45 protein-coding genes and 1 tRNA gene (1 of these 46 only partly in view) are annotated in these 57,671 nt (G+C 65.5%); 25 read left to right on the top strand and 21 right to left on the bottom strand.

The window, feature by feature from the left end; translation table 11 throughout:
* Nucleotides 1-24: 24 nt before the first annotated feature.
* The 8 genes from lon (at nt 25) to modC (ending at nt 8,828) form a co-directional block, all read left to right on the top strand.
* Nucleotides 25-2,451: an endopeptidase La gene (gene lon, locus JJT62_RS03085; protein ID WP_202071198.1), complete on the top strand. Its 2,427-nt coding sequence runs from the start codon at nt 25-27 to the stop codon at nt 2,449-2,451.
* 410 nt (nt 2,452-2,861) lie between these two features.
* Entirely contained in the window at nt 2,862-3,182 is a 321-nt protein-coding gene (locus JJT62_RS19035) for an HU family DNA-binding protein (RefSeq protein ID WP_283484228.1), read from the top strand.
* 162 nt (nt 3,183-3,344) lie between these two features.
* Nucleotides 3,345-3,420, top strand: a tRNA-Val gene (locus tag JJT62_RS03075).
* Nucleotides 3,421-3,665: 245 nt separating this feature from the next.
* Entirely contained in the window at nt 3,666-4,343 is a 678-nt protein-coding gene (locus JJT62_RS03070) for a hypothetical protein (protein ID WP_202071196.1), read from the top strand.
* Between the two features lie 38 nt (nt 4,344-4,381).
* Nucleotides 4,382-5,917 carry an acyl-CoA carboxylase subunit beta gene (locus JJT62_RS03065; protein ID WP_202071195.1) on the top strand — a complete coding sequence of 512 codons (1,536 nt, stop codon included), beginning with the start codon at nt 4,382-4,384 and terminating at the stop codon, nt 5,915-5,917.
* 559 nt (nt 5,918-6,476) lie between these two features.
* Entirely contained in the window at nt 6,477-6,797 is a 321-nt protein-coding gene (gene trxA / locus JJT62_RS03060) for a thioredoxin (RefSeq protein WP_202071194.1), read from the top strand.
* Between the two features lie 271 nt (nt 6,798-7,068).
* Nucleotides 7,069-7,755 (top strand): molybdate ABC transporter permease subunit, encoded by a 687-nt coding sequence (modB, locus tag JJT62_RS03055; protein ID WP_202071193.1) that lies wholly within the window; start codon nt 7,069-7,071, stop codon nt 7,753-7,755.
* The gene (gene modC, locus JJT62_RS03050; protein ID WP_202071192.1) at nt 7,752-8,828 is read left to right on the top strand and encodes a molybdenum ABC transporter ATP-binding protein; all 1,077 of its coding nucleotides are present in this window, start codon (nt 7,752-7,754) and stop codon (nt 8,826-8,828) included. The genes modB and modC overlap by 4 nt, the downstream gene beginning before the upstream one ends.
* Here modC and JJT62_RS03045 read toward each other — a convergent pair.
* Nucleotides 8,823-10,121, bottom strand: coding sequence for a DUF4010 domain-containing protein (locus JJT62_RS03045; protein WP_202071191.1), 1,299 nt, complete (start codon nt 10,119-10,121; stop codon nt 8,823-8,825). The genes modC and JJT62_RS03045 overlap by 6 nt on opposite strands.
* A gap of 193 nt (nt 10,122-10,314) precedes the next feature.
* Here JJT62_RS03045 and JJT62_RS03040 point away from each other — a divergent pair, with 193 nt between their 5' ends.
* Both JJT62_RS03040 and JJT62_RS03035 read left to right on the top strand, forming a co-directional pair.
* On the top strand, nt 10,315-11,484 hold the full coding sequence (locus tag JJT62_RS03040) for a pyridoxal phosphate-dependent aminotransferase (protein WP_202071190.1): 1,170 nt from the start codon (nt 10,315-10,317) through the stop codon (nt 11,482-11,484).
* 357 nt (nt 11,485-11,841) lie between these two features.
* Nucleotides 11,842-13,056: an IS481 family transposase gene (locus JJT62_RS03035; protein ID WP_202071189.1), complete on the top strand. Its 1,215-nt coding sequence runs from the start codon at nt 11,842-11,844 to the stop codon at nt 13,054-13,056.
* Between the two features lie 78 nt (nt 13,057-13,134).
* Here JJT62_RS03035 and JJT62_RS03030 read toward each other — a convergent pair whose 3' ends face one another.
* The gene (locus JJT62_RS03030; protein ID WP_202071188.1) at nt 13,135-16,164 is read right to left on the bottom strand and encodes a ribonuclease E/G; all 3,030 of its coding nucleotides are present in this window, start codon (nt 16,162-16,164) and stop codon (nt 13,135-13,137) included.
* 715 nt (nt 16,165-16,879) lie between these two features.
* On the opposite strand from JJT62_RS03030, the gene JJT62_RS03025 reads away from it, so the two are divergent.
* From JJT62_RS03025 to JJT62_RS03005, 5 genes are all read left to right on the top strand, one after another.
* Entirely contained in the window at nt 16,880-18,145 is a 1,266-nt protein-coding gene (locus JJT62_RS03025; protein ID WP_202071187.1) for an N-acetylmuramoyl-L-alanine amidase, read from the top strand.
* 353 nt (nt 18,146-18,498) lie between these two features.
* Entirely contained in the window at nt 18,499-20,907 is a 2,409-nt protein-coding gene (locus JJT62_RS03020) for a penicillin-binding protein 1A (protein WP_202071186.1), read from the top strand.
* Nucleotides 20,908-20,983: 76 nt separating this feature from the next.
* Complete coding sequence (locus JJT62_RS03015) at nt 20,984-21,775, top strand: enoyl-CoA hydratase (RefSeq protein WP_202071185.1); 792 nt, start codon at nt 20,984-20,986, stop codon at nt 21,773-21,775.
* A gap of 51 nt (nt 21,776-21,826) precedes the next feature.
* Nucleotides 21,827-22,069: a DUF433 domain-containing protein gene (locus JJT62_RS03010; RefSeq protein ID WP_202071184.1), complete on the top strand. Its 243-nt coding sequence runs from the start codon at nt 21,827-21,829 to the stop codon at nt 22,067-22,069.
* Nucleotides 22,066-22,428, top strand: coding sequence for a DUF5615 family PIN-like protein (locus JJT62_RS03005; protein WP_202071183.1), 363 nt, complete (start codon nt 22,066-22,068; stop codon nt 22,426-22,428). The genes JJT62_RS03010 and JJT62_RS03005 overlap by 4 nt, the downstream gene beginning before the upstream one ends.
* A 149-nt stretch (nt 22,429-22,577) precedes the next feature.
* Here JJT62_RS03005 and ccmB read toward each other — a convergent pair whose 3' ends face one another.
* Both ccmB and ccmA read right to left on the bottom strand, forming a co-directional pair.
* A complete protein-coding gene (gene ccmB / locus JJT62_RS03000) occupies nt 22,578-23,249 on the bottom strand; it encodes a heme exporter protein CcmB (protein ID WP_202071182.1) in 672 nt (223 codons plus the stop codon).
* Nucleotides 23,246-23,908, bottom strand: coding sequence for a heme ABC exporter ATP-binding protein CcmA (gene ccmA / locus JJT62_RS02995; RefSeq protein WP_202071181.1), 663 nt, complete (start codon nt 23,906-23,908; stop codon nt 23,246-23,248). Before ccmA ends, ccmB begins: the two co-directional genes overlap by 4 nt.
* Nucleotides 23,909-24,286: 378 nt before the next feature.
* Between ccmA and JJT62_RS02990 the strand changes: the two genes are divergently transcribed.
* From JJT62_RS02990 to JJT62_RS02970, 5 genes are all read left to right on the top strand, one after another.
* Nucleotides 24,287-25,531: an aminotransferase class I/II-fold pyridoxal phosphate-dependent enzyme gene (locus tag JJT62_RS02990; RefSeq protein ID WP_202071180.1), complete on the top strand. Its 1,245-nt coding sequence runs from the start codon at nt 24,287-24,289 to the stop codon at nt 25,529-25,531.
* A 66-nt stretch (nt 25,532-25,597) separates the two neighbouring features.
* Nucleotides 25,598-26,740, top strand: a complete 1,143-nt coding sequence (locus tag JJT62_RS02985) for a hypothetical protein (protein ID WP_202071179.1) — start codon at nt 25,598-25,600, stop codon at nt 26,738-26,740.
* A 239-nt stretch (nt 26,741-26,979) separates the two neighbouring features.
* A complete protein-coding gene (locus tag JJT62_RS02980) occupies nt 26,980-27,966 on the top strand; it encodes a fatty acid desaturase (RefSeq protein ID WP_202071178.1) in 987 nt (328 codons plus the stop codon).
* A 4-nt stretch (nt 27,967-27,970) separates the two neighbouring features.
* The gene (locus tag JJT62_RS02975; RefSeq protein ID WP_202071177.1) at nt 27,971-28,618 is read left to right on the top strand and encodes a sterol desaturase family protein; all 648 of its coding nucleotides are present in this window, start codon (nt 27,971-27,973) and stop codon (nt 28,616-28,618) included.
* A 148-nt stretch (nt 28,619-28,766) separates the two neighbouring features.
* Nucleotides 28,767-30,110, top strand: coding sequence for a (Fe-S)-binding protein (locus JJT62_RS02970; RefSeq protein ID WP_202071176.1), 1,344 nt, complete (start codon nt 28,767-28,769; stop codon nt 30,108-30,110).
* A 154-nt stretch (nt 30,111-30,264) separates the two neighbouring features.
* Here the strand turns inward: JJT62_RS02970 and ligA are convergent, their stop codons facing one another.
* The 3 genes from ligA to JJT62_RS02955 form a co-directional block, all read right to left on the bottom strand.
* Nucleotides 30,265-32,385 carry an NAD-dependent DNA ligase LigA gene (gene ligA / locus JJT62_RS02965; RefSeq protein WP_202071175.1) on the bottom strand — a complete coding sequence of 707 codons (2,121 nt, stop codon included), beginning with the start codon at nt 32,383-32,385 and terminating at the stop codon, nt 30,265-30,267.
* A 361-nt stretch (nt 32,386-32,746) separates the two neighbouring features.
* Entirely contained in the window at nt 32,747-33,343 is a 597-nt protein-coding gene (locus tag JJT62_RS02960) for a 2-hydroxychromene-2-carboxylate isomerase (RefSeq protein ID WP_202071174.1), read from the bottom strand.
* Nucleotides 33,344-33,357: 14 nt separating this feature from the next.
* Nucleotides 33,358-36,228, bottom strand: coding sequence for an EAL domain-containing protein (locus JJT62_RS02955; protein ID WP_202071173.1), 2,871 nt, complete (start codon nt 36,226-36,228; stop codon nt 33,358-33,360).
* A 430-nt stretch (nt 36,229-36,658) separates the two neighbouring features.
* On the opposite strand from JJT62_RS02955, the gene ptsP reads away from it, so the two are divergent.
* The 3 genes from ptsP (at nt 36,659) to JJT62_RS02940 (ending at nt 40,760) form a co-directional block, all read left to right on the top strand.
* A complete protein-coding gene (gene ptsP, locus JJT62_RS02950) occupies nt 36,659-38,923 on the top strand; it encodes a phosphoenolpyruvate--protein phosphotransferase (protein ID WP_202071172.1) in 2,265 nt (754 codons plus the stop codon).
* A gap of 53 nt (nt 38,924-38,976) precedes the next feature.
* Nucleotides 38,977-40,047 carry a peptide chain release factor 1 gene (gene prfA / locus JJT62_RS02945; RefSeq protein ID WP_202071171.1) on the top strand — a complete coding sequence of 357 codons (1,071 nt, stop codon included), beginning with the start codon at nt 38,977-38,979 and terminating at the stop codon, nt 40,045-40,047.
* Nucleotides 40,048-40,493: 446 nt separating this feature from the next.
* Nucleotides 40,494-40,760, top strand: coding sequence for a hypothetical protein (locus tag JJT62_RS02940; protein ID WP_202071170.1), 267 nt, complete (start codon nt 40,494-40,496; stop codon nt 40,758-40,760).
* A 57-nt stretch (nt 40,761-40,817) separates the two neighbouring features.
* On the opposite strand, the gene JJT62_RS02935 is transcribed toward JJT62_RS02940, so the two are convergent.
* The 3 genes from JJT62_RS02935 to JJT62_RS02925 form a co-directional block, all read right to left on the bottom strand.
* On the bottom strand, nt 40,818-41,132 hold the full coding sequence (locus JJT62_RS02935) for a cellulose-binding protein (RefSeq protein WP_202071169.1): 315 nt from the start codon (nt 41,130-41,132) through the stop codon (nt 40,818-40,820).
* A 106-nt stretch (nt 41,133-41,238) separates the two neighbouring features.
* Nucleotides 41,239-42,831 (bottom strand): bifunctional phosphoribosylaminoimidazolecarboxamide formyltransferase/IMP cyclohydrolase, encoded by a 1,593-nt coding sequence (gene purH / locus JJT62_RS02930; protein WP_202071168.1) that lies wholly within the window; start codon nt 42,829-42,831, stop codon nt 41,239-41,241.
* 136 nt (nt 42,832-42,967) lie between these two features.
* Nucleotides 42,968-44,623, bottom strand: a complete 1,656-nt coding sequence (locus tag JJT62_RS02925; protein WP_246744661.1) for a heparinase II/III family protein — start codon at nt 44,621-44,623, stop codon at nt 42,968-42,970.
* 458 nt (nt 44,624-45,081) lie between these two features.
* On the opposite strand from JJT62_RS02925, the gene JJT62_RS02920 reads away from it, so the two are divergent.
* Nucleotides 45,082-45,615 (top strand): gamma carbonic anhydrase family protein, encoded by a 534-nt coding sequence (locus JJT62_RS02920; protein WP_202071166.1) that lies wholly within the window; start codon nt 45,082-45,084, stop codon nt 45,613-45,615.
* Between the two features lie 3 nt (nt 45,616-45,618).
* On the opposite strand, the gene JJT62_RS02915 is transcribed toward JJT62_RS02920, so the two are convergent.
* Nucleotides 45,619-46,242, bottom strand: a complete 624-nt coding sequence (locus JJT62_RS02915; RefSeq protein ID WP_202071165.1) for a transglutaminase-like cysteine peptidase — start codon at nt 46,240-46,242, stop codon at nt 45,619-45,621.
* Between the two features lie 185 nt (nt 46,243-46,427).
* Between JJT62_RS02915 and JJT62_RS02910 the strand changes: the two genes are divergently transcribed.
* On the top strand, nt 46,428-46,709 hold the full coding sequence (locus JJT62_RS02910; protein WP_202071164.1) for a hypothetical protein: 282 nt from the start codon (nt 46,428-46,430) through the stop codon (nt 46,707-46,709).
* A gap of 4 nt (nt 46,710-46,713) precedes the next feature.
* Here the strand turns inward: JJT62_RS02910 and JJT62_RS02905 are convergent, their stop codons facing one another.
* The 10 genes from JJT62_RS02905 to ccmI form a co-directional block, all read right to left on the bottom strand.
* Nucleotides 46,714-47,343 carry a transglutaminase-like cysteine peptidase gene (locus tag JJT62_RS02905; RefSeq protein ID WP_202071163.1) on the bottom strand — a complete coding sequence of 210 codons (630 nt, stop codon included), beginning with the start codon at nt 47,341-47,343 and terminating at the stop codon, nt 46,714-46,716.
* A 393-nt stretch (nt 47,344-47,736) separates the two neighbouring features.
* Entirely contained in the window at nt 47,737-48,555 is an 819-nt protein-coding gene (locus JJT62_RS02900) for a MipA/OmpV family protein (RefSeq protein ID WP_246744660.1), read from the bottom strand.
* A 152-nt stretch (nt 48,556-48,707) separates the two neighbouring features.
* Nucleotides 48,708-49,898: an FAD-dependent monooxygenase gene (locus JJT62_RS02895; RefSeq protein ID WP_202071162.1), complete on the bottom strand. Its 1,191-nt coding sequence runs from the start codon at nt 49,896-49,898 to the stop codon at nt 48,708-48,710.
* An 86-nt stretch (nt 49,899-49,984) separates the two neighbouring features.
* Nucleotides 49,985-50,236 (bottom strand): zinc-finger domain-containing protein, encoded by a 252-nt coding sequence (locus JJT62_RS02890; RefSeq protein WP_202071161.1) that lies wholly within the window; start codon nt 50,234-50,236, stop codon nt 49,985-49,987.
* Nucleotides 50,237-50,352: 116 nt separating this feature from the next.
* Nucleotides 50,353-51,441: a hypothetical protein gene (locus JJT62_RS02885; RefSeq protein ID WP_202071160.1), complete on the bottom strand. Its 1,089-nt coding sequence runs from the start codon at nt 51,439-51,441 to the stop codon at nt 50,353-50,355.
* A gap of 141 nt (nt 51,442-51,582) precedes the next feature.
* On the bottom strand, nt 51,583-53,220 hold the full coding sequence (locus JJT62_RS02880; RefSeq protein WP_202071522.1) for an inorganic phosphate transporter: 1,638 nt from the start codon (nt 53,218-53,220) through the stop codon (nt 51,583-51,585).
* 64 nt (nt 53,221-53,284) lie between these two features.
* Nucleotides 53,285-53,743 carry a cytochrome c-type biogenesis protein gene (locus JJT62_RS02875; RefSeq protein ID WP_202071521.1) on the bottom strand — a complete coding sequence of 153 codons (459 nt, stop codon included), beginning with the start codon at nt 53,741-53,743 and terminating at the stop codon, nt 53,285-53,287.
* A gap of 137 nt (nt 53,744-53,880) precedes the next feature.
* Nucleotides 53,881-55,857, bottom strand: coding sequence for a heme lyase CcmF/NrfE family subunit (locus JJT62_RS02870; protein ID WP_202071159.1), 1,977 nt, complete (start codon nt 55,855-55,857; stop codon nt 53,881-53,883).
* A 139-nt stretch (nt 55,858-55,996) separates the two neighbouring features.
* Nucleotides 55,997-56,434, bottom strand: coding sequence for a cytochrome c maturation protein CcmE (gene ccmE, locus JJT62_RS02865; RefSeq protein WP_165052131.1), 438 nt, complete (start codon nt 56,432-56,434; stop codon nt 55,997-55,999).
* 134 nt (nt 56,435-56,568) lie between these two features.
* A protein-coding gene (gene ccmI / locus JJT62_RS02860; protein WP_202071158.1) for a c-type cytochrome biogenesis protein CcmI crosses the window boundary here: on the bottom strand, nt 56,569-57,671 show its 3' portion. The gene runs 19 nt beyond the window's last position; only the last 1,103 of its 1,122 coding nucleotides appear in the window; its start codon lies off the right edge, out of view — the gene reads right to left on this strand; it ends in the stop codon at nt 56,569-56,571.

Raw genomic sequence — 57,671 nt, 5'->3', positions numbered from 1 at the left:
GCAAACAAAAGCAGGATAATCATCATGAGCAACGAAAAGCGCGACGCCATCACGCCGGGAGCGGTCGAAAGCTATCCCGTCCTTCCTTTGCGCGATATTGTGGTGTTCCCCCATATGATCGTGCCGCTCTTCGTTGCGCGTGAGAAATCCATCCGCGCCCTGGAAGAGGTGACGAAAAGCGATCGCCTCATTCTGCTGGCGACGCAGAAAAACGCCGGCGACGATGATCCGGCGACCGACGCCATTTACCCGATCGGCACGCTTGCTTCCGTGCTGCAGCTTCTGAAGCTGCCCGACGGCACTGTCAAGGTCCTGGTCGAGGGCGTGGCGCGCGCCTCCGTGCGCAATTATTCGCGCGTCGACGACTTCTACGAGGCGGACGCCGAGGCGCTCGCCGACGACGACGGCTCGCCGGTCGAGGTCGAGGCGCTCGGCCGCTCGGTGATCTCCGAGTTCGAGAGCTATGTAAAGCTCAACAAGCGCGTCTCCTCCGAGGTGGTCGGCGCGGTCACGCAGATCGACGACTTCTCCAAGCTCGCCGACACCGTCGCCTCGCATCTCTCGGTGAAGATCGCCGACAAGCAGGACGTGCTGGAGACGCTCAACGTCGCCAAGCGTCTGGAGAAGTGCCTCTCGCTGATGGAAAGCGAAATCTCGGTCCTTCAGGTGGAGAAGCGCATCCGCACGCGCGTCAAGCGCCAGATGGAGAAGACTCAGCGCGAGTACTATCTCAACGAGCAGATGAAGGCGATCCAGAAGGAGCTGGGCGACGAGGAGGGCAAGGACGACCTCGCCGAGCTCGAGGAGCGCATCAAGAACACCAAGCTCTCGAAGGAGGCGCGCGACAAGGCCGTCGCCGAATTCAAGAAGCTGCGCCAGATGTCGCCGATGTCGGCCGAAGCCACCGTCGTGCGCAATTATCTCGACTGGATCCTCTCGATCCCGTGGGGCAAGCGCTCGAAGGTCAAGCGCGATCTCGTGCAGGCGCAGGAGGTGCTCGACGCCGAGCATTTCGGCCTGGAAAAGGTCAAGGAGCGCATCCTCGAATATCTCGCGGTGCAGAGCCGCGCCAATAAGCTGACGGGTCCGATCCTGTGCCTCGTCGGCCCGCCCGGCGTCGGCAAGACCTCGCTCGGCAAGTCGATCGCCAAGGCGACGGGACGCGAATTCGTCCGCATGTCGCTCGGCGGCGTGCGCGACGAGGCCGAGATCCGCGGCCATCGGCGCACCTATATCGGCTCGATGCCCGGCAAGATCATCCAGTCGATGCGCAAGGCCAAGTCCTCCAATCCGCTTTTCCTGCTCGACGAGATCGACAAGATGGGCATGGATTTCCGCGGCGATCCGTCCTCGGCGCTGCTGGAGGTGCTCGACCCCGAGCAGAACCAGAGCTTCAACGACCATTACCTCGAGGTCGACTACGACCTCTCCAATGTGATGTTCGTGACGACGGCGAATACGTTGAACATCCCTGCGCCGCTGATGGACCGCATGGAGATCATCCGCATCGCGGGCTATACCGAGGCCGAGAAGGCCGAGATCGCCCGCAAGCATCTCATCCCCAGCGCCGTCCATAAGCATGGGCTCGCGCCGGAAGAGTGGATGGTCACCGAAGACGGGCTGATGGAGCTGATCCGCCGCTACACCCGCGAGGCGGGCGTGCGTAATCTCGAGCGCGAAGTCTCCAACCTCGCCCGCAAGGCGGTGAAGGAAATCCTGCTCAAGAAGGCCGACAAGATCGTCGTCACCGCCGAGAACATCTCCAATTATCTCGGCGTGCCGAAGTTCCGCTACGGCCAGGCGGAGCTCGAAGATCAGGTCGGCGTCGTCACGGGTCTCGCCTGGACGGAGGTCGGCGGCGAGCTGCTCACGATCGAAGGCGTCATGATGCCCGGCAAGGGCAAGATGACCGTCACGGGCAATCTGCGCGACGTGATGAAGGAGTCGATCTCGGCGGCTGCGTCCTATGTGCGCTCGCGCGCCGTGGACTTCGGCGTCGAGCCGCCGCTCTTCGACCGCCGCGACATCCATGTGCACGTGCCGGAAGGCGCGACGCCCAAGGACGGCCCCTCGGCGGGCGTCGCCATGGCGACCGCCATCGTCTCGATCATGACAAGCATCCCGGTGCGTCGCGACATCGCCATGACCGGCGAGATCACGCTGCGCGGCCGCGTGCTGCCGATCGGCGGCCTGAAGGAGAAGCTGCTCGCGGCGCTGCGCGGCGGCATCAAGAAGGTGCTGATCCCCGAGGAAAACGCCAAGGATCTGGCGGATATTCCGGATGCGGTGAAGAACGGGCTCGAAATCGTGCCGGTGGCGCGGATGGACGAGGTGCTCCAGCACGCCCTCGTCTCCCTGCCGACGCCGATCCAATGGGAAGAGGATACCGCCGCCCTCTCGAAACGCGCCGCCGCGCTGGCCGACGACGACGCGGGCGTGCGCGCCCACTGAGCCTCGAGATAGGCGGGCAACGCCCCTCGTGCTTCGAGACGCCTGCTGCGCAGGCTCCTCAGCATGAGGGGCTTCCGCCTCTGCCTCAGACGCCTAGGCCTCTTCCTGAGGAGCAAGCAAAGCTCGTGTCTCGAAGGACGAGGCCGCCTCGGAGGTTTATCAACAAACGGAGCCCCATCCCTCGGATGGGGCTCTTTTTTTACCCCTCATTTTCTTGAGCCCCCCGCGCGCGCCACGCAAAACCGCCACAATTGCGAAGCTTTTCTGCAATGCAGCGCTTGTTTCCCCGGATTTCCCGCGATTTCTGGGGGGCGGGCGCCGCCAATCCCTTGCGTTTCGGGCGATTCCAACCCAACACTCCCCCCACGCTACGCGCCGTCGATTCGACACCGCCGCTTCGTCGCGCGGACATCCTCGGCCTCGCAGCGCGTCAAGAGAAGGAAATGACCATGAACAAATTGGAACTGGTCGAGCACGTCGCGGCCGAGACCGAGTGCTCGAAGGCCGCCGCCGCCGCTGCGATCGACGCCGTCCTCAGCGGCATCACCGACGCCCTGAAAAAGGGCGAGGAAGTCCGCCTGGTCGGTTTTGGCACCTTCTCTGTCAAGGAACGCGCCGCCGGCACGGGCCGCAATCCGGCGACCGGCGCGGAAATCGAGATCCCCGCCTCCAAGAGCGCGCGCTTCAAGCCCGGCGCGACGCTGAAGACCGCGCTCAACGACGCCAAGTAAACACTTCCGAACGTCGAGGGTCGGGCACGGCCGTCGGACGACCTGCGCGGCGCTTTGCCCGCGAGGCGCGTCCGGCGGCCGTTCGGCATTTTGGCGCATGGCGCTTGCCTATGCTTCGCGCCCTCACTAAAAGCGTGCCGCTGGCCTCGAAAAGGCGGGCGTGGGCGGTTAGCTCAGATGGTAGAGCATCTCGTTTACACCGAGAATGTCGGGAGTTCGATCCTCTCACCGCCCACCAAAAATCGCATCCGACTTTACGCTCCATATGCAAGCTGCTCGCCATTCCCGAGGCGTCGCGTCAGCGACCCTCTCCATGGCTTGACGCGAATGGCGCAGCCCCGTAACTCGCACTCTCGAAAATGGGCGAGCCGGCGGCGCGCCCGCGCCTCCGACCTTTTTACGGTCGTCGTGCGAAAGTCCTTTGCCGCTCGCGTGTTGCGAATTAGGCTGGGGCCGGTGAGGACTCACGTGATGCGGGCGATCATGAAATTGCGGACTTTGGCGCTCGGCGCCCTCGGCCTCTTTGCGCTGGCGACCTTCTCTCCCCCGGCCGGCGCCGCCGAGGAAATGAACTTTCGCGTCGTCGGCCTCGACGCCGGCAATTGCGGCGCGAATTGCCCGCAGGTTATCGCCGCCCAGGGCGAGATTGGAGAGGGCACTCCGAACGCCTTCTTGAGCTTCGTGCGCGAGAATGTCGGCGGCGGGAATCTGCACGGCATTCTGTTGCTCGACTCGCCCGGCGGCAAGGTCGTCGCCTCCATGGAGCTCGGACAGGCGCTGCGGCGTCTCGGCATGGCCGTGATCGTGGCGCGCCCGGCGGCCGAACAGGCCTCCCGGAACATGGCGCTGGTCTCTGGCCGCTGCTATTCGGCCTGCGTCTATGCGCTGATGGGCGGCCGGAAGCGGGTCATTCCGCCCCAGAGCCGCGTCGGCATCCACCGCATGTTCAACTATTCGACGAGCTTCGACTTTTCGGAAGGCTTTGTCCGCGAACGCAATTACGACGACGGGGGCATGCGCGCCATGCTCGCGCGCTACGCCAGCGGCATGGGCGTGAGCCCGGATCTCGTCAATCTCGCCGAGCGCACCTCGCCCGATCAGTTGTATATGCTGTCCGGCTCCGACATTACGCGCTGGCGTCTGGGATCGCGCAAGCTATAAGAGCGCCAAAAGAGATAACGAAAGAAACAGGGCTGGACATGAAACATATTCTCGACGGGCTCGAACAGCGCCGCGCCTCGGCGCGCCTCGGCGGCGGCCACAAGCGGATCGAGGCGCAGCATGCGCGCGGCAAGCTGACGGCGCGCGAGCGTATCGAGCTTTTGCTCGACCAGGGCTCGTTCGAAGAATTCGACATGTTCGTGACGCATCGCTGCACGGACTTCGGCATGGACCAGGGCGAGAAGACCTCCGGCGACGGCGTCGTCACCGGCTGGGGCACGGTCAATGGCCGCGCGGTCTTCGTCTTCGCCAAGGACTTCACCGTCTTCGGCGGCTCGCTCTCCGAGACCCACGCCCAGAAGATCATCAAGCTGCAGGATATGGCGCTGAAGAACCGCGCGCCCATCATCGGCATTTTCGACGCCGGCGGCGCGCGCATCCAGGAGGGCGTCGCGGCGCTCGGCGGCTATGGCGAGGTCTTCCAGCGCAATGTGCTGGCCTCTGGCGTCATTCCGCAGATTTCCGTCATCATGGGCCCCTGCGCCGGCGGCGACGTCTATTCGCCGTCGATGACCGACTTCATCTTCATGGTGCGTGACACGAGCTATATGTTCGTGACCGGCCCCGACGTGGTGAAGACCGTCACCAATGAGACCGTCACGGCGGAGGAGCTCGGCGGCGCCTCGGTGCACACCACCAAGAGCTCCATCGCCGACCGCGCCTATGACAATGACGTCGAGGCGCTTTTGCAGATGCGCCGGCTCATCGACTTCCTGCCGGCCAACAACACCGAGACGCCGCCGGAATGGCCGAGCTTCGACGAGGTCGACCGGCTCGATGCCTCGCTCGACACGCTGATCCCGGACAATCCCAACAAGCCCTACGACATCAAAGAGCTGATCTCGAAGGTCGTCGACGAGGGCGACTTCTTCGAGATCCAGGACGCCCATGCCAAGAACATCGTCGTCGGCTTCGGCCGCGTCGAGGGCCGCACGGTGGGCTTTGTCGCGAACCAGCCCATGGTGCTCGCCGGCGTGCTCGACATCGACGCCTCGAAGAAGGCGGCGCGCTTCGTGCGCTTCTGCGACTGCTTCAATATTCCGATCGTCACTTTCGTCGACGTTCCGGGCTTCCTGCCCGGCACGGCGCAGGAATATGGCGGGCTGATCAAGCATGGCGCGAAGCTGCTCTTCGCCTATGCCGAGGCGACCGTGCCGAAAGTGACCGTCATCACGCGCAAGGCCTTCGGCGGCGCCTATGACGTCATGTCCTCCAAGCATCTGCGCGGCGACGTCAATTACGCCTGGCCCTCGGCGCAGATCGCCGTCATGGGCGCGAAGGGCGCCGTCGAGATCATCTTCCGCGCCGACCTTGGCGATCCGGAGAAGATTGCCCAGCGCACCAAGGAATATGAGGACCGCTTCCTGTCGCCCTTCGTCGCCGCCGAGCGCGGTTACATCGACGAGGTGATCATGCCCCATTCGACGCGCAAGCGAATCGGCCGGGCCCTGGCGCTGCTCCGTCACAAGGAGCTGGAGAACCCCTGGAAGAAGCACGACAACATACCGTTGTAACGCACTCTCGAAGCTACAACCTATAGTAGGCGCGGCGTCGAGCCGCGCCTTTCTCTTTGGTTCCGATTTGAAACGACTTGACGATAAGTAATGCTCAAATGCACGGCGCCCGTCTCGATTTTTCGTCAGCATGCACAATTTCGAGTGACAGCCCCTTTATTTTCGCATAGTGTCCCCCTCGCCAAGTTGGTTGGGTAAGCCTAAGCGTTTATAGCGTTTAGCCTACAATTTCCCAGCAACGGTCCAAGTCGGGGAGGACGCCGGAAAGAACGCGACTCGCGCTAGGCTCGAAGAACGAGCCGCTGCGAGCGGTTATCGGAGCGCTTAAGACTTCGGAGCCAGGCGTTCAATCCGGTTAAAGGACAGGGTGCCAAAGAGTGGGGAGCGGCCCAGCCGTCCCCGCTCTTTGTGTTTGAGGGGCCACTATAGAGATTTCCTCTCAAGCCATAGCCTCACCGCCAAGCCGTCGCCGGCGTGACCGCTGCTTGACGCGCGAGAAACCCCTTCCTACGTTCCAACCACAAAATTCCCGCCGTCGGCCCGAAATGAAAGGCCCCTCATGTCCACGCAAAAAATTACCGACGCCACTTTCGAGCAGGAAGTCCTGAAAGCCGCAGAGCCCGTCGTCGTCGACTTCTGGGCCGAGTGGTGCGGGCCCTGCCGCATGATCGCCCCCGCGCTGGAGGAGATCGCTGCGGAAATGAAGGGCAAGATCAAGGTCGTTAAGCTGAACATCGACGAGAATCCCGCCGTCGCCAGCAAGCTCGGCATCCGCTCGATCCCGACGCTGATCATCTTCAAGGACGGCAAGGCCGCCGCGCAGAAAGTCGGCGCCGCGCCCAAGGGCGAACTGGCGCGCTGGATCGGCGGCGCGGTCTGACATGATTTTTGCGAGCCTGAAGGCTCGCGGTCCGGGAACCCCTTGGACCGCGAGCCTTCAGGCTCGCTCAGTTTGTTGACAAACCTCCGAGGCGACCTCTTCCTTCGAGACGCGAGCTTTGCTCGCTCCTCAGGATGAGGCCTAAGTGACAGCGCAGCGCAGAAGCCCCTCATGCTGAGGAGCCTGCGCAGCAGGCATCTCGAAGCGCGAGGGGCGTCAACCAGTTCGTCAGCAGGCTCGCTTTTTATAATCCCACGAGGCGTTGCGACTCTTGTTCGATTTATCGCCGGATGATCTCACCGCAATATTTCTCAGCCTGAAAGTCGCGAGCGCCGCCACCCTCTTCTCGCTCCCGGCGGCCGTCTTTGTCGGCTATGCGCTGGCGCGCTGGAGCTTCCCGGGCCGCACGGCGGTCAACGCGCTCGTCCATCTCCCCCTCGTCTTGCCGCCGGTCGTCACGGGCTTCGCTTTGCTGCTGCTTTTCGGCCGGCGCGGGCCGATCGGCGGCTTTTTGGCGGAATATCTGGGCGTCGTGTTCGCCTTCCGCTGGACCGGCGCGGCGCTTGCCGCTGCCGTGATGAGCTTCCCGCTCATGGTGCGGCCGGTGCGCCTCGCCTTCGAGAACGTCGATCCGCGTCTTTCCACAGCCGCCCGCTCGCTCGGCGCGAGCCGCCTTTGGGCCTTCGCGCTGATCGAGCTGCCGCTCGCCGCCAATGGCCTGCTGGTGGGCGCCATTCTCGGCTTCGCCAAGGCGCTCGGCGAATTCGGCGCGACCATCACATTCGTCTCCAGCATTCCCGGCGAGACGCGTACGATTTCGGCCGCCATCTATGCGCTGCTGCAGGCGCCGGGCGGCGATATGTCCGCACTAAGGCTCGCCGCGATCTCGGCGGCGATCGCCGTCGCCGCGCTCGTCGCTTCCGAAGCGCTTCAAGCACAGCTCGGCGGACGGAAATGATTTCTCTCGACGTCCGCTTGAAGAGGAAGGGCTTCGAGCTCGACTGCGCTTTGCAGAGCGACGCGCGCATTCTCGCCTTTCACGGCCCTTCGGGCGCCGGCAAATCGACGCTCGCCCATCTGATCGCCGGCGTCACCCGGCCGGACAGTGGCCGGATCGTCGTCGACGGCGTCACGCTCCTCGACACGGAAAATCGGGTCTTTCTGCCGCCGGAGAAACGGCGCGTCGGCTTCGTCTTCCAGGACGCTTTGCTGTTTCCGCATTTGCGCGTGAAGACCAACATCCTTTTCGGACAGTTTTTCACGCCCAAGGCGGAACGGCGCGCGCCCTTCGACGCCATCATCCAGACCCTTGGCGTCGGCCATCTTCTCGAACGCTGGCCAGCGACGCTCTCGGGCGGCGAGCGCCAGCGCGTCGGGCTCGCCCGCGCGCTGCTCTCCTCGCCGCGCCTGCTGCTGATGGACGAGCCCATGGCGGCGCTCGATCATGCGCGGCGGCTGGAGATCATGACCCTCATCGAAAGGCTGCGCGACGAGTTCAAAACGCCGATCGTGCTGGTGTCGCATTCCGCCGAAGAGATCGCGCGGCTCGCCGACGAGGCCGCGATCATCAATAAGGGAAGGATCGTCGCGCAGGGGCCGCCGCTCGACGTGCTGCCCGGCGCGGCCCGGCTCATCGAGGGCGGGCGCTTCGGGCTCATCAATTCGCTCGCAGCGCGGATCGCCGCCGTCGACGAGGCTTATGGCGTCACGCGGCTTTCCCATCCCGCCGGCGAAATCCTCGTCGCCGCGCGGATCGCGCAAGCCGGCGAGGCGCGCGTCGCCATCAAGGCGACGGACATCACGCTCGCCAAAGCCCCCGCCGAGACGAGCGTGCGCACGATCCTGCGCGGGCGCATCGCCCGGATCGAGGTGAACGGCAATGCGCTCGCCTTCGTCACGCTCGATCTCGCCGGCGGCGACAAGCTCATCGCGGCGGTGACGCGGCTGGCGCTCGACGAGCTAGGGCTGGCGCTGGGCTCGGAGGTTTATGCGCTGGTGAAGTCCGTCGCGCTCGATGAGCGAATCCTATAGGCCGTCCAACGCCGGGACGAGGAACAGCGCCGCGCCGCCGGCCGCCATCGCGAGGGCCGACGTCGCTGCAAAACGCAGGCCCATCGAGCGACCGCCCATCATCCAGGCCATAACCGACTTGGCGAGGGTGTTGGAGAGAATGGCCAGAAGAACGGCGAGCGCGGCCGGCGCGACGCCGATCTCCGTCGCGCCGTGCCGGGCCATGGCCAGCGACATGGCGTCGACATCCGCTATGCCCGAGATCAATCCCAAGGCATAGGCGCCGGGGCTCCCCGCGAAGCTGGTGGCGACCTTGGCGAGTATCATCACCACGGCGAGTAGCGCGCCGAATTTCAGCACGGCGGGCAAATCGAGCGGATTGGTCATCGCCAGCGGATTCTCCGCTTCCTCGCGCGCCGGACCGTGACGGCGCATCAGCACGCCGCCGGCGATCAGATAAACCAGCGCCATGGAGATGAGCGGCGCCGCGAGGCGCAGGCCGAAACCCGGGTTGACGACGGTCAGAATGGCGAGCACGCGCGGCCCCATCACGGCATTGGCGAAAATCGCGCCCGCCGCCAGAACCTCGATTGCCTCCGGCCGCTCGCTTGCGAGACGCGACATGGCGGCCGTCGCCGCGGTCGACGACGCCAATCCGCCCGCCAGGCCCGCCACGGCGACGCCGCGCCGATAGCCGATCAGCTTCACGGCCACATAGCCGGCGAAGGAGACGGCGGCGATCAGCACCGTCATCAGCCACAGCTCGTAAGGATTGATCGCGCCCCAGCGGTCGATGGCCTTGTCTGGAAGCGCCGGCAGAAAAATAAAGCTCATGACGAGGAGCACGAGGCCCGAGCGAAGCTCCGCCCAGGTCATGCGCGCGATCTGCTCGTGCAGGGATTCCTTCAAGGCGAGAATCGAGGCGGTCGCGACGGCGCCGGCGGCGGCGGCCATCTCTTCGCCAACGACCGAATAGGCGCCGAGCGCGAAGGACAGCATCAAGGCGACAATCGAGGTGGCCCCGAAGGTCTGGTCGCGCATTGTCTCGCGGTAGCGGAAGACGGTCATCGCCGCCGCATAGATGACGAAGGCCACGCCCAGCGCGATGGCGCCGCCATGATCGGCAAATTGCCGGGCGATGGCGCCCCAAACGCCGCCAAGCAGCGCCGCGAGTCCATAGGTGCGCAGGCCCGCGGTGCGCTCGCCCGGCTCCTCGGCCCGGGCGCGCCAACCGCGCTCCAGACCGATGAGCAGGCCGATCGCCAGCGCGAAGACGAGGCGCTGGATGAGCTCGGCGGCGGTGAGGTCATACATTTTGCGAAAGCCCTCACAGAAGAGAAAGGCCGCCGGTGCGCCGAAGAAGAGAACTTTGCCGCGCTTCTTTCGGCGATTTTATTCCCGGGGGCTTCTTGCAATGTCCTCGAGCATCGGGAAATTCACGCCGTCGGTTGGCGGTTATGTCGCCCCCAATCTAGCGCCCGTCTGGTTAAGATACAGGAATCCGCAAATGTCGCCGCGCCCCTCCCGCCGATCCGCCGTCGCGCCCTTCATGGCGATGGACGCCCTCCGCGACGCCAGGGCGCTCGAACGCGCCGGCAGGCACATTGTGCATATGGAATTGGGCGAACCGGGCGCGCCGGCGCCTCTGCTCGTGCGCGAGGCCGCGGCCGCGGCGCTGCGGGAGGGCCGAATCGGCTATGGTGAGGCGCTGGGCGATCGGGCCTTGCGCGAGCGCATCGCGGCGCATTACGGCGCGCGATATGAGGTCGCTCTTACGCCGGATCGGGTGATCGTCACCACGGGTTCGTCCGGCGGCTTCATGCTGGCGCTGATCGGCGCCTTCGATGCAGGGGCGCGCATCGCCGTGACGGCGCCGGGCTATCCGGCCTACGCCAATATTCTCGCCTCCCTCGGGCTGGAGGCGGTCCCGCTGGAGGTCGGTCCCGAGACCCGCTTCGCCCCCACCGCCGCCATGCTCGCCGCCGCGCATCGCGAGAAGAAGCTCGACGGCGCGCTATTCATGAGCCCGGCCAATCCGACCGGCTCGATGATCGACGCGGACGAGCTTTCGAAAATCTGCGCCTTTTGCGACGAGGCGGGGATCGTCCTGGTGTCGGACGAGATCTATCACGGGCTCGAATATGACGCGCCGGCCGAAACCGCTTTGCGCTTCACGCCGAACGCCATCGTCGTGAATTCCTTCTCGAAATATTACGCCATGACCGGCTGGCGGCTCGGCTGGCTGATCGCGCCGGAAGGGCTGATGCGGCCGCTGGAGCGCCTGCAACAATCGCTGGCGATCTGCGCGCCGACCATTTCGCAGCGGGCGGCGCTCGCGGCTTTCGACGCCACGCAAGAGCTGGAGGAAAACCGCGCCGCCTATGCGCGCAACCGGGCGCTGCTGCTCGAACGCTTGCCGCCGATGGGCCTGACCCGCTTCGCGCCGCCGGACGGCGCCTTCTATTTATACGTGGATGTGTCGGACTTCACCGCCGACTCGATGGACTTCTGCAAGCGCCTGCTCGTGGAGGCGGGCGTTGCGGCGACGCCCGGCCTCGATTTCGACCGCAGGCGCGGGCGAACGATGGTCCGCTTCTCTTATGCGGGCGCAGAGGCCGAGGTCGCCGAGGGCGCCGCGCGGCTCGAAGCGTGGCTTTCGACGCAGCCTCGGGGGTGAGTAGCGACATCATCCCTTCCCACCGCCGTCTCGACCGGGAATCCAGAGCCACAAAATTGCTGGCTTTACTCAGAGCCCGTCATTGCGAGCGAAGCGAAGCAATCCAGGGCGGCGATGCGGCCCTGGATTGCTTCGTCGGCTCCGCCTCCTCGCAATGACGGCGGTGGATTTCCTGTGTGTCTGAACGGCGCGAGCGTCAGGGATGGCGCCAAACCAACAGCTCTTCCCGGAGAAGGCCATATCCCTCGGCGTGGGTGGCCGGGACAAGTGTTCAGTCCGGATAGATGACCGACGGGTGTTCGGGGACATAGCCGACACGTTCACAATGGCTTGGATTGGCAATTTGGAGGGCCGTCCATGCCGTGGCTGGAGGTGTCGATCGTGGAACAGCGTCGGGAGTTTGTGCGGCTTGCGAGCCAGGAGGGGGCGAACCGTCGGGAACTATGCCGCCGGTTCGGCATACACCCGGATACGGGTTACAAATGGTTGGCCCGCTGGGCCGAAGGCGAGGCGGGGCTGGCCGATCGCTCCCGCCGGCCGCGCAACAGCCCCTCGCGGAGCGCGGCCGAGACCGAAGCTCTGGTGCTGGCGGTGCGTGACGCCCATCCAGCCTGGGGCGCGCGCAAAATCCGGCGCGTTCTGGAAGAGCGCGGCCACGCCGTTCCCGCCTCTTCGACCATCCACGCCATATTGAGCCGGCGCGGCCGCATTGTCTTGCCCGCAGGCGCGCCGGGCGGGCCCTATCAGCGCTTCGAGAAGGACGCCCCCAATCAGCTCTGGCAGATGGACTTCAAAGGTTGGGTCAAGCTCGCCGACGGCCGCCGCTGCCACCCTTTGACCATCGTGGATGATCACTCCCGCTTTGCGCCTTGCCTCAAAGCCTGCGGCAATCAACAAGGCCCGACAGTTCAAGGCCATTTGACGACGACTTTCGAACGCTATGGTTTGCCTGACGCCCTGTTCGTCGATAACGGCGCGCCGTGGGGGGACGCCTCGGGCCATTGGACGGCCTTGCGGCTCTGGCTTTTGAAGCTGGGCGTTAAAGTCATCTATTCCCGGCCCTATCACCCGCAAGGCCGCGGCAAGAACGAGCGCTTCCATCGCACCCTCAAGGCCGAAGTCTTCGCCATGAAGCGCTTCGCCGACCAAGCGCAGGTCCAGCGCGCCTTCGATGCGTGGCGCGAGGTCTATAATTTCGAACGCCCCCATGAAGCCCTGGGCCAGAAGCCTCCCGCCAGCCGTTACCGCCCAAGCCCGCGGCCGATGCCAAAGCGCCTGCCCGCGCCCGAATACGACGAAGGCGAGATCTTGCGCATCGTGCCGCGCTCCAAAGACTACATCAGCTTCAAGGGCCGTCTGTGGAAAGTGCCTCAAGCCTTTCGGGGAGAACGCCTGGCCATCCGCCCCCGCGACAAGGACGGCCAATTCGCCATCTGCTTCGCCTCGCACTTGATCGCAACCATCGACTTGACCGAACCCGAAGGCGTCGGTCATGTCTCCGAACATATGTCGGCTATGTCCCCGAACACCCGTCGGTCATCTATCCGGACTGAACAACAAGCCCGGCCATGACGCGCCCAAGATTCGTGATTTCTCACTTCCCTGGAAGGAAGCGGCGGGCCCCAGCGCTGCCGCTGCGACGCGCCCCCCTTACTCCCCGAAAGGCGTCTTCACCCGCTGCCACCAGCCGCCCTTCTTCGGTGCGGTCGGGTCAGCCTGGGTGATCACCACCTCGGTCGGCTTCCTCGGCGGGACCGGCGCGGGCGCGGGCGCAGCAGGCTCTGCCGGGGCCGCGGTCTCCGCCGCCGGCTCCACCCGGGCGGGCTCCGCCGGCGCAGCTTCGGTCTTCGCCTCGACGTCGGAGACCTCAGCCTTCGGCGCCTCTACCGGCGCAGGCTCGGCCGCAATCGGCGCCGCCGAAGGCTGCTCGACGGGCGCGGGCGCCTCCAGGGACGGCGCAGCGCTTTCGGCCTGCGGCGCAAAGTCCGGCATATGGGCCTCGCGCGGCGTCACGAGAGCTTCCTGCTCCTGCGCGCCCTCGTCGGTCGGGAAGAGCGCGGAAGGATCGCGAAATTCCTCCGGCAGCGGCGCCGAACGGCGCCAGCGGCCGGGACCGCGGCCGCGGGCCGGGCGAGGCTCGCGCGTCTCGCGGGGGGCGGGCTGCCCTTCGATCGCCGCCATGAAGGCGAGGCCTTCGTCGGACGGCTGCTCGGCGCCAGGAGCCAAACTCGCCTCGCCATTCAGTCCGCCGCCTCGGCCGCGGCGGCGGCGGCGGCGGCGCGAGCGCTGAGCGCTCTCGTCGCCTTCTTCGCCATTCCCATTGGCGCGGCGCGGCTCGCGGCTCTCGCGGCGGCCATTGGCGAGGGCCGGCTCGCTGGCCTCGGCCATTTCTTCTTCCTCGGCGAAAACCTCTTCTTCGAGGACTTCCTCCTCGATCGGCTCGGCCCGGACCGAATCGACGCGCAGCGGCGCCGGCGCGGCGGGGATACGCGGACCAGAGGCCGGCTCGCCGCGCTCCAGCGCGTGATAATTGGCGCCCGTCAACGTGTCGTCGGCGGCGACGGTGATATGCACGCCGAACCGGTTTTCCAGCGCCTGCAGATGCGCGCGCTTCTGATTGAGGATGTAGAGCGCGACGACGGCCCTTGTGCGTAGCGTCACGTCATGCGACGCGCTCTTGAGCAACGCCTCCTCCAGCACGCGCAACACATGTAGCGCGACCGAGGCGGTGGACCGCACATGCCCGGCGCCGGCGCAATGCGGGCAAGGCACGGTCGAGCCCTCGACCACGCCGGCGCGGATGCGCTGGCGCGACATCTCCAGCAGGCCGAAATGCGAGATACGGCCGACCTGGATGCGGGCGCGGTCGTTCTTGAGCGCGTCCTTCAGGCGGCGCTCAACGGCGCGATTGTTGCGGCTCTCCTCCATGTCGATGAAATCGACCACGATGAGGCCGGCGAGGTCGCGCAGGCGGAGCTGGCGGGCGACTTCGTCGGCCGCCTCCAGATTGGTGCGCAGCGCCGTGTCCTCGATATTATGCTCGCGGGTCGAACGGCCGGAGTTCACGTCGATCGCGACCAGCGCCTCGGTCTGGTTGATGACCAGATAGCCGCCCGACTTCAGCGTGACGTTATTCGAGAACATCGCGTCGAGCTGCGCCTCGACCCCCGCTTCCGCGAAGATCGGAACCGGCTCGCGATGCTGCTTTACGTTCTTCGCATGGCTCGGCATGAGCATGCGCATGAAGTCCTTGGCCTCGCGATAGGCGTCGTCGCCGGAGACGACGATCTCCTCGACGTCGCGCCCGTAAAGGTCGCGGATGGCGCGCTTGATGAGCGAGCCTTCCTCATAGACGAGCATCGGCGCCGAGGAGCGCAGCGTCAGCTCGCGCACGCTCTCCCAGAGCCGCAGCAGATATTCGAAGTCGCGCTTGACCTCCGCCTTGGTGCGGGTCGCGCCGGCGGTGCGCAGGATGACGCCCATCCCCTCCGGCACTTCGAGGTCGTGGACGATCTCCTTGAGGCGCTTGCGGTCGGCGCCGTCGGTGATCTTGCGGGAAATGCCGCCGCCGCGCGCCGTGTTGGGCATCAGCACCGAATAGCGGCCGGCGAGCGAGAGATAGGTGGTGAGCGCCGCGCCCTTGTTGCCGCGCTCCTCCTTGACGACCTGGACGAGCAGCACCTGGCGGCGCTTGATGACTTCCTGGATCTTGTACTGGCGGCGCGGACGCACCACGCGGAAAGGCGCCTCGTCCATGGCGTCGCCGCCGATGTGCTCGACGTGCTCTTCCTCGTCGTGCTCCTCGTCGTCGTGGTCGTCGTCGTGATGCTCTTCCTCGGCCGGGGTGCGGGCGTGGATCGCAGCCTCGTCTTCCTCGTCATCCTGGCCTTCCTCGGCCGCGCCTTCCTCGTCTTCCTGGCCTTCCTCGCGGGCGCGCTCTTCGTCACGCTCGTCCTGACGGCGGGCCTTCAGCTCATGGTCGGGGGCGGGCGTCTCCTCGACGAATTCGTCGGCCTCGCCCTCTTCCACCGAGCCGAAGCCCGACGGATCGACGGAAATCGTATGATGCGCCTCGTCGGCGGCGGGCGCGGCGGCCTCTTCGGCCTCGGCGGAGACGGGCAGGACCGCTTCGGCCTCGACTTCGACGTCGGTCGGCGCGATCGCTTCCGGGGATTCGACAGCCTCGGCGGCGATCGTCGGCGCGCCGGCGTCCACAGGCTCGGCGGCGGGGGCTTCGCCCTCCTCGGCGGCCTCGATCAGGGCCTCGACGTCGACCGGCTCGCTGACGAGCGTCTCGTCCTCGGCCGCGCGCTTTTCGGCCGCCTCGTGCTGGCGGCGGCGGGAGCGGCGCCGGCCATGCGGACGATGCTCTTCCTCCTCGTGCTCGCGATGGGCGCGGCTCTCTTCCTCGATCAGCGCCTGACGGTCGGCGACGGGAATCTGGTAGTAATCCGGATGGATTTCGGCGAAGGCCAGGAAGCCGTGGCGGTTTCCGCCGTAATCCACGAAAGCGGCCTGGAGCGAGGGCTCCACGCGCGTGACCTTCGCGAGATAAATATTGCCGCGCAGCGGTTTCTTTTCGGCGGCCTCGAAGTCGAATTCCTGAACGCGATTACCGCGCAATACGACGACGCGGGTCTCCTCCGGGTGGGAGGCGTCGATCAGCATTTTGTTTGCCATGGGGGACTCTTTGCGGCGTTGCGCGCGCGACAGCCGGAGGAGCAAGCCGCGATCCGTTCAAGGACGCGGCGACCGCTGCTCGGCGAAGCGCGAGGGCGCGAACGCATGTTGTCGGGGAAAAGGGAAAAGGCCGAAGGCCTTTAACACGCTGGCCGGCGCGAAGGCCGGCGGACAGATCGCCTGGCCGGAACGCCGCATCCGCGGCGATCGACCGAACAAAATGACGACCGGGAACGCGACCATTGCCTGCGTCACGGTCCCTGCGGCAAAGACCGCGAAGCGCAAGATTTGAGCGCAGCCGCATCGCGCGGACGAACCGGGCGAGGCGAATCTTCGCTGCAGCGCTTATCATGGTCGTAGCCATGAGATCGTCAAAAAACCTTTCGCGACGCCCAAAGGCGGCGAGTATGCGTCACAGCCGGCGCAAAGCCGCGCGTGACGGAAGACGTCAGCCCGTCCTGGAAATCCGTCGGCCGCCGATGCAAAGGGCGCCTGCCCCCGCTGCGGCGCCAGACTTCCACAGAGCGCTTCTCACTTCATAGCGGGCGCCCGCAAGACGCGCAAGCGTCGCTTCTGCGGCATTTATGCGACGGGCGCCCGAAAACGGCGCCGCGCTCCGGCTGAAGCTGTGGATGCTAACGGTCCCTTAAGGGACGCGCTTGAAGAATCGTTTATATAGTTCTCCAGATTGACGCAATTTTGCGAGCTTCGGGCCATGCGACAGCCGCCTTCCCGCCGAAAAAAGACTTGGGCGCGCCGCGCTTTCGGCGCTGCGGCGGCCCTTCTCGCCGGCGCGAGCGCCGCTTTGGCCGCCGAGCCCGGCGCCCCTGTTGCGGCGGTCGCCGGCCGCGTCGAGACGCTCGCAGACCACGCCCGCCTGGTTTTCGAGCTGACCGGCGCCGTAAAGGCGAGCGCGCATCTCGCCGTCAATCCGGCGCGCGTCATCGTCGATCTGCCCGAGGTCGCCTTCCATCTCGACGCCAAGGACGGCCGCGCGCCCGCCAAGTCCCGGCTCGTCAAATCCTACCGCTATGGCCAGTTCGCCCCGGGACGCTCGCGGGTGGTGGTCGACCTTGCGGCGCCCGCCCAGATTGTGCGGGCCGAAAGCGAACCCGCTGGCGACGGGGCCCGGTTGATCGTCGAACTCGCGCCGACCACCGAAGCGCAATTCACCGCCGCCGCCGCCGAAAGCGCCGCCGCTTTGGCGCGCGCCGAGCCTGCGCCTTCCGAGGTGGCCGCCGCCGCGACTCCGGCGGCTTCCGATAAGCCGGTCGTCGTGATCGACCCCGGCCACGGCGGGGTCGACATGGGCGCGACGGGCAAGCACGGGGAGCAGGAAAAGGCGGTCGTTTTCGAATTCGCCCGCGCGCTTGCGGCCAAGATCGAGGCCGGCGGCCGGCTGAAAGCCGTGCTGACGCGCAGCGAGGACATTTTCCTGCCGCTCAACGAGCGGGTCCAGATCGCCCATCGCAACAACGCCGCGCTCTTTTTGTCGATCCACGCCGACACGCTCGCCGAGGGCCATGTCGAGGGCGCGACCATCTATACGGTGTCGACCAAGGCCTCCGACGCCGAGGCGGCGAAAATCGCCGAAAAGGAAAATCTGGCGGACAAGGCGGCGGGCCTGGAGAGCAAGCAGGACGTCGAGCAGGTCGGCGACATCCTCTACGAACTCACTCAGCGCGAAACCCGCGCCTTCAGCGCCCAGTTTTCGCAAACGCTGATCTCGCATTGGAAGGAGGCCGGCAGTCTGAACAAGAACCCCGCGCGCGCCGCCGGATTCGTTGTCCTGAAGTCCTACGACATCCCCTCGGTCCTCCTGGAACTTGGTTATCTTTCGAGCGAGAAGGATCTCGCGCGATTGACCTCGGTCGACTGGCGCGACCGCGCCGCCGGCAAGACCGCGGAAGCGATCGAGGCCTTCTTCGCCGCGCGGTCGCGCGAGGCGCGCGCGCCGGTCAAGCTCGAGCGCCCACAATAAAACACAAAACCGCATCATTTTGAAAAAGGCGCCGTCAGGGCCGCGGCTCGCTGCGCGCCGGACAGACCGGCGACATCACGCCTGGCCACCACGGCGGCGCGACGATCGGCCAAAAGCCACTGGATCGGCGGGCGCTGGCGGTGCTAAAGCATTGCCGCGCCACGAGGCGAATTGACGGGTGATTTCCGTTTCGAGTGGGCCCCATCCAGAAAAACTAATCGCGCACGCGGCGGACCAACGCCGAATTGCGCGCTTGCCGGCCGGCCCAGTCCTAGCGAAAGGGCGGGCGCCGGCGCCATATAAGATCAGGCGAAAAGCCACGGGCCTCCCCGCCCGCTGAGAGGAAGAATTTCATGCGACTTCTCGCAAGGTTTCTAGGCTTTGTCTTCGCGACCGGCACGATCGTGTTTTTGATCGGCGCCGTCGCGGCCTCCGCGCTGGTCTACTATTATTCCAAGGATCTGCCGGATACGGCGCAGCTACGAAACTACGAGCCGCCGGTCACGACGCGTCTCCACGCCAATGACGGCTCCATTCTGGCCGAATATTCGCGCGAGCGGCGCCTGTTCCTGCCGAGCTCCGCCATTCCGGCGCTCGTGAAGCAGGCCTTCATCTCGGCCGAAGACAAGAATTTCTACACCCATAACGGCATCGACCCGGAAGGCGTGGTGCGCGCGCTCTCGGTGCTGGCGCAGGGCGGCCGGCATGTGCAGGGCGCCTCGACCATCACCCAGCAGGTCGCCAAGAACTTCCTCGTCGGCAATGAGCGCTCGATCGACCGCAAGATCCGCGAGGCGCTGATCTCCTTCCGCATCGAGGCCGCCTATTCCAAGGAGCGCATCCTCGAGCTCTATCTCAACGAGATCTACCTCGGCCTCGGCAACTATGGCGTCGCCGCGGCGGCGCTCAATTACTTCAACAAATCGGTCAATGAGCTGACGCTCGCCGAAGCCGCCTATCTCGCCGCCCTGCCCAAGGGCCCCAATAATTACCATCCCTTCCAGCATCGCGACCGCGCGATCGAGCGCCGCAACTATGTCATCGACCGCATGGAGGCCGATGGCGTCGTGACGCATCTGGAGGCGGAGAAGGCCAAGGCGGAGCCGCTTGGCGTCAATCCGCGCGCCCTCTCGCCCAATACTTACGTCGCCGGCTATTTCGCCGAGGAAGTGCGCCGCGAGCTGCTCGACCGCTACAAGGACAAGGGCCTCTATGAGGGCGGGCTGTCGGTGCGCACGACGCTCGACCCCAAGATGCAGGCCTGGTCCCGCAAGGCGCTGGCGGACGGCCTCGTGCGCTTCGACGAGGCGCATGGCTTCCGCGGCGCCATGAACCATATCGACGTCTCTTCCGATTGGGGCGTCCCGCTCGCCGGCATTCCTGCGCTCGGCGACATCAAGCCCTGGCGCCTCGCCGTGGTGCTCGACGTCAACGAAGCAGGCGCCCGCGTCGGCCTGCAGCCGGGCCGCGAGGCTTCCGGCGACGTGGCGCGCGAGCGCGAGACGGGCCTGCTCACGGCCGAGGGCATGCGCTGGACCGGCCGCGGCCCGCGCGGCGCGCTCACCGTCGGCGACGTGATCTATGTCGAGCCGATGGTGGGCAATCCTGGCCACTTCCGCCTGCGCCAGATCCCCGAAATCTCGGGCGCCATGGTGGCGATGGACCCCTATACGGGCCGCGTCTTCTCCATGGTCGGCGGCTTCTCCTTCGATCAGTCGGAGTTCAATCGCGCTAGCCAGGCGCTGCGCCAGCCGGGCTCCTCTTTCAAGCCCTTCGTCTATGCGACGGCGCTCGACAATGGCTATACGCCCTCCTCGTCCATCCTCGACGAGCCGATCTCGATCCAGCAGGCCGACGGCAGCTATTGGACGCCTGAGAACTTCGAAGGCGGCCACGGCACCGGCGCGCATCCGCTCAATTACGGCATCGTCCATTCGAAGAACATGATGACGGTGCGCCTCGCCAAGGACGTCGGCATGCCGCTCATCGCCGAATACGCCAAGCGTTTCGGCGTTTACGACGACATGGGCCCGTATCTCTCCCTGTCGCTGGGCGCCGGCGAGACGACGCTGCTCAAGATGGTCACCGGCTATTCCATGCTGGCCAATGGCGGCAAGCGCATCAAGCCGACGCTGATCGACCGCGTGCAGGATCGCTGGGGCAAAACCATCTTCCGCCACGACGAGCGCCAGTGCCTGGGCTGCGACGCGGCGAAATGGGACAATCAGAACGAGCCCAAGCTGATCGACAAGCGCGAGCAGGTGCTCGACCCGCTCACCGCCTATCAGATCACCAACATCATGGAAGGCGTGATCCAGCGTGGCACCGGCGTGTCGATCAAATCCGTCGGCAAGCATCTCGCCGGCAAGACCGGCACGACCAACGAGGCGAAAGACCTCTGGTTCGTGGGCTTCTCGCCGGACCTCGCCGTCGGCGTCTATATCGGCTACGACCGCCCGCGCTCCATGGGCAGCCACGCCCAGGCCGCGCTCTTCGCCGCGCCGATCTTCCGCGACTTCATGACGGTCGCCCTCAAGGACAAGCCGGATACGCCGTTCCGCGTGCCGCCGGGCATCAAGCTGATCTCGGTCAATCCGAGCACCGGCCTGCGCACCGCGAGCGGCGGCGAGCTCTGGCCCTTCAAGCCGGGCACCGCGCCGCCGGATTCCTACACGAGCGGCGAAGGCGGCGGCCCCCGCCAGCTCAATACGCCGCATGACGTCGACCAGCAGGTCGGCAGCGGCACGGGCGGGCTTTACTGATCGAGAGAAAGCGGCCGGAGACGAAAGTTTCCGGCCGCTCTATTTTTATCTAATCGTTGCACAAGAGCCCTGACCCATGACCGGCAGCAATGAATTCGTCCTCCAGGAAGAAGCGGGGCATGTCGCGCGGCTGACGCTCAACAGGCCGGCGTCGCGCAACGCTTTGTCGGTGGCGATGCTGGCGGCGCTGTCGCAGCGGCTGGACGGTCTGGAGAAGCGCGGCGACATTCGCGTCGTGGTGCTGCAGGCCGAGGGCCCGGCCTTCTGCGCGGGTCACGATCTCAAGGAGCTGACGGCTCACCGGAGCGACGCCGACGGCGGGCGTGGGTTCTTCGAGGAGACCATGCGCGCCTGCTCGGCGCTGATGCAAAAGATTGTCGCTCTGCCGAAGCCCGTGATCGCCGCCGTCGACGAAATCGCCACGGCGGCGGGCTGCCAGCTCGTCGCAAGCTGCGACCTCGCCGTCGCCGGCCCGAACGCGCGCTTCTGCACGCCGGGCGTCGACATTGGCCTTTTCTGCTCGACGCCCGCCGTGGCGCTCTCCCGCAATGTCGCGCCGAAACACGCCCTGGAAATGCTGCTCACCGGCTTCCCCATCGGCGCGGAGGCGGCGCTGCGCATCGGGCTCGTCAACCGAGTCTCGCAGGACGGCGCACGCACCGGCGCGCGGGCGCTGGCGGAGCTGATCGCGGCGAAGTCGCCGGCGGCGATCCGTTTTGGCAAGAAGGCGTTTTACGCCCAGCGCGAGAAGCCGCTCGCCGAGGCCTATGATCTCGCAAGCGCCGTGATGGCGGAGAATATGCTCGCCGCGGACGCGAAAGAGGGGATCGCGGCGTTTCTGGAAAAGCGGGAGCCAAATTGGTCTTAGCGGCCTCTCGGGGGCTTTGGCGCCTCCAGGGCAGTCTGTTAGGCTAAAAGAATGACCGACCCACTGGATCGCATTTCCGTCGACCCAAACATATGCGGGGGCAAACCCTGCATAAGGGGGACGCGCATATGGGTCTCGCTCATCCTCGATTTTCTTGCGAGCGGGGAGAGCGAAGGGGAGATCATCGCGCTCTATCCGCAGCTCACGCGCGAGGATGTACGAGCGGCGCTGGCTTATGGGGCTGAAGTCGCTCGGGAGCACATCGTTCCCGTGCCGCTCACCGCAGCCGAATGAAATTCAAGCTCGACGAAAATGTCGGCGCGCTCGGTAAGAGCTTGCTCGAGGCCGACGGTCACGACGTCATGACCGTCACGCAGCAGAAGCTGAACGGCGCCTCCGACGATTTGATTTATGAAATTTGTCGCGACGAGGAGCGCGTTTTGGTGACGCTCGATCATGACTTCGGTCATGTGCTCCGCTTCCCGCCGGAGGCGACACGCGGCGTCGTTATTCTCGAAAGCCCCGGCCGATTGACGCCTGCCGCGATTACGGCGCGGATCGCCGAAATGGCGGCGCTCCTACGAGTGAGACCAATCGACCGGGAACTTTGGATCGTGGAGCCCGGCCGCGTGCGGATACGTGAAAGGCGCTAGCCCTTTATTCCCCCAGATGCCGTTACGCCGTCGATTCCCCGCCTGCCCCGCATTCCGTCATTGCGAGCGGAGCGAAGCAATCCAGCGCCGCGGTGGCTGCCCTGGATTGCTTCGTCGCTGCGCTCCTCGCAATGACGGCGGTGGTCCGACTACTCCCCCAAATGCCGCAGCGCCGCCGCCGCCGCGAAGGGGCAGAGCGCCAGCGCCACCAGCGTGATGGCGCAGAGGATCGAGAAGGGGGAATAGAAGGGCACGGTCCCGCCTGTCGCCGCCTCGCAGGCCGAGACGCCGAAGATCAGCACGGGAATCGTCAGCGGCAGCACCAGCAACGCCATCAGCAGACCGCCGCGCCGCACGGTCACCGTCGCCGCCGCGCCGATGGCGCCGATGAGGGTCAGCGCCGGGGTGCCCACTAAGAGCGTCGCCACCACGCCCGCCAGCGCCATCGTCTCCTGCTGCAGCATCAACCCCAGAAAGGGCGCGGCGATGATAAGCGGCAGGCCGGTCGCGGCCCAATGGGCGGCGCATTTCACCAGCACCGCCAGCTCCAACGGCGTTTCGCCCAGATGCAGCAGATCGAGCGAGCCGTCCTCGGCGTCCGCCTGGAACAGCCGGTCGAAGGCGAGCAGGCTCGCGAGCAACGCCGCGATCCACAGGATCGCCGGGCCGATGCGGACGAGGAGGTTCGGGTCCGGCCCCACGGCGAAGGGGACGATGGTCACGAGCGTGAGGAAAAACACCACCCCCATGGCGCCCGAGCCGCCGACACGGCGGGCGATGCGCCATTCGCGCAGGAAGAGCGCGCCGATCGGCGAGGTCATTTGGCGCCTCCCAATGCCAGCTCGCCGGCTTCCTCGAGCCCCAATGGCTCATGGGTCGCGGCGACGATGAGGCCGCCCTTGGCGCAGTGATCGCGCATGACGGCGGCGAATTTTTCCCGCGAGGCTCTGTCGAGCGCGGTGAGCGGCTCGTCGAGGAGCCACACCGGGCGGAACGCCACGAGCAGCCTTGCGAGCGCCGCGCGGCGCTTCTGTCCGGCCGAGAGCGCGCCGAATGGGGCGCGCGACGCGAAAGAGAGGCCGACGACGGCAAGCGCCTCTGCGATCGTCCGGGCGCGCGGATCGGGCGCGGGGGAGAGATAGGCCGACCAGAATTCGAGGTTTTCGTCGAGGCTGAGCGCCGCCTTCATCCCGTCGGCATGGGCGAGATAATGCGCCTGTTGGGGCAGTTCCGCCTCTTCGCCCGCGCCTTCCAGCCGCATCTCGCCAGCCGCCCGCGGCAAAAGGCCCGCGAGCGTGCGCAGCAGAGTCGATTTCCCGGCGCCATTGCGGCCCGTCACCACCAGCGCCTCGCCGCCCGAAAGAGCGAAGCTGACACCGGCCAGCACGGACCGGCCGCCGCGCGAGACGGCGAGATTTTCGACGCTCAGCCGGAGGGCGGACTGGACGTCTGCATGAGGGCGATGCGGGCTCTTTTCCATGTTGAAAGCCAATAGAGAAAGCCGGGCGCAAGCGCCATAGGCGCGCTCGCGCTTTCGCGAGCGATTGGGGCAAGGGCTTCCTCACCCTGAGGAGCCGCTGCAGGCGGCGTCTCGAAGGGCGAGGAAGCCCGCACTGCAACGTGATTTCCTCTCCCTCGTCCTTCGAGACGGCCTCTTCGAGGCCTCCTCAGGATGAAGGAGAAGAAATCACGCCTCCCTGCCCGCCTGCCCTGAGCGCAGGCGCACTGGCGCGAGGGCGAGGAGGGTGCTAAGGGACCCGATCAGCCTCCAGGCGCCCTAACGGCTCAGGGCGCCTTGATTCTTCGGGAAAAGCAAGCGCGCGCGGCCGCGCCCGGCCATTCAGGGACTGCGAATTCAGTGACGAAACACAGAAGCCTCCCCGACTATGCCTCGCGGAGATTCCGCTTCGCGGGCAACGCCCTGCTCGAGTTCAACAACCCCTTCTTCGCGCAGATCGACAAGCTCAAGGCGGACTTCGAAGCGCAGGGGACGCATTTCGTCAGCTTCGCGAATTACGACTATCTCGGCCTCGCCAATCACCCGCGCATCCGCGAGGAGGCCAAGCGCGAGGTCGACGGGCTCGGCGTCGGGGCGCTCGCCTCGCGGCTCGTGGGCGGCGAACGCACCACGCATAAGCAGTTCGAGGCGGAGATCGCCGAATTCATCGGCATGGAGAGCGCGCTGGCGCTCGTCTCCGGCTATCTCTCGAACGTCACCACCATTTCCTATCTGATGAACGGCAAGCGCGACGCGATCTTCATCGACGAGCTTGCCCATAACAGCATCGTCTATGGCGCGGAGGGCGCCCCGGCCCATGTCGTCAAATTCCGACACAACGACATGGACCATCTCGACCATCTGCTGGCGCGCCATCGCGAGGAATATCGCAATGTGCTCGTCGTGGTCGAAGGCGTCTACAGCATGGACGGCGACACCGCCGATCTGCCGCGCCTCTATGAGATCAAGGACAAGTATCAAATCTGGCTGATGGTCGACGAAGCCCATTCGCTCGGCGTTCTGGGCGACCATGGCCGCGGGCTTGCGGAGCATCAGGGCGTCGATCCGCAGCGCATCGACCTCATCATCGGCACGCTCTCCAAATCGCTCGCCTCCTGCGGCGGCTATATTTGCGCCAGGAAGGAAGTGATCGAGTGGTTCCGCTACACGCTGCCGGGTTTCGTTTATAGCGTCGGTTTCTCGCCGGTCGTTCTCGCGGCGGCGCGCACCGCCCTGCGGCTGATGCAGGAAGAGACCTGGCGCATCGGCAAGCTGGCGCAGAACGCCGAGCTTTTCCGCCAGGTCGCGCATGAAAACGGCTTCTCCACGGGCCCGGCGATCGGCCGCGGCGTGGTGCCGATCCTCTTCGAAAACGATCTCGAAACGATGTGGGCGGCGCGGCATCTGCTCGAGAAGGGCTATTATGTGCCGCCCGTCGTGCGCATCGGCGTGCCCAAGGACGGACCGCGCCTGCGCTTCTTCTTTTCGGCGAACCATACGGAGGCGGAAATCCGCGGCGTCATCCAGGCGTTGCGCGACATGCCGCCCGTGTCGGAGGAGGCGCAGCGCATCGTCGCCGCCGCCATGTCCGGCGCCGCCGCCTGATACGACAGCACGGGCGCGTCATCATGACGCTTTCCGCGTTCCCCCGCAAAGGCATAAGGATTCAGCATGGCGCGAATCGAGATCGTACCGGTCGCTGGGCTCTCGACGTTCACGACTTTCTGCAAGCTGCCGCGCCTTCTCTACAAGGGCGCGCCGGGTTTCGCGCCGCCGCTCGACATCGAGCGCTGGGCGATGTTCGCCCATATGCTCAACCCCCATTACAAGCTGGTCGAGGAACAGAAATTCCTCGCCCGCCGCGACGGCGAATGGGTCGGCCGCATTGCCGCGCATGTCTATAAGGACGGGATCACGCCCGTCGCCGCGAGCCCGGCGCAGTTCGGTTCGCTCGACGCTGTCGACGATCCGGAAATCGTGCGCGCGCTAGTCGAGGCCGCGGAGAATTGGCTGAAGGCGAAAGGCGCGACGCGGATCAACGGCCCCTTCTCGCCGAGCATCAATGGCGAACTCGGCATGCTGATCGAGGGCTTCGAGGCGACGCCTATGTTCCTCACGCCCTGGCATCCGCCCTATCTCTCGCGCCATCTCGCGGCGCTCGGCTATGAGAAGGCCAAGGACCTCGTCTCCTATCGCATCGCCATCGACGAGACTTTCCTCAACGAAAAGCCCCTCATCTCGAACCGCAAGGAATGGCGAGACCGTTTGAAGCTCCGCCCGCTCGATCTCGACAATCTGAAGACGACCGAGACGGCGCTGATGGAGGAGCTCTTCAACGACGGCTGGCGCGATAACTGGGGCTTCGTGCCCTTCACCAAGGCGGAATTCGATTCCACCGCCGACGCGCTTAAGTATGTCATGCCGCCGGAATTCGGTATCATGGTCGAGCTCGACGGCGCGCCGGTGAGCTTCCTGGTCGCGCTCCCCAATCTCTTCGAGATCGTCTCCGACTTCGACGGCCGCTTGTTCCCCTTCGGCCTGCCGAAGCTGATCTCGCGCATGCGCAACCACAAGTTCAACACTGCGCGCATTGTGCTGCTCGGCACCCGCAAGGCGCTGCAAAACAGCGCGACGGGCGGCGCCATTCTGCTCTCCATGATTGAGGAAATGCGCCGCCGCGGCGCCAAGGCTTCTATCACCCATATGGAGGCGGGCTGGGTGCTCGAAGACAATATGGCGATGCGCAAGCCGATCGAAATGTTCGGCGGCAAGATCGACAAGGTTCACCGGATTTACGAGAAGCGTATCGGTTGAGTTCAGGTCCAGTCGGGGAATGTCGGGCGTGAGCTACCAATCCCTCCCCTTTACGGGGAGGGTGGCCCCGCGCAAGCGGGGTCGGGTGGGGTTAAGCCCCATCAGAGTCATTGCGGCGTGAACCCCACCCGGCGGCCTTTGGCCGCCGACCTCCCCGTAAAGGGGAGGTATTGGAGGGCTAACGACGCCAGGTACTATTCACCCGATTGCTCCGCTTCCAACTGAAGGAAACGTGATCCATGAACGGCATTTCGGTCACCGCCCAGGGCGCCGACCGCTCGCATGTCGAGCGCCGCCGCCTCATCCTGGAAAAATATCCGCAGGTGCGCGAGCTTTTCGGCAGAGACCCGGTGACCTTCAAGATCACGGCCGGCATCTTCGTCGGCCAATTTGTGATCGCGGCCGTTTTGGGCTGGCTTGGCCTCTCCTATTGGTGGCTGTCGCTGCTGCTGGCCATTTGCGTCGGCGCCTTCGCCAATCACGCGAATTTCGTCATCATCCACGACGCGATTCACAATTGTGTCTTCGAGGACCCGCTCGCCAATAAATGGACGGCGATCCTTGCCGATCTGCCCAATGGCTTCCCCACGGCGATGGGCTTCCGCTGCTATCACATCAAGCACCATTCGCATCTTTCGGCCTATGACTATGACGCCGACATTCCGAGCCAGTGGGAAGTGGAGTGGGTCGGCAATAGCGCATGGCGCAAGGCTGCCTGGCTTTTCGCCTTTCCCGCCATCCAGCTCGCGCGTCTGTCGCGGCTGAAGGGCACCGTGCCGATCATGGGCAAGTGGACCTATATCAATATCGCGGTCATCATCGCCTTCGATCTCTTCATGCTCTGGGCCTTCGGCCCCAACGCTTTGCTCTATCTCTTCCTGTCCTTCTGGTTTTCGGTGGGCGGGCTGCATCCGTTGAGCGCGCGCTGGCTGCAGGAGCATTTCGCCTTCGGGCCCGATCAGGGCACGTTCGATTACTACGGGCCGCTCAATAAGCTCGCGCTCAATATCGGCTATCACAACGAGCACCACGACTTTCACGAGATACCGTGGAACCGCCTGCCGGAGCTCACGGCCATGGCGCCGGAGTTCTACGACACGCTGCGCTGCCATCGTTCCTGGTTCGCGCTGCTTGTCACCTTCATCTTCGATCCGACCTATTCGCTCGGCACGCGGTCGGTAAATGTCACGCAAGCGGCGCAGCACATCGCTGCCCCGGCGGAGTAAAATCATGACGCAGGACACACGCACAGAAGCGCTGGACGCCTCGCCGCGCATTTTCGAGAACGACCTTCTCGATCGTTTCTCGCGCGTGCATCACCTCACGCCCGTGATCATCTACACGCCGATCATTCTGGGCCTGCTCTTCTACTCCCTCTCGCTGCAGGGCGCCGGGCTCGTTTTGCTCGGCCTCGTCATCGGCTATGTCGCCTGGACGCTGACCGAATATTTCGGCCACCGCTATCTCTTCCACACGGTGTTTCCCCTCCCCTTCGGCTTCGGGCCGCGCTTCCAGTTCCTGATCCACGGCGTGCATCACATCTATCCGAGCGACCCGCTGCGGCTCGTGATGCCGCCGCTGCTGTCCGCGCCGATCATGCTCATCGCGCTGACGATCATCCGGCTGATCTTCGGCGCGACTTTCGCCTGGCCGGTGCTCGCAGGCTTCATGGCCGGCTATGTGGCCTATGACTGCGTGCATTACTGGACGCATCACGGCCAGCCGACCTCCGACTTAGGCAAATTGGTGAAGCGTCTGCATATGCTCCACCATTTCCGCGACGCCGAAAAAGGCTTCGGCGTGCACGCGATCTGGTGGGACTATGTCTTCGGCACGGCCTATCAGAAGGGCGAGACGCCGGGTACCAAGGCCGTTTGAGCCTTTGAATAACGCGCTCAGGGGCGTGTCATTCCCGGCGGGCTGAAAGCCCGACCGGGAACCTAGAGCCAAAGTAACGCTCTTGCGGGTTTCGCCGTCGCCCGCTTCGGCCCCGATTTTGCTTTTCCCCGCCGGAAATGGACCCGGCATGAAAACCTTTCTCGATTGGTCGGCTTACGACACCTACGGCATTGGCGACGCCTATTCGGGCATTCCGGCCACGGGCGGCAATTACGCCAAGGCTGTCGCTGTGTGCATGCACAGCCGCGATTGTCAGAAAGCCGGCAAGGGCGTTATGTGCCCGAGCTACCGCATCACCGGCGACCCAAAGCATTCCACCGAAGCGCGCGTCGCGGCCTTCAAGGCCGCCCTCAACGACCCCGCCAACGCGCGCGCCTTCGCCGATCCGCGCCTCGCTGAGGCGATGGATCTGTGCGTCTCCTGCAAGGCCTGCAAAAAGGAATGTCCCAGCGCCGTCGATATGACGCTGATCAAGACGGAATATCTCGCCCAGCGTCATGCGATCACCGGGGTTCCGATACGCACGCGGCTCTTCGGCGGCGTGCCAGAATGGACCGGCCGGCATCGCGCTGTGCTGGGCCTCGCGATTCGCCTGCGAAATCGTTTCTCGGCGCTCGCCAAATTTGCGGAAAGACGGCTCGGTATTACGGCGCGCCGCCCGCTTCCGGAGCTGGCGGCGAAACCCTTCGCTCCCGCCAAAGAGGCAAGCGCTGGTGCGCGCGGCGACGTCATTCTCTTCGTCGACACTTTCTGCCACCACTTCGACCCCGAGATCGCCGAGGCCGCCGTCGCCGTCCTGGAACGCGCCGGCTACAGCGTGCGCTTCGCCAAGCCCGCGCCAACTGACGCCGAGCCGAACCGGCCGCTCTGTTGCGGGCGCACCTATCTCACGACCGGCATGGCGGATAAGGCGAAGGGTGAAGCTAGCCGCGTTCTCGCCGCCTTCCGCGACGCCATCGCGGCCAAGACGCCGATCATCGGGCTGGAGCCGTCCTGCCTTCTGTCGTTACGCGACGAGCTTTACAGCCTCGGGCTCGGCCCCGAGGTCGGCGACCTGGGCAAGCAGCTTTTCCTCTTCGAGGAGTTTCTGGCGCGCGAGCATCAAAACAACGGCCTGCGCCTGGAGCTGAAACCGCTGAATTTGCCCAAGGCGCTGCTGCACGGCCATTGCCACCAGAAGGCCTTCGGCGTGATGAAGGCGACGCGCAAGGTCCTGAGCTGGATACCGGGCTTTTCCTTTGAGGTGATCGATTCGAGCTGCTGCGGAATGGCGGGCAGCTTTGGCCTGGAGGCCGAGCATTACGAGGCCTCGATGGCGATGGCCGAGCAATCCCTGCTGCCGGCGGTGCGCGCCTCCGCGGAAGACACGCCGCTGATCGCCAACGGCTTCTCCTGCCGCCATCAGATCGAGCACGGCAGCGGCCGAAAGGCGCGGCACATTGCGCTGCTGCTGCGCGACGCGCTGGCGTGAGGCCCGTCCACGATCGGGCGGGATGTCATTCCCGACGCTTCGCGTCAGCGAAGTGATCGGGAATCCAGGGCAGAAATAGCGGGCGTTGCCCTGGATTCCCGATCGGGCCTCCGGCCCGTCGGGAATGACAGCCCCCATGGCGAGCAGCCGGCGCCTACTCCTGCCCCGTCCGCTTGAACCACTCGTCTTCCGTAATCACCTCGATCCCGAGTTCCTGCGCCTTGGCGAGCTTCGAGCCGGCGCCGGGGCCCGCCACCACGAGGTCGGTTTTCTTGGACACGGACGCCGCGACCTTCGCGCCGAAGCGCTCGGCCTGCGCCTTCGCCTCGTCGCGGGTGAGGCGCTCCAGCGAACCGGTGAAGACGACCGTCTTGCCGGCGACGGGCGAAGATGACGCGACCTCGGGCATCGGCTCGATCGTCACCTGCTCCAGCAGCGCGTCGAGTTCCTTCTCATTGTGCGGCTCTGCGAAGAAGTCGTGCAGAGCTTCGGAGACCACCGGGCCGATTCCGTCGATGCAATCGATGCGGGCGCGCGCCTCCGTGCCCGGCACGGCGTCGCGCGCCGTCTCGCGCAGGGTCTCGAAGTCGCCGAAGTGTCTCGCGAGGCGGCGCGCATTGGTCTCGCCCACATGGCGGATGCCCAGCGCATAAAGGAATCGATTGATCGCGATGACCCGCCGCGCCTCGATTGCCGCGAAGAGATTGCGCACCGAGGTCTCGCCGAAGCCTTCGCGATTCTTGATCCTCGTGAGGCTCTTTCGATCGCGCTCTTCGAGCGTGAAAATATCCGAGGGCGTTTTGATGAGGCCTTCGGCGAAGAAATATTCGATCTGCTTGTCGCCGAGCCCTTCGATGTCAAAGGCGTTGCGCGAGGCGAAATGCTTCAGCCGTTCGACCGCCTGCGCCGGGCAGACGAGCGAGCCCGTGCAGCGGCGCACGACATCCGCCTCGCCGGTCTTTTCGTCGATCTCGCGCAGCGCCGCCGAGCCGCAACGCGGGCAGACCTGCGGGAATTCGTAAGGCTTCGCGCCATGGGGGCGCTTTTCCGGGATGACCTCCACGATCTGCGGGATGACGTCGCCGGCGCGCTGCACGACGACCGTGTCGCCGATACGGATGTCCTTGCGGGCGATCTCGTCTTCGTTATGGAGCGTCGCGTTCGACACGACGACGCCGCCGACCGTCACCGGCTCCAGCCGCGCGACCGGCGTGAGCGCGCCGGTGCGGCCCACATTTATCTCGATGTCGCGCAGAATCGTCGTGGCGCGCTCGGCGGGGAATTTATGCGCCACCGCCCAGCGCGGCGCGCGCGAGACGAAGCCGAGCCGCTCCTGAAGCGCAATGTCGTCGACCTTGTAAACCACGCCATCAATGTCATAGCCGAGCGTCGCGCGATCGGCTTCGATCGCGTGATAATGCGCCACCATCTCCTCGACGCTTTCGCAGAGTCTGGTGCGCGGATTGATCTTCAGCCCATAGGCGTCGAAGGCTTGCAGCACGCCCCATTGCGTTCTGGCCGGCAAAGCGCTCACCTCGCCCCAGCCGTAAGCGAAGAAATGCAGCGGCCGTTCGGCGGTGATCCGCGAATCGAGCTGGCGCAGCGAGCCCGCCGCCGCATTGCGCGGATTGGCGAAGATCTGCTTGCCCGCCGCTGTCTGGCGCTCGTTCAGCGCCGCAAAGGCGGCATGGGTCATGTAGACCTCGCCGCGCACCTCCAGCACTTCCGGCGCGCCGTCATGCAGGCGCTGCGGCACTTCCTTCAATGTGCGGATATTGGCGGTGACGTCCTCGCCCTCATAGCCGTCGCCGCGCGTCGCCGCCTGCACCAGATGGCCGCGCTCGTAACGTAGCGAGCAGGAGAGGCCGTCGATTTTCGGCTCCGCTGTGCAGGCGATGGGCGACGTCTCGGAGAGGCCGAGAAAGCGGCGCACGCGCGCGATGAAGTCGCGGACTTCCTCATCCGAGAACACATTGCCGAGCGAGAGCATCGGCACGGCGTGTTTCACTTTCGCAAATTTTTCGCTCGGCTTGGCGCCGACTTTTTTTGTCAGCGACTCCTCTGATACGAGTTCGGGAAAGGCTTTTTCCAGCGCTTCGTAGCGGCGGCGGGCCACGTCATAGTCGGCGTCGGGAACGAGCGGCGCGTCTTCCTGATAATAAGCGCGATCATAGCGGGCGATGTCTTCGCCGAGGCTCGCATGTTCGGCGCGCGCCTGCGCGAGCGACAGCTCTTCGACGGGCAGGGAATGCGTGGCGGCGGACTTTTTCGTCATATCGCAAAGGTGGCCTACAGCCGTCATTGCGAGGAGGCGAAGGCGACGAAGCAATCTAGAGCAGCGGGCGCGGCTCTGGATTGCTTCGCTTCGCTCGCAATGACGGGAGAATACGAAGCGGCGCAACCTACCGCGTTCGGGGCGGCGGCGCGAGGGGCTCGCCGCGAGAGCAAAGCAACGCCGTTAGCCACAAATACCTCCCCTTTACGGGGAGGTCGGCGGCCGAAGGCCGCCGGGTGGGGTTCAAGCCGCAATGACTCTGGTGGGGCTTTACCCCACCCGACCCCGCTTACGCGGGGCCACCCTCCCCGTAAAGGGGAGGGATGAGCTCACGCCCGGCGTTTCGCCCGCTGCTGCCTCTTCATGGCGCCGCGGCCATCTCCAACGCCTGATCCAAGCGGTCGCCGCCCCAAAACAGCTCATCCTTCACGAAGAAGCTCGGCGCGCCGAAAACGCCGCGGCGGATGGCTTCGTCGGTGTTCGCCCTCAGCCGGACCTTTATGTCGTCGTCAGTCCCACGCCGAAGCAGTTCTTCCGCGTCGAGGGAAAGCTCGCTCAGGATTTCTTCGAGGACAGACGGCTCGGCTATGTCGCGGTCCAACGCGAAATTTGCGTGATAAACCGCCCGAGCGAAGGGGGCCAGACGATCCGTCCCTTCGAGAGCGGCCGCCACGCGCGCGGCCAGAAGACCACTGCGCGGGAACACGCTCGGCGGTCGCCAGGCGATCCCCTTTCTCTCGCAGAGCCGCTCCATGTCGCGCCACATATAGGCGCCCTTGGCGGGATAGAGATTAAAAGGCGAGTCCGACCAGCCCTGGCCGGCAAAAATCGGCCCGAGCAGGAACGGCCGCCAAACGACGTCGACGTCGACGGCCTTGGCTTTTTCCTCGATTTCCTCCGCCGCGAGGTAGGAATAAGTGCTCGCGAATTCGAACCAGAATTCCAGTCTGCGCGCCACGGGCCTCTCCGAAGTTACGCCGCCTCCGGCGCCGCGCCCACGAGACGGCGGGCTTCCTGCGCGCTGATCGGGCGACCAAAAGCGTAGCCCTGCGCATAGCCGCAGCCGAGCTGATAAAGCTCGATCGCGTCGGCCTCTGTCTCCGCGCCCTCGGCGACGACGTCCATGCCAAGATCATGCGCCAAAGCGACGATCGAGCGCAGGATGACGGGCCGCGCGCCCTTGCCGCTCTGTTTCACGAAGGAGCGGTCGATCTTGATCGTATCGAAGGGAAAGCGCTGCAGATAAGAGAGCGACGAATAGCCCGTGCCGAAATCGTCGAGCGATAGACCGGCGCCAAGCTCCTTGATGCGCGCCAGCATTTGCGCGGCGTATTCGGGGTTCTCCATCACCAGGCTTTCGGTGAGCTCCAGCTTGAGGCTCCCCTTCACAATGTCGTGATGCATCAGCACGCTTTTGACGTCGCGCAAGAGATCGTGACGCAGAAGCTGGCGCGAGGAGACATTCACCGAAGCAAAGATCGGCGGATCGACCGCGAGCGCGCGTTGCCAGGCGGCAAGCTCGCGCGCCGTGCGCTCCAAGGCGAGCAGGCCCATGTCGATAATCAGGCCCGTCTGCTCGGCGATCGGGATGAACTGGCCGGGCTCCAGGCGGCCGAGGCGCGGATGGTCCCAGCGCAGCAGCGCCTCGAAACCGGCGATGGTGCGGTCTTCCAGCCGCACGATCGGCTGGAAGAAGACCTTCACCTCGCCGCGCTCCAAGGCGCGGCGCATATCGGCCTCGAGCGTCAGGCGGTCGGAGCGCTGCGCGCGCATGGAGGGACGGAAGACCTCGATGCGATTGCCGCCGGTGCGCTTGGCGTGGCGCATGGCGATCTCGGCGTCCTCCAGCATGTCGTCGGCGCCGGGGTGGATCTGCTGGTCATAGAGCGCGATGCCGATGGAGGCGAACAGCGCGATCTCGCGATCCGTGAAACGCACCGGCGTCGCGAGCGAGCGGCGCACCGAGTCCGCGAGGGTGATCACATGGTCGGCGTGCGTCTCGGAGGCCAGGATGATCGCGAAGGCGTCGCCATGCAGCCGCGCCAGCGTGTCCTGCGGCTGCAGCAGGCGCGTCAGGCGATGCGCGACGGTGAGCAGGATGCTGTCGCCCATGGCGATGCCGACCTGCTCGTTGATCTGCTTGAAGCGGTCGATGTCGATGACGAGCACCGTCGGCCGCACGTCCTTCTCCATGCGCGCAAACACCAGCGCCGCTTCGAGACGGTCGAAGAACAGCTCGCGATTGGGCAGGCCGGTCAGATTATCGTGCACAGCGTCGTGCAGCAGACGCTCCTGGGCGTTGCGCTCGTCGGTGACGTCGGTCAGCGTGCCGACGACGCGAATAACTTCGCCGTCCGGCCCGACAACGGGCCGCGCCCGCAGTCGATAGGCGAGATAATGGCCGTCGGCGCCGCGCAGGCGGAACTCCTGATTGATGCGGCCCCGGCGTTGTTCCAGCAGCGCATCGAGGCAGGCGCGGTAGCGGTCCTGCTCGAAGGGATGCAGAAGGTCGAGCCAGGAGGAGGCGGCTCCCTCCAGACCGCCGCGGTCGAGGCCAAGCGCGGCCTCCGCCTCGGGGCTGACGTAAATGTGGTCGGACGGCACGTCCCAGTCGAAGACGATTTCATTGGCGCCGGTCATCGCCAGCGCCTTGCGCTCGACGTCGCTGATCGCGCCATGGGAGAGTCCGCCTGTCGCAAAGGCGTTTTGCATCACCGTGAAACCGATGAGCATGACGATGAGCACGAGGCCGCCGACAAGCGCGGGCGACACCAGATCGTTCGTCATCCAGCCAGCAACCGCGAAGCCCGCCGTCGCCACCCAGACGACGAGCAGGAACCAGGTGGGAATCAGCATGATCGCGCGGTCGAAACCATGCGAGGCGAGGTAAAGCACCAGCACGAAGCCGACGACGGCGACCGTCGCCAGGGAAATGCGCGCGACGCCCGCCGCGACGGGAGCGTCGAAAACGGCGAGCCCGGCGAGATCGAGCAGAATCAGCAGCCACAGCGCCGCGACATGCCAGGCGCGCACATGCCAGCGATTGAGATTGAGATAGGCGAACAGAAAGACGACCAGGGTCGCCGACAGCACGGTCTCGGCGCCGGCGCGCCAGATGCGGTCGGCATTGGCGTCGGAGCCGAAAATCTTGTCCCAGAAGCCGAAGTCGATGCAGACATAGGCCAGCACCGCCCAGGCGAGCGCCGCCGCCGCCGGGAAGATGACAGCGCCCTTCACCACGAAGACGATGGTGAGGAAAAGCGCAAGCAGGCCGGCGATGCCGATGACGATGCCCTTGTAGAGCGTCAGGCTCGTCACCTTGTCCTTATAGGCGTCGGGCTCCCACAAATAGAGCTGCGGCAGGTTGGGCGTGCGCAGCTCCGCGACATAAGTGACGGTCGTGCCCGGATCGAGCGTCAGGCGGAAGACGTCAGCGTCGGCGGACTCTTCGGCCTCGGGCGGGAAGCCCTGGCTTGCGGTGATCGCGGAAATGCGCGTCGAGCCGAGATCGGGCCAGATGACGCCGGAGCCCTGCAGGCGAAAGTGCGGCGCAACAATCAGCCGCTCGATCTGCTCGTCCGTGTCATTGGTGAGGGCGAAGACGATCCAGTTGGGGCGGCTGCCGGCCTCCCTGGCGCCGACTTCGATGCGGCGCACAATGCCATCCGAGCCCGGCGCGGTGGAAACTTGCAGGCGGTCGCTTTGCGAGTAATGCTTTTCCACCACATGAGTGAGATCGATCGCCCGCGCCCCCTGCGGCACGCGCACCGATTCGACTGAAAACGCGGCGGTCGTCGAGACCAGAAACCCAAAGAGGGCGATCAGAATCGTTTGAAGACGCACATTCTTTTCTCGGCTGTGGAGCCTGTCGCTCGAAGGGGCGGTTCGCTATTCCTGGATCGCGGCCATGGCGAGACGATTGCGCGGCCGAAACTTGCAACGCGCCGCCATCCCGCCTACTGGAAGCCAGAATATCGGACGCAACGCCACTCCGTCCCGGGCGAAGCCGGCGCCGCGCCGGGCGGCTTTCGAAACGAAAAGCCCGCAAAATCAGTAGAGCCTTCGGCTCTCATCCGCAAGTCGATTCAAGCTTGCCGAAAATGCGGTATGGTCTTTGCGAGGGAAATTCGGCTGCGCTTGCGGACGGCGGAAGCCGTAATATACGCTCGAGGATGTCAGCAGCGCGGCGCGCGCGGATTTCCGACAAAGGTGAACGGCAGTTTTTCGCGACGCCCCGGCCGCGGGCGGCGCGCTGTGGATAGGAATGGAACGGATGCGTAGCGCCCTTGGCGGCCCCCGCCTTTTGCTGCGCCGGCTGCGCGAGATCAGCGCGGAGCCGGTGAGCGCGCAGACGCGTCTCGATAAAATCGTTGTGCAGATTGCCGCGAATATGGTCGCCGAGGTGTGCTCGGTCTATGTGCTGCGGGCGGACCAGCGGCTGGAGCTCTACGCCACCGAAGGCTTGAACCGCGAGGCGGTCCACCAGACGACCATGCATGCCGGCGAAGGCCTCGTCGGCCTCATTGCCCGCAGCGCCGAGCCGCTCGCCCTCTCGGAGGCGCAAGACCACCCCGCCTTCGCCTATAAGCCGGAGACGGGCGAAGAAGCCTATCACTCTTTCCTCGGCGTGCCGATCCTGCGCGGCGGATCGACGCTCGGCGTCCTCGTCGTCCAGAACAAAGTCCGCCGGGTCTATTCCGAGGAGGAGGTCGAGGCGCTCCAGACGACGGCGATGCTGCTCGCGGAGCTCATCGCCTCGGGCGAGCTGCAGGCGATCCAGGACCCGCGCGACCTCGCGCTCTACCGGCCGGCCTCGCTGCGCGGCGCGCCCATGTGCGAGGGCGTCGGGCTCGGCCATGTGCTGCTGCACGAGCCGCGCGTCGTCGTGAAGCAGCTCGTCGCCGAAGATCTGTCGCGCGAATTGAGCCGGCTGGAGCAGGCGGTCGACGCCATGCGCGCCTCGATCGACGAGCTCGTCGCCCATGGCGACCGCATGGGCGCCGGCGAGCACCGGGACGTGCTGGAGACCGTCCGCATGGTCGCCTATGACCAAGGCTGGGTGCGCCGCCTGCGCGAGGCGGTGAAATCCGGCTTGACGGCGGAAGCGGCGGTCGAGCGCGTGCAAAACGACGCGCGCGCCCGCATGCAGCGCCAGACCGACCCCTATCTGCGCGACCGGCTGCACGATCTCGACGACATCGCCAACCGCCTGCTGCACCAGTTGACCGGCCAGGGCTATGTGGCCGACCGGGAGAGCGTGCCCGAAAACGCCATTATCGTCGCCCGCACCATGGGGCCGGCGGCGCTGCTCGACTACGACGGGGCGCGGCTGCGCGGCCTCGTGCTGGAGGAAGGCGGGCCGACGAGCCATGTCGCCATCGTGGCGCGCGCGCTCGGCGTCGCGACCGTCGGTCTCGTGCGGGGCGTCATCGACCTCGTCGAGACGGGCGATCCCATCATCATCGACGGCTCGACCGGCGAGGTGCATGTGCGTCCGCAGCCCGACGTGCAGAACGCCTACGCCGAAAAGGCGCGGCTGCGCGCCCGGCGTCAGGAGCAATACGCCAAGCTGCGCGACGTGCCGGCGATCAGCAAGGACGGCGTCGAGATCGCGCTGCATATGAACGCTGGCCTCGCCATCGACGTGCCGCATGTGCACGACACGGGCGCGCAATCGATCGGGCTGTTCCGCACGGAGTTGCAATTCATGCTCGCCTCGCGCTTTCCGCGCATGGACGAGCAGTATCGCTTCTACAAAGGCGTGCTCGACGCCGTGCCGAACCGTCCGGTGACGTTCCGCACGCTCGACATCGGCTCCGACAAGATCCTTCCCTATATGGCGACGATCGAAGAGGAGAATCCGGCGCTCGGCTGGCGCGCCATCCGCATCGGCCTCGATCGGCCGGGCCTTTTGCGTATGCAGCTTCGCGCCATGCTGAAGGCCGGCGCGGGGCGTGAATTGCGCATCATGTTCCCGATGATCGCGAATGTTTCGGAATTCGAGGCGGCGAAAGCCATTGCGCTGCGCGAGCTGGCGCATTTGCGCCGCCACCGCTATCCAGAGCCCCTCACGCTCAAGCTCGGCGCCATGGTGGAAGTGCCGTCGCTCCTCTGGGAGCTCGATCTCATCGCCGCGCGCGCGGATTTTCTCTCGGTCGGCTCCAACGACCTCGTGCAGTATATGTACGCCGCCGACCGCGACAATACGCGCGTCTCCAAGCGTTACGACAATCTCTCGACGCCGGTGCTGCGTGCGCTGGAGCGCGTCGCCGACGCCGGACGGCGCGCCAGAACGCCGGTGACGCTGTGCGGCGAGATGGGCGGACGCCCGCTCGAGGCGCTAGCATTAATCGCCATCGGCTATCGCTCGCTGTCCATGGCGCCGGCGGCTATCGGCCCGGTAAAATCGATGATCCTCAACCTCGATATCGACGAGGCGCAGGTCTTTCTCGCGACCTTGCTGGCTTCGGACGACGGCGCGCCTTCCGTGCGCGAGAAGCTGCGCGAATATGCCGTCGCGCGCGGCGTGCCTCTGTAGCGGCGCGCGCCCGGCCTCTTCCCGACGATTTCCCTCTCGCTCTGAAATTCTCGATGTTCGCACAAGACAAGCTCGACCTCATTCTGCGCCGCTATGAGGAAATCGGCGAAAAGCTCTCCAGCGGCGCCGACGGCCAGGCCTTTGTCGCGCTCTCGCGCGAGCGCGCGACGCTCGACGAGGTGGTCGAGGCGATCCGCGCCTATCGCGCCGCCGAGCGCGAGGCGAATGATCTTGTGGCCATGCTCGCGGACGCGTCGCTCGATCCGGAGATGCGCGCGCTCGCCGAGGCGGAAGTGGACGAGGCGCGCGAGCGGCTCGCAGCCGCCGAGCAAACGCTGCAATTCGCCTTGCTGCCGAAAGACGAAGCCGACGAAAAGGGCGTCATTCTCGAAGTGCGCGCCGGCACGGGCGGCGACGAGGCCGCGCTTTTCGCTGGCGATCTCTTCCGCGCCTATCAGAAATACGCTGCGCTGAAAGGCTGGCGCGTCGATCTGATTTCCGAGAGCCCCGGCGCGCTCGGCGGCTTCAAGGAAATCGTCGCCGAGATCACGGGCCGCGGCGTCTATGGCAGGCTGAAATTCGAATCCGGCGTGCACCGTGTGCAGCGCGTGCCGGAAACGGAAACGCAGGGCCGCATTCACACCTCGGCCGCGACGGTCGCCGTGCTGCCGCAGGCGGAGGAAGTCGATCTCGACATCGACGAGAAGGATTTGCAGATCGACACGATGCGTGCGCAAGGCGCCGGCGGCCAGCACGTCAACAAGACGGAATCCGCCATTCGCATCACGCATATTCCGTCCGGCATCGTCGTGATGATGCAGGAGGAGCGTTCGCAGCACCGCAACAGGGCGAAGGCGATGAACGTGCTGCGCTCGCGCCTCTACGACGCCGAGCGGCAGCGGCTCGATAAGGAACGCTCGGACGACCGCAAGGCGCAAGTCGGCTCAGGCGACCGCTCGGAACGCATCCGCACCTATAATTTTCCGCAAGGCCGCGTCACCGACCATCGCATCAATCTGACGCTGTATAAGCTCGATCGGGTGATGGAAGGCGAGTTCGACGAGATCTTCGACGCGCTGACGACGGACCATCAGCAAAAGCTGCTGGCGCAAAGCGAGGCGTGACGTCCCGGACCGCGAGCCTTCAGGCTCGCTCAGACCGCTGACAAAGGGCTGGCGCCCTTTCCGTTTGAACCGCTCGCTCAGCGCCCGTCATTGCGAGTGAAGCGAAGCAATCCAGGGCAGCGATGCGGCCCTGGATTGCTTCGTCGGCTCCGCCTCCTCGCAATGACGGCGGGGATTCGCAGGCTTCTCAGCATCAGGGGCTTCTGCCACTTAAACCAAACACTTAGGCCTCATCCTGAGGAGCGAGCGAAGCTCGCGTCTCGAAGGACGAGGCCGCCTCAGAGGTTTATTGACAAACTGTGCGAGCCTCGGGGCTCGCTCAACAATGCGAGCCTGAAGGCTCGCGGTCCGGCTGTCATGTGCGAGGACGCACGGCGCCCAGGCGTGACGCCGCCTAATCTCTCTTCATTCGCAGCGAGACTGCGAAAAACAAAGAGGAGAGCGTCATGTTCAAGTCGAAGAAATCCCTCGTCGCCGCGATCGCCGCCACCGTCGTCGCCGGCTCCATCGCCAGCGCTACGCCGGCCTCGGCCTATTACTGGCATCATCACCACGGCTATGGCTGGGGCCCCTATGCGGCGGGTGCGGCCGGCGCGGTTGCTCTTGGCCTCGTCGCCGGCGCGATTGCGGAGAGCGATAGCTGCTATTACGAGAGCCGCCCCGTCTATCGTCACGGCTATTTCGTCGGCTACCGTCAGGTTCCGGTGTGCTGAGCTCGGCGTATGACAAAACGAATAGGGCCGGCTCGGCGCCGGCCCAGTTTATTGCGATCACCAACCGTCGAAGATCGTGCCCATCTCGGTGAAGCGCGTCGGATCGTTCCTGCGAAAATCCTGTTGCTCGAGAAAATAATTGTCATTGGCATGCGCGTTCGGCTGCAGATTGCCGGTGGCCGGATCGCCTGCCCCATCGTTGAGCCAGTCCAGGTTCGACGTCAGCTCCTTAGGCAGCGGAATCGGAAAGTCGTCGCTCTCGGCGGCCGGCGGCGGCGCAGGCGCCCGCTTATGTGATTTCGCCAGCGCGTCCCCCGACAAGAACATGCTGGCCAAAGCAAAACAAAGTGACAGGGCGAAAGCGCGACGCATAGGCGAACTCCAAAAAAGATCTGCGGAGCGTCACCCTAGCGCGCGTCCCGCTCGCACGGAATTATGCGAGCGGCAGGAATTCACGCCATCCTTTACGGAATGACAACTAGTGCCGGAAGTGGCGCACGCCGGTGAAGACCATGGCGATGCCCTTCTCGTCGGCGGCGGCGATGACATCCTTGTCGTTGACCGAGCCGCCCGGCTGAATGGCCGCCGTCGCGCCCGCGGCCACCGCCGCGAGCAACCCGTCCGGGAACGGAAAGAAAGCGTCCGACGCGACGACCGCGCCTTTCGCCAGGCTCTCGGCGAGCCCGGCCGCCTGCGCCGCCTCGCCCGCCTTATGCGCGGCGATGCGCGAGCTGTCGACGCGCGACATCTGCCCCGCGCCAATGCCGACCGTGGCGAGATCGCGCGCATAGACGATGGCGTTGGACTTCACGTGCTTTACCACGCGATAGGCGAATTTCAGATTGGCAAGCTCCGCCTCGCTTGGCGCGCGCTTGGTGACGATCTTCAAATCCATGTCGTCGACGACGGCGTTGTCGCGCGACTGCGCGAGGAAGCCGCCGGCGACGCTGCGGAAGGCGAGGCCCCGCGCGCGGGGATCGGGCAATCCGCCCGTCAGCAGCAGCCGCAAATTCTTCTTTGCCGCGACGATCTCGATCGCCTCCTGCTCGGCGTCGGGGGCGATGATCACTTCGGTGAAAATCTTCACGATCTCGCGCGCCGCCTGCGCATCGAGCTTGCGGTTCAATGCGACAATGCCGCCATAGGCCGAGGTCGGATCGCAGCGCAGCGCCTTCACATAGGCCTCTTCGAGCGACGCGCCCTCCGCAACGCCGCAGGGATTGGCGTGCTTGACGATGACGACGGCGGCCGTGCGCGCGGGATCGAATTCCGCAACGCATTCGAAGGCGGCGTCGGTATCATTGATATTATTGTAGGAGAGCTTCTTGCCCTGCGCCTGTTTCGCGGTGGCGACGCCGGGCCGCGCCTCGCCCGTGACATAAAAGCCCGCCGATTGATGCGGGTTCTCGCCATAACGCATGGGCTCGGAGAGCTTGCCGCCGAAGGCGCGAACCGGCGGCGACGCCTCATCGAGTTCTTGCGCCAGCCAGTTGGAGATCGCCGCGTCATAGGCGGCCGTGCGGGCGAAGGCCTTTTGCGCCAGACGCCGGCGCGTGGCGCGGGTCGTCGCGCCTTGCGTCGCCTTCAACTCTTCCACCATGGCCGCGTAGTCGGCGGGATCGACGACAACGGCGACGTCGTCGTGATTCTTGGAGGCGGCGCGGATCATCGCCGGCCCGCCGATGTCGATATTCTCCACACATTCCTCGAAAGGCGCGCCTTTGGCGAGCGTCGCTTCGAAGGGATAGAGATTAACGACGAGCAGGTCTATCGGGCGGATGTCATGCGCAAGCATCGCCGCTTCGTGCTCGGGATTTTCGCGGATCGCGAGCAGCCCGCCATGCACCTTCGGATGCAGCGTCTTGAGGCGCCCGTCCATCATCTCGGGAAAATGCGTGAGGTCGGAAATATCCTTCACCGCAAGCCCGGCGTCGGCCAGCGCCTTGCGCGTGCCGCCGGTGGAGACAAGCTCGACCCCATGGCCGGCGAGGGCGCGCGCGAATTCGACAAGACCCGTCTTGTCCGAGACGGAGAGAAGCGCGCGCGCAACTTTACGCTGATCGACCGGCATGGGATGGATGTCCTTCCTGAAGGCAATTTACGCCGCGCTTATCACACATCCTCAGGTGGTGAAACCTTGGACCGCCCCCTCGGACCTCGAGCCTTCAGGCTCGCTCGCTGCGCGCCTGAAGGCGCGCGGTCCAGATTCAGGCTCGCTGGAAGGACCAGCTCACCTCCGCGCCGGGCGCGGCCTTTCCGCGCAGAACGATCTGGGCGCATTTGCGCACGCCGCCGGGCGAGGCGAAAAATATGCTTTCCTCGATCGCCGGAAAGGCGCCATCGGATTCGAAAATGAGCGTCTCGCCGCTGGCGAGCTGCAATTCGATCGCCTCCGAAAGCTCCACCGCGCGCACGCGCGGGTGGAGGTGAAAGCGGATCGCGAATTCCTGCTCTCCCGGCCCGGCGGCGCCGGCCTCGACGCCGAGCAGCCGGTCCCTGCCCGCCAGCGTCGATCCATCGGCCGAGAGGATCAGCTCGCGCTCGTGAATGAAGCCGAATGTTTTGGCGTAGCCGTCATGGGTGAGTGAAAGCGCCGTCGCCGCCTGCGCGTCGGTGCGCTCGACCGTGACATTGCGCGGCCCGTCGAACAGCCGGCCAGCGCGCCAGCGCCCGGAATCCTTGCTGGCGATGCGGGCGGAGGAGCGGTCGTCGACGACGAGGGTGGAATGGGCGGCGGTGGCGCGCGCCAAATCACGCAGATCCTCATGAGGCGCCGACGACGCGCCGCAATTCACCACGACTCTTTCCGTGCCTAAAGAATATTCAAAGGACAGGCAGCCCGCATGGGCGGCGAGCGAAAACTCGGGCGGCGGGGCGGCGCCGGCGTCGACCAGAACGACCGCATCCGCCGCTTCCAGCCGCTGATAGCCCGCATAGGGCGCCTTCAGCGGCGCCGCGCCGCGCGTGTCCTCATTGGCGAGCACGCTCGCAACGCGGTCGAGCTCCGTCGCCCCCATGCCGTTGAACAGCGCGAGCGAACCGTCGCCATGCTGCAACATGCGCAAGGTCGGCATCATGCGGTCTATTGCGCGCAGCATGGCGGGCGGCGTCTGCAGCCCGCGCGCCGCCAGCACCTGGCGCAGCGGCAGAAGATCGAGCAGCAGATCGACGGCGACCTGCGGATTGCGGCTGATATGGCCGCCGTCGCCCAAAATCTGCCGATCAAGCTCGGCGGAGAGGGCATGCGAGACTTGCGGCGCGATCTTGCGGCCGGTGTCGGCGCAGACGGCAAACTCGGCGAGCGCAATGGCGCTGAGCGCACGGTCGGCGCCCTGAGCCTGGCCGGTCGCCAGCGCGCGCCACAGCAGCCGCGCGCTTTGCGCGAGCGAGAGCATGAAGGCGTCGTAGAAATCCGCCTCCGCCCCCTCGAGCAGCACGGGTGACTGCGCCAAGAAGGAGAGAAGCCGGCGCGCCGCCACAGCGGGCTCCAGCGCCGGATCATCGGGGGAGAGCTTTTTGATCGCCAGGAATTCGCCGACGAGCGCGCGCGCTTTCTCCTGCGCCAGCGTCTTGTCGGCGGCGCGCAAATGCCTCAACCAGGAGAAACCCCCCAGCGCGCGGCGCCAGGCGGGCGACGGCGGCATCAGCGCGAAGGGCGATTCGCCGTAACTTTGCAGCGTCTTGCCGGCGAAGGAAAAATAGCCCGTGTAGATTTCATCGGCGACCGTCGGATCGGCCGTGCGAATGTCGGGCGGCGCGATGCGCAGCCGCTCGGGCGGCGCGATCGCCATCGACTTGACGATATGAAAGGGGGTCGCAGCGGTGCGCGCGACAGCGTTCGCCGCCGCCAAAACGCCAGCCATCCGCATCCGATCCCAAGAGCCGCCGTCCAGGTCGCATCCTCCAATTCGCCGGCGCGCCTGACATGGCGCGTAAGCTGACCGGCAAACTGCCCGCTCCACGGCTAAGAGAGAAGCGCGCGCAACGGTTTATACACTATTTTCCGAGACTCGGCCGGATGCATTTGCGCTTTCTCGCGCCAAGCCCGCGCCTCGTCATCGCGAGGAGCGTAAGCGACGAAGCAATCCAGGGCAGCTATCGCGGCTCTGGATTGCTTCGCTTCGCTCGCAATGACGGGCTCTGAGTAAAGCCAGTGTTTTTGTGGCTCTGGACTCCCGGTCGGGCTCGCAGCCCGCCGGGAATGACAATCCCCAACGCGGGCTATTCGCGCCAAAGCCATCAATTGTTGGCAGCCGCCGCTTTTCGCGCGCGACCGGAAATGGCAATGTCCGGCGCGCTCAAGCCTTGGAGGAGAAACTGAATGCCGCTTTACACGCTCGACGGCGTCGCGCCGCGCCTGCCCGCCGAGGGACGTTATTTCGTTGCGCCCGGCGCGCATCTCATCGGCCGCGTCGAGCTGCAGGAAGACGCCAATGTCTGGTTCAATTGCGTGCTGCGCGGCGACAATGAGTGGATCACCATCGGCGCCCGCACCAATATCCAGGACAACAGCATTCTCCACACCGATATGGGCTTTCCGCTGACGATCGGCGCCGACTGCACCATCGGCCACAATGTGGTCCTGCATGGCTGCACGATCGGCGAGGGCAGCCTCATCGGCATGGGCGCGACGATCCTCAATGGCGCCAAGATCGGGAAAAATTGCCTTGTCGGCGCCAATGCGCTGGTGACGGAGGGCAAGGAATTCCCGGATAATTCGCTGATCGTCGGCGCGCCCGCCAAGGTCATTCGGGTTCTCGACGGCGACTCGCGCGAGAAGCTGCTCGAGTCCGCCAAGCATTATGTGGAGAACGGCCAGCGCTTTGCGAAAGGGCTCGTCGAAATCGTCCCTTGAGCTTTACTTCGCCACATACATCGGCGCGCTCGTCGGCGCGCCGACCGCGACCCAGACGTTCTGATTTTCCTGCGACTGGCGCTTGACGAAGCGATAGGGCGTCTTCGCCCAGGGCGCGACATCGTCGGCGAGATTATCGAGCACGAAATCGCCGCGGCTGGTGCGGACCAAGAGCACCGAATGGCCGTCGCCATGCTCGTCCTTCACCACCGAAAGCAGCAACGCGCCGCGCGGAAATCCGGCGCGGATCAGCAGGCGGCGCTTCATCAGCGCATAATCTTCGCAGTCGCCTTTGCCATCCTCGGGATAATCCCAGGCGTCGGGAACGCCCGCGTGCTGGGGATCGGAAACCGGCTCGATCTGGTTATTCACCAGCGCATTGACGCTTTCGATCTTGCGGAAGGCGCCCGCCGTCAGCTCGATGTTCTGCGCCGGTCGGGCCGCGTCGTCGCATTCGCCGCTATAGCGCTGGCAGAAGTCGAACCATCCAAAGGGGACGCTCGTCTCCGGACCGAGCGGCGAAAAGCTCGACATCGGCAGACGGGCGCCGGCTTGCGCGGAGAGCGAGAAGCTCCACGCCACGAAGGCGAGAGCAAAACCCTGCAGGATGCGACGAGCGGCACACATCTTAACGCAACCCTAAGCGCCAATTGATCGTTAAGGAATTTTTAACAGTTACGGCGGCTTTGCCAAGATCGGCGTTAGGAAGACCTTAACTTATGGTTTACGCGCGCAAAGACCGGGCGCCGCCGCCAAATGGCGCAAGGGGGATTTGAGTGCTATCCATAGAGGCGCCCGAAAGGAGCCTTGCCATGCCCAAGCAATTTCAAAGCAGGCTATGCGCTTTGGCCATTCCCGCCTTGGCCTGCCTATGTGCAAGCGAGGCTGCGCGCGCCCAGCAGGCGATCAACCCAACCGTTCTGGCGCCCTCGTCGGAAAACGCCCTGCCTCACGGGACCATGGAGACGGCCCCGTCCAATGCGCGGGCGGACGGCCAGCCGACCATCGTGCGTCCGCACCCCGACGCGAAGTGGCAGACGGCGATTCCCGCCCACCGCCGCCATCGGCACGTCAAACCGTTCCGCGGCGAGTGACGCCTCACGGGCCGTTCGACACATAGGCCGGCGCGGCTGTCGGCGCGCCGATCGCGACCCAGATATTCGGGTCCTGCTGCGACTGACGCTTGACGAAACGATAGGGCGCCTTGGTCCAGGGCCGCACCTGATCGGTGAGATTGTCGAGAATATATTCGCCGTGATTCGTGCGGACGGTCAGCACCGAATGGCCGTCGCCGTTCTTCTCTTTGACGACGGTCAGAAGCAGCGCTCCCCTCGGGAATCCTTCCTCGATCAGCATGCGGCGCTTCAACAGCGCATAATCTTCGCAATCGCCCTTGCCGTCGGTCGGATAGTCCCAGGCGTCGATGACGCCCCAATGCTCGCTATCCGCGATGGGAGCGACGTGTTTGTTCACCCAGAGATTGATGCGGGTGATTTTGTTGAAGTTGGACGCGTTGAGGTCGATGTCCTGAGGGATTTGGTAATCGGCCTGGCATTCGCCGCGATAGCGCTGACAGAAATCGACCCAGCCGTAGGGGATGCTGGTCTCCGGGCCAAGCGTCGCGAAGCTCGACACATCCGGCCCGGCAAAGCTCGTCGCCGCGACAGGCATAAGCGCCGCCCCAGCCATTCCGAGCGCCAAGACCGATTTGCCGATAAACCCGAACATTTCCCGTCTCCTGTAACGAGACGAGAATAGGTTCCTTCCTTTGCTGTCCTTGAAAGTAAATCGCCCGCATTTTAGGCGAACACGTTTAGAATTACCCGCGCGGATGGTAAGTATAATTTACTGGAAATTGGACGCTTAAAATTCTCATGATCGCGCTACATCGCTGATTCAAAAGATAGATATCCAACACCCCTTCGCGTCGTCGCCCGATCGCGCCGCGACTTTCTCAACTTGTTGTTTGTCTCGGTAAATACGACGGCCGCCATCAGGTTAATAGGCGGGCGGGTGGACAAGCCTTAAGGCCGAGACGCGGCCGAAAAGAGGCCGGCACCGCCCGCGCTCATCCAGCGCACCCGGCAAGAGCACGATGAAATCAAGGAGATGCGCGCCCGATCACTGAAACGGGTTATGGACGATGAAGGAGTAGTTGACCGCCAGACCCGCGTTGAACTGGTTGCGCGAGCCGATCAAATTGGGGATGGGGCTGGAGCCGACGCTACCCAGCAACCGCTGGCCGCCGCCATAGATCGAGACGCTCACCTTATCGTTCAGCGTATAGCGGGCCGTCGCCATGCCGCCGGCTGCGGTGAAGCCGCCGGTCGCCGTATAGGGGGTGAGGCGCCCGTTCAGCAGCGCCTCGAAGGGCGTCACCGAGAAATAGGCGTTCGCATAGGCGTTGTCGCCGAAATTGAGCCGGGGCCCCACGGAGAAGCGGAAGGGGCCGATCGACTCATAGGCGTCCGCATAAAGCGCCGCCACAAAGCCCTTGTGCCCGTCGATTCCCTGCCGCATCTCGGCGCGCACGCGGAGATGATCGAAGGGGTGAAGCTCGACGAAGCCGCCCACCTCATGGGTCAAAGCGACGCGATGCAGACCGAAAAGCCCGTCGCGCTGGCCGCGCTGGAAGACGAAGTTTGCGACCGGACCGGCGCGCACATAATCCAGATCGAGGACGGGGAAGCCGAAGCCCTCGTCCGGCGTGGAGAAGGTCTCGGCCTCGCCGACCCGGCGCACGGCGACCGCCGGGAAGGGATAGGGGCGGACCTGGCCAGAGCCCGGAAAGCTCGGCGATATCGCGCCGATGACGCTCACCGTGACGATCCAGCCATTGGCGTCGGTCTTGGGCGGGGGAATCAGCTCGGCCGCGCCTGCGCCGCCGGACAAAGCGGCGACGGCGGCTGCGCCCCAAATTTTGACGACTCCGAATCGCAACGAAAACAGCCCTCACAACACGGTTCTTGATAGTTCTTTAACAACTCCCGGCCCCGCTTGTCACTCTCTGCCACGCTAAAGCGTCAGCATCTTGGCGAGCGTAGCCGTTGCGCAACACATTGACGGGCGGCCGTTCCGCGCGAACGATGTTCTCAGGGCTGGCGGTAAAGCCAGGCGTTGCGGGCGAGCATGCCGCGCCCGCCCAGCGCCCGGATCGCAAGATCGCGCCCCAGCGCCGCCGGACCGGCGAGGTGGAAATAATCGCCCTGCCGGCGCGAGGCCCGAACGACCTGCGAAGCCCGGGGGATTCGAATCTGTTGATAAGCCGCAAAGGCCGTCTCGGCGGTCGCGCCGAGCTGCAGAAAGGCGCGACCCAGCGCCTCGGCGTCTTCGATCGCCTGAGCCGCGCCCTGCGCCAGGAAGGGCAGCATGGGATGGGCGGCGTCGCCCAGCAGCGTCACGGCGCCCTGGCTCCAGCTTTCGAGCGGCGGGCGGCCGAAAAGCGGCCAATGCCGCCAAGACGCGCCCGCCTCGATCAGCGCCCGCAGCTCCGCGGCGGGACGCAGACGCTCGAGCGCGCGGGCGAGCTGCGCCCCGTCGAGAGAGAGGATCGAGGCGCCCTCGCTCTGGCGCGGCGGCTCGGCGACGATCACGACGACATTGATGATGCCGCCGTCGCGCAGCGGGTAATGCACGACATGGCCGCCGGGCAACATCCACAGATTGCTCTCGCGGGCGCGAAAGGCGGCGGGCGCCAGCTCCGCCGGCACGAGCGCGCGCCAGGCGGTGAGGCCGGAATAGACGGGCGCGTCTTTTTCTGTCGGGAGAAGGCGCCCGCGCACGGCCGAGCGCAGCCCATCGGCGCCGATAAGGCCGGCGCCCTCGATTTCCTCGACGCCGTCGCCGGCGTGGACGCGCAAAGAGACGCCGCCCGCGCGTTCCTCGAAACTGCCGACCCGCGCGCCCGCGCGGACCTCGATCGCCTCATGGGCGAGCGCCGCTTGCAGCAAAACCTGCTGAAGATCGGCGCGGTGATAGACCCGGAACGGCGCGCCCCAGCGGGCGCGGGAATCCGTAAGATCGAGCTTCGCGAGAACGGCGCCGTCGCGTCCCCGGCGGATATTGATGGCTTGCGGCTCCAGCGCGACGGTGGCCAGCGGCTCTTCGAGGCCGAGGCCCGCCAGAATCCGTCCGGCGTTGGGGGCGATCTGGAAACCGGCCCCGACCTCCTCGATCTTGGGGGCGCGCTCCAACACGAGCGCGCGCTTTCCCGCGCGGGCCAGCGACAGCGCCGCCGTGAGGCCGCCGACGCCGGCGCCCGCGATGACGATGGGGGCGCTCATGGGCGCGCTTCCGGGCTAAGCTCGTTTTCGCGATCGGCGTGGTTGGCCATGGCGGAAGGAGCCCCCAGGGCGGTCACCGAAAATTGTCAGGCCGCGTCAGCGGCTTGATCGTGATAAACGCATTCCGCCGGCTCGGCGCCGCCGTGAAGCGAGGCGTCGTAGACGTAAAGCGTCGAGCAATAGGGGCACACCGCCTGCGTATCGGCGCCCATGTCGATATAGACATGCGGATGGTCGAACGGCGGCAGCGCGCCGATGCACATGAACTCCTTCGCCCCTACGCGAATCTGGGCGACGCCGGGCGTATTGTGGAAATGGGGCGTGGAATGTTCGGCCATGGTCCGCTCTTTCAGGTGACGCCGCGCCGGCGGCTCGACAACGCTGCCGCCCCCTATATTGCAGCCCAGCGGAATTGGATAGGGGGCGCGGGGGCGTCCCCCGCGCCTGGGCGGACTTAAGCCTTGTTAGACTTCAACAGCAAGTTCTCGCGGCTCCTCACCTGCGACAGCAGGCGGTAACGGGAGACGCGCCGTCTCGGTCGGCTTCGCGCGGCCAGGCTCGGACCAATGTCGATCGAGGTTCCCCCGAGCAGGCGCATATAGGTAGCCGTATGATGCTGCATGGAGGCCTGCGTGAACCAATCCGCCGGATAGAGCTCGAAGCATGTGCCCGGCAGCGGGGCGTTATTGGCCTGCTGCTGCAAATAGCTCGCGCCTTCGAGCAGCAGCGCGTCCTGCCACAGGACGAGGGCGATATAGGCGGCGTCCGGGATCGGGATGCTGCACGGATCGTAGATGGTCGAGACGGCGTCCAAATTGCCCCAGGCGAGCGGCGCGACGTCCAGCGTGTTGTAATAGCGGGGGCAATAACCGAAGGTCGATGTGTAATAATCGGCAAAGGCGCTATTGCCTGCGGTCAGGGCCGCGAAGGTCGCCGGAACGATCGGGTTGTTGACCCCGACAGCGGCGAGCGAGGCTTGCAGCGAAGGCGCCAGCACAGTGGTGACGCATCCGCCGAGACTATGGCCCGTGCAGACCAGAACCGGGTTTTCATTCTGCGGCGACTGGAGGAACTCCGCCAGGAAGGCGGCAAGCGACGCCCCATTGGAGGTGAAGCCCTGGATCGTCTCCAGCGCGTAAAGCGTTCCATCGGCTACAAGCGCCGGGCTATCGGCGGGCAACCAGGGCGGCGTGCTCTGGAAGATGACGTAAAAATCCTCGAAGGCCTGCTGCAGCACGCCCCAAAAATCATTGACGTCGACATCCGTGCCGCGCGTGACGACCGCGGCGAAAACCGGCGGCAGGCCCGGCCCGTCATAATAGGCGGCGACGAACACGAGATTCGCCAGATCGTCGCTTTCCGCCGGTCCCCAAACGCATTCCCAGCGTCCATCCGCGCTCAACGGCGGCATTTTGTTGTTGACGAGGTAGGGGATGGACGAGGGGAGCGCGTAGGAGATCTGGCAAAGCTGGAGATAGGCGACGCCAAAAATATCGGTTGGCCCCGCCGGCTGCAACATTGCTTGCTTCAACTTGTCGGACATAAGCATTTCTCCGAAGAAATAAGAAAGATACTGAAAGCGTCGACGTTTCGCCGACTTACGATCTATGTCTTCGGAGGCGAGATTAGGCAAGCTGAGCCGCCGCAGATCGCTCCGCGGCGGCGCCGTCTGGGGGCGATCGGATCAGCCCGCCATTTTCAGCACATGGCTCAGCAGAAAATACAGCGAGCCGGAGAGAAGAATGGCGCAGGGGAGCGTCAGCCCCCAGGCCATCAGCAGATTGCGGATCGTGCCCATCTGCACGCCGGAGCCGTTGGCCGCCATCGTGCCGGCGACGCCGGACGACAGCACATGGGTGGTGGAAACCGGCAGGCCAAACATGTCGGCGGCGGCGATGGTGCTCATTGCGACGAGCTCGGCCGAAGCGCCCTGGCCATAGGTCAGATGCTCCTTGCCGATCTTCTCGCCCACGGTGACGACAATGCGCTTCCAGCCGATCATGGTGCCGAGGCCGAGCGCAATGGCGACGGCGATCTTCACCCAGGTCGGGATGAATTTCGTCGCCTTGTCGATGTGGTCCTTATAGTCCTTCAGCACTTTTTTATCCGCCTCGGTGAGGTCGGCCTCCTTGTCCTTGACGAGGAAGCGCAGCGCCTCGGAGGCGAGATAAATGTCGTTGCGGGTGTTGCCGACGGCGGCGAAGGGAATTTTCGAGATCGCGCCATAGGAGTCGATCTCCTTGGAGATCTCGCGCATCAGCGCGGCGAGCGAGGGATAAGTGCCCTCATTGAGCTCATGGCGCGAGATGTAATTCGTCACCGCCGGCCGCGGATCGCCGAGCACCTGATAGCCCGCGGCCTTGGCCTCCACGACTTTGGCGGCGGCGAGCGACGCCTTGGAGAAGGCGGCGACATGGCTCTCCGGCAGCGCGCGGTTGAGCGCATAGGCCGTGGGCACCGTGCCGATCAGGATCAGCATGATGAGGCCCATGCCCTTCTGGCCGTCATTCGAGCCATGGGCGAAGGAAACGCCCGTGCAGGTGAGGATCAGGAGGCCGCGAATCCACCACGGCGGCGGGTTCTGGCCCTGCGGCTCCTTATAGAGCTCGGCCTTGCGGACGACGAACTTCATGAGCAGCAGCAGCAGGGCGGCGGCCGTGAAGCCGACGAGCGGGGAGAGCAGCAGCGAATAGGCGATCTCCGTCGCCTTGCCCCAGTCGACGCCGGACGTGCCGTCGCGGCCGCGCATAAGAGCGTTGGCGACGCCGACGCCGATGATCGAGCCGATCAGCGTGTGCGAGGAAGAGGCCGGCAGGCCCAGCCACCAGGTGCCGAGGTTCCAGATGATCGCCGCAATGAGCAGCGCGAAGACCATGGCGAAACCGGCGCTGGACCCGACTTGCAGGATCAGCTCCACGGGCAACAGCGAGACGATGCCGAAAGCCACCGCGCCGGTGGAGAACAGCACGCCGAGAAAGTTGAAGAAGCCAGACCAGATGACGGCGACATTGGCCGGCATGGAGTGGGTGTAGATGACGGTCGCGACGGCGTTGGCCGTATCGTGGAAGCCGTTGACGAATTCAAAGCCGAGCGCGATCAGCAACGCCACGCCGAGCAGGACGAAAGGCAGATAGGCGACAACCGGCGCGCCCGTGTCCTTGAGATCGCTCCAGATGCTCCAGGCCGTATAGCTCAGACCGCAGGCGATGACGCCGAGAAACGCCAACAACCCGCGAATGTCGAAAGAATGATCGAGCTTCGGCTTCGCGCTCGCCGGCCCGTGGCCGGCGCCAATACCAATTTGAGAAGCAACAGAAGTCATCATAGGCCCCCTGTGAAAAGGAGCCTTATTCAAGCCCGTCGCCGCAACCTTAGCGTGACATTAACTATTCAGCCGAATCGCGGGGTTGCCCCTCGGAGAGGCCCAAAGCCGCGAGTCGCGCGCGCTCCTCGGCCGTCAATTCGGTGGAGCCTGCTGGCGCCGCCCGGCGCCGGCGCGAGGCGCTCCAGACGGCGGCCGCGCCTGCGAGCAGCGCGAGGAGCGGCGCGGCCCAGAGCAGGATCGTGTCCAGCTTCAGCGGCGGCCGCAGCAGAACGAAGTCGCCGTAGCGCGAATGGACATACTCCTTCACCTCGGCGTCGCTCAGACCGTCTTTGAGCTTCTCGCGCACGAGCACGCGCAGATCCTTGGCGAGGGAGGCGTCGGAATCGTCAACCGACTGATTCTGGCAGACGAGGCAGCGCAGCTCGCTGGTGATGGCGCGCGCGCGGGCCTCCATGGCGGGGTCGGAGAGCTTTTCGCCGGGGGTGACGGCGTGGGCGGGGGCGATGAATAGGATCGCCATCGCTGCAACGACCCCCACCCCAGCCCTCCCCCGCTTCGCGGGAGAGGGAGTCGGGCTCGGGAATTTGCACCCACGCCGATCGTGAGCGTCCCCTCTCCCGCGGCAGCGGGGGAGGGACAGGGAGGGGGCCTTCCACGTCATTCCGCAGCCTCCGGCATTGCGATCGCGCTCGCCCGCCGCGCCACGCCGATCCGCAGCCGCCGGTCGGCGAGCGACAATCCGCCGCCAAAGGCCATGACCAGCGCGCCGATCCAGATCAGCGTGACGAAGGGTTTCCAGTAGAGCCGGGCGTCGATCGTCCCGTCTTCATGCGAGTCTCCGATCGCGGCGTAGACCTGGCCGAGGCCCAGCGTCACAATGCCGGCCTCGGAGCGCTGCATCTTGCGCGCCTGATAGAAGCGTTTGGCGGGTTCGATTTTGGCGACGGTCTCGGTCCCCGAGCGCACCGCCATCACGGCGTAGGTTTCGGAATAGTTGGGTCCGCTACGCGGCGAGATTTCCTCGATGCCGAGCTTATAGGGACCGACGTCGTAATAATCGCCGGGCTTCATGGCGACGATGTTCTCGACGCCCCAGCCAGTCGCCGCAAGGCCCAAGAGCGTCAGCCCCATGCCGGCGTGCGAGAGGGATGTCCCCCAGGCCGAGAGCGGCAGGCCGCGCAGGCGCGAGAAGACGGCGCCGGCGGAGGAGGCGCGGAAGGTCGCGCGCTGGGCGATATCGCTCACCGCGCCGACGACGAGATAGACCGCAATGCCCCCCGAAACGATGGAGAGGAAAGGCGTTCCATAGAGGGCGCCGAGCGCCGCCGCCGCCAGCACGCCGATGGCGAAGGCCCCGCGCAGGCGCTGCAGCGCCGCCGGCAGGTCGCCGCGCTTCCAGGCGAGCATCTGGCCAATGGGCATCAGCAGCGCGAGCGGCAGCGCGATGGGGATCAGGACCGTGTTGAAGAAAGGCGGGCCGACCGAAATCTTCTCGCCCGTCAGCGCCTCCAGAGCGAGCGGGTAGAGCGTGCCGATGACGACCGTCGCGCAGCTCGCAGAGAGCAGGAGGTTGTTCACCACCAGCGCGCCCTCGCGCGAGATCGGCGCAAAGACGCCGCCGACAGGGAGCGACGCCGCCCGCAAGGCGAAGAGCGCCAGAGCGCCGCCAATGAAGAAAACCAGAATCCCAAGAATGAAGACGCCGCGCTCGGGATCGCTGGCGAAGGCGTGCACCGAGGTGAGCACGCCCGACCGCACAAGGAAGGTGCCGAGCAGCGAGAGCGAGAAAGCGAGAATCGAGAGGAAGATCGTCCAGACCTTCAGCGCCTCGCGCTTTTCCATCACCGCGGCGCTGTGCAGGAGCGCCGTGCCCGCGAGCCAGGGCATGAGCGAAGCGTTCTCGACCGGGTCCCAGAACCAGAAGCCGCCCCAGCCGAGCGTGTAATAGGCCCAGTAGGAGCCCATGGCGATGCCGAGCGTCAGCGCCGTCCAGGCGAAGAGCGTCCAGGGGCGGGCGAAACGCGCCCAGGCGGCGTCGATGCGGCCGCCGATCAACGCGGCGGCGGCGAAAGAGAAGACGATCGAGAAGCCGACGTAGCCCAGATACAGCAGCGGCGGATGGATCGCGAGACCGGGGTCCTGCAGGATCGGATTGAGGTCGCGCCCCTCCCACGGCGGCTGATCGACGCGCGCAAAGGGATTGGAGGTGAGCAGGATGAACAGCAGAAAGGCCGCGCCGAGCAGGCCCTGAACGGAAAGCGCATCGGCGCGCAGTTTATCCGGCATGGCGGAAGAGAAAATCGCAACGAGCGCGCCGCAGAAGGAAAGAACCAGCACCCACAGCAGCATGGAGCCCTCGTGATTTCCCCACACGCCGGAGATTTTATAAACGAAGGGCTTCAGCGAGTGCGAATTCTCGATGACGTTGACGAGCGAGAAGTCGGAAACGACATGGGCGTAAGTCAGCGCGCCATAGGCGAAGGCGACGAAGAGAAACTGTGCGATCGCCGTCGGCCGCGCGACACGCATCAGCGAAGGATCATTCAGCCGCGCGCCGGCGGAGGGGATGGCGAATTGCAGCAAAGCGAGGGCGAGCGCGAGAATGAGCGCGTAGTGTCCGGTTTCGACGATCATTGGGGGATCTCCTCCTTCTCCCGCCCGCGGGAGAAGGCGCCGCCGCGAAGCGGTGACGGATGAGGGCCCTCACCCGACCCTCGCTGACGCGAGGGCCACCCTCTCCCGCTTGCGGGAGAGGGGAAGGGGGCCGGATGGTTCACTTCTTCTCTCCCTGCCACACGCCCTGCTGCTTCAGCTTGTCCGCGACGTCGCGGGGCATGTAGCGTTCGTCGTGCTTGGCGAGCACGCTGTCGGCTTTGAATTTGCCATCGGGCTGCAACAGCCCGTCGACGACGACGCCCTGGCCCTCGCGGAAGAGATCGGGCAAGAGGCCCGTATAGGCCACGGCGAGGTCTTTGGTTTTATCCGTGACGGTGAAGGCCACGTCCTTGCCGTTCTTGACGACGCTGCCCTCTTTGACGAGCCCGCCGATGCGCAGCCGCGCGCCGGGCGCAACTTGCTTCTGGGCCAGCTCCGAGGGCGTGTAGAAGAAGACGATATTGTCGCGTAGCGCGAAAAGCATGAGTCCCGCCGCGAGGCCCAGAACGGCCAGCGCCCCGATGATCAGCGTCAGTCTCTTGCCTTTGCGCGTCATGTCGCTCTCACTGCTCATTTTTCCCTTCTCCCGCAGGCGGGAGAAGGCGTCGCCGCGAAGCGGTGACGGATGAGGGCCCTCACCCGACCCCTGCTGACGCAGGGGCCACCCTCTCCCGCTTGCGGGAGAGGGGGTCACCCCCCGATGTTCAATTCCTTCGCCAGCGCCTCGATGCGCGCGACTTCGTCGAGCTTGCCGGCGAGCGCCTTGCGGGCGTCCTCGACAGCCTTTTTCGCCTTTTCGGGTTCCGACAGCACGCTATAGGCGCGGATGAGCCGCAGCCAGCCTTCGACGTCGTCGCCCTTGCTCTCCAGCCGCGACGCAAGCTTGTCGACCATGCCCTTGATCGTCGCCGCGCGCTCGTCGGCCGGCATGGCGGCGATGGCCTTGCCCTGCGCGCTCGCGGGCCCCTGCGCGAAGGGCGGCCGCTCTTGCGCGTCTTCGCCCCGCAACGCCGCCAGCCGGCGCTTCACGGCCGGGAGATAGGACGCGTCGGCCGAGGCCTCGGCTTCGAGCTTCTCGAAAATCCCGACGGCCTTGTCCTTCTCGCCCGCCTGCTCTGCGCCGACGCCGAGATAATAGGCGGCCATCACATTGCCGGGGTCGAGCGCCAGCGCCGCCTCGAAATCCTGCCGCGCCTGCGGCGTGACCTTGCCTTCGGCGACGATCATGCGCGCCTGCCCCAGATTGGCGTGGCGCTCCGCCGTGGCCCCGAGGAGCTTCAAGGCCTTGGAATAAGCGTCGATCGCCTCCTCGCCGCGCCCGGAGCGCAGGTAATAGGGGGCCACCACCTCGAAGCCGCGGCCATCCTCTGGATGCTCGCGCAAATGCTGTTCGATGCGGGCGACGGCGCCGGCGAGATCGCCCTTGTCGGGCTGGGAGTCGAGCCGCGCCGTCAGCGGCATGTCGGGCATTTCGACTTTGCCGAGGCGCAGATAGAGCGGCAGCGAGACCGCCGGGACAATGACCATCGCCGCAAGCGCCGCCACGAGCGCCGCCTTGCGGGAGCCCTCGGCCCGCGCCTTCGGAGCCGCTTCGGCGCGCAGCAGGCGCCGGGCGGCCTCGGTCTTCGCGGCCTCGGCTTCGACCGGGTCGAGGCGGCCCTCCGCGCGCTCGCGCGCGATCTCGGCGAGCTGCTCCTCGAAAAAGGCGATGTCGGCGGCGCCCGCGTCTTTCGTCTCGCCCCGCATGGCGAGCGGCAGGAGGACGGCCATAACCGCGGCGCCGGTGAGGAGAG

Source organism: Methylocystis sp. Sn-Cys, assembly GCF_016745395.1.
In the GTDB taxonomy this organism is placed as follows: Bacteria; Pseudomonadota; Alphaproteobacteria; order Rhizobiales; family Beijerinckiaceae; genus Methylocystis; species Methylocystis iwaonis.
Note: the sequence above shows the minus strand (reverse complement) of the source record. Positions and strands in the feature narration are given on the sequence as shown.

What these genes read in the sequence shown, in the direction of transcription:
- lon (WP_202071198.1), top strand. Translation starts at nt 25, where the DNA reads ATGAGCAACGAAAAGCGCGACGCCATCACGCCGGGAGCGGTCGAAAGC.
- JJT62_RS03070 (WP_202071196.1), top strand. Translation starts at nt 3,666, where the DNA reads ATGAAATTGCGGACTTTGGCGCTCGGCGCCCTCGGCCTCTTTGCGCTG.
- JJT62_RS03065 (WP_202071195.1), top strand. Translation starts at nt 4,382, where the DNA reads ATGAAACATATTCTCGACGGGCTCGAACAGCGCCGCGCCTCGGCGCGC.
- trxA (WP_202071194.1), top strand. Translation starts at nt 6,477, where the DNA reads ATGTCCACGCAAAAAATTACCGACGCCACTTTCGAGCAGGAAGTCCTG.
- modC (WP_202071192.1), top strand. Translation starts at nt 7,752, where the DNA reads ATGATTTCTCTCGACGTCCGCTTGAAGAGGAAGGGCTTCGAGCTCGAC.
- JJT62_RS03045 (WP_202071191.1), bottom strand. Translation starts at nt 10,121, where the DNA reads ATGTATGACCTCACCGCCGCCGAGCTCATCCAGCGCCTCGTCTTCGCG.
- JJT62_RS03040 (WP_202071190.1), top strand. Translation starts at nt 10,315, where the DNA reads ATGTCGCCGCGCCCCTCCCGCCGATCCGCCGTCGCGCCCTTCATGGCG.
- JJT62_RS03035 (WP_202071189.1), top strand. Translation starts at nt 11,842, where the DNA reads ATGCCGTGGCTGGAGGTGTCGATCGTGGAACAGCGTCGGGAGTTTGTG.
- JJT62_RS03030 (WP_202071188.1), bottom strand. Translation starts at nt 16,164, where the DNA reads ATGGCAAACAAAATGCTGATCGACGCCTCCCACCCGGAGGAGACCCGC.
- JJT62_RS03025 (WP_202071187.1), top strand. Translation starts at nt 16,880, where the DNA reads ATGCGACAGCCGCCTTCCCGCCGAAAAAAGACTTGGGCGCGCCGCGCT.
- JJT62_RS03020 (WP_202071186.1), top strand. Translation starts at nt 18,499, where the DNA reads ATGCGACTTCTCGCAAGGTTTCTAGGCTTTGTCTTCGCGACCGGCACG.
- JJT62_RS03015 (WP_202071185.1), top strand. Translation starts at nt 20,984, where the DNA reads ATGACCGGCAGCAATGAATTCGTCCTCCAGGAAGAAGCGGGGCATGTC.
- JJT62_RS03010 (WP_202071184.1), top strand. Translation starts at nt 21,827, where the DNA reads ATGACCGACCCACTGGATCGCATTTCCGTCGACCCAAACATATGCGGG.
- JJT62_RS03005 (WP_202071183.1), top strand. Translation starts at nt 22,066, where the DNA reads ATGAAATTCAAGCTCGACGAAAATGTCGGCGCGCTCGGTAAGAGCTTG.
- ccmB (WP_202071182.1), bottom strand. Translation starts at nt 23,249, where the DNA reads ATGACCTCGCCGATCGGCGCGCTCTTCCTGCGCGAATGGCGCATCGCC.
- ccmA (WP_202071181.1), bottom strand. Translation starts at nt 23,908, where the DNA reads ATGGAAAAGAGCCCGCATCGCCCTCATGCAGACGTCCAGTCCGCCCTC.
- JJT62_RS02985 (WP_202071179.1), top strand. Translation starts at nt 25,598, where the DNA reads ATGGCGCGAATCGAGATCGTACCGGTCGCTGGGCTCTCGACGTTCACG.
- JJT62_RS02980 (WP_202071178.1), top strand. Translation starts at nt 26,980, where the DNA reads ATGAACGGCATTTCGGTCACCGCCCAGGGCGCCGACCGCTCGCATGTC.
- JJT62_RS02975 (WP_202071177.1), top strand. Translation starts at nt 27,971, where the DNA reads ATGACGCAGGACACACGCACAGAAGCGCTGGACGCCTCGCCGCGCATT.
- JJT62_RS02970 (WP_202071176.1), top strand. Translation starts at nt 28,767, where the DNA reads ATGAAAACCTTTCTCGATTGGTCGGCTTACGACACCTACGGCATTGGC.
- ligA (WP_202071175.1), bottom strand. Translation starts at nt 32,385, where the DNA reads ATGACGAAAAAGTCCGCCGCCACGCATTCCCTGCCCGTCGAAGAGCTG.
- ptsP (WP_202071172.1), top strand. Translation starts at nt 36,659, where the DNA reads ATGCGTAGCGCCCTTGGCGGCCCCCGCCTTTTGCTGCGCCGGCTGCGC.
- prfA (WP_202071171.1), top strand. Translation starts at nt 38,977, where the DNA reads ATGTTCGCACAAGACAAGCTCGACCTCATTCTGCGCCGCTATGAGGAA.
- JJT62_RS02940 (WP_202071170.1), top strand. Translation starts at nt 40,494, where the DNA reads ATGTTCAAGTCGAAGAAATCCCTCGTCGCCGCGATCGCCGCCACCGTC.
- JJT62_RS02935 (WP_202071169.1), bottom strand. Translation starts at nt 41,132, where the DNA reads ATGCGTCGCGCTTTCGCCCTGTCACTTTGTTTTGCTTTGGCCAGCATG.
- purH (WP_202071168.1), bottom strand. Translation starts at nt 42,831, where the DNA reads ATGCCGGTCGATCAGCGTAAAGTTGCGCGCGCGCTTCTCTCCGTCTCG.
- JJT62_RS02925 (WP_246744661.1), bottom strand. Translation starts at nt 44,623, where the DNA reads ATGGCTGGCGTTTTGGCGGCGGCGAACGCTGTCGCGCGCACCGCTGCG.
- JJT62_RS02920 (WP_202071166.1), top strand. Translation starts at nt 45,082, where the DNA reads ATGCCGCTTTACACGCTCGACGGCGTCGCGCCGCGCCTGCCCGCCGAG.
- JJT62_RS02915 (WP_202071165.1), bottom strand. Translation starts at nt 46,242, where the DNA reads ATGTGTGCCGCTCGTCGCATCCTGCAGGGTTTTGCTCTCGCCTTCGTG.
- JJT62_RS02910 (WP_202071164.1), top strand. Translation starts at nt 46,428, where the DNA reads ATGCCCAAGCAATTTCAAAGCAGGCTATGCGCTTTGGCCATTCCCGCC.
- JJT62_RS02905 (WP_202071163.1), bottom strand. Translation starts at nt 47,343, where the DNA reads ATGTTCGGGTTTATCGGCAAATCGGTCTTGGCGCTCGGAATGGCTGGG.
- JJT62_RS02895 (WP_202071162.1), bottom strand. Translation starts at nt 49,898, where the DNA reads ATGAGCGCCCCCATCGTCATCGCGGGCGCCGGCGTCGGCGGCCTCACG.
- JJT62_RS02890 (WP_202071161.1), bottom strand. Translation starts at nt 50,236, where the DNA reads ATGGCCGAACATTCCACGCCCCATTTCCACAATACGCCCGGCGTCGCC.
- JJT62_RS02885 (WP_202071160.1), bottom strand. Translation starts at nt 51,441, where the DNA reads ATGTCCGACAAGTTGAAGCAAGCAATGTTGCAGCCGGCGGGGCCAACC.
- JJT62_RS02880 (WP_202071522.1), bottom strand. Translation starts at nt 53,220, where the DNA reads ATGACTTCTGTTGCTTCTCAAATTGGTATTGGCGCCGGCCACGGGCCG.
- JJT62_RS02875 (WP_202071521.1), bottom strand. Translation starts at nt 53,743, where the DNA reads ATGGCGATCCTATTCATCGCCCCCGCCCACGCCGTCACCCCCGGCGAA.
- JJT62_RS02870 (WP_202071159.1), bottom strand. Translation starts at nt 55,857, where the DNA reads ATGATCGTCGAAACCGGACACTACGCGCTCATTCTCGCGCTCGCCCTC.
- ccmE (WP_165052131.1), bottom strand. Translation starts at nt 56,434, where the DNA reads ATGACGCGCAAAGGCAAGAGACTGACGCTGATCATCGGGGCGCTGGCC.